This is a genomic window from Simiaoa sp., from assembly GCF_051972595.1.
GTDB lineage: Bacteria > Bacillota > Clostridia > Lachnospirales > Lachnospiraceae > Acetatifactor > Acetatifactor hominis.
This window is the reverse complement of sequence record NZ_JBOKRY010000007.1, coordinates 1-57,671: the sequence shown is the minus strand read 5'-3', so window position 1 is coordinate 57,671 and position 57,671 is coordinate 1. Positions and strand designations below refer to the sequence as shown.

51 protein-coding genes (1 of these 51 running past the window's edge) are annotated in these 57,671 nt (G+C 48.0%); 7 read left to right on the top strand and 44 right to left on the bottom strand.

The window, feature by feature from the left end; genetic code table 11:
* Together ACTRDR_RS04255 and ACTRDR_RS04250 are read right to left on the bottom strand one after the other, a co-directional pair.
* On the bottom strand, positions 1-927 hold the 5' portion of the coding sequence (locus ACTRDR_RS04255) for an ATP-binding protein (protein WP_440526273.1). The gene continues 552 nt to the left of window position 1, outside the view; the window shows 927 of its 1,479 coding nt (coding positions 1-927); it begins with the start codon at positions 925-927; its stop codon lies off the left edge, out of view.
* Positions 911-1,573, bottom strand: a complete 663-nt coding sequence (locus tag ACTRDR_RS04250) for a response regulator transcription factor (protein WP_440526272.1) — start codon at positions 1,571-1,573, stop codon at positions 911-913. The genes ACTRDR_RS04255 and ACTRDR_RS04250 overlap by 17 nt, the downstream gene beginning before the upstream one ends.
* A gap of 143 nt (positions 1,574-1,716) precedes the next feature.
* On the opposite strand from ACTRDR_RS04250, the gene ACTRDR_RS04245 reads away from it, so the two are divergent.
* From ACTRDR_RS04245 to ACTRDR_RS04235, 3 genes are read left to right on the top strand one after another with little or no spacing between them, the layout of a single operon-like run.
* Positions 1,717-1,887 (top strand): spore coat associated protein CotJA, encoded by a 171-nt coding sequence (locus tag ACTRDR_RS04245; protein WP_118546899.1) that lies wholly within the window; start codon positions 1,717-1,719, stop codon positions 1,885-1,887.
* Entirely contained in the window at positions 1,884-2,138 is a 255-nt protein-coding gene (locus ACTRDR_RS04240; RefSeq protein WP_440526271.1) for a spore coat protein CotJB, read from the top strand. The genes ACTRDR_RS04245 and ACTRDR_RS04240 overlap by 4 nt, the downstream gene beginning before the upstream one ends.
* A complete protein-coding gene (locus ACTRDR_RS04235; RefSeq protein ID WP_176863254.1) occupies positions 2,138-2,752 on the top strand; it encodes a manganese catalase family protein in 615 nt (204 codons plus the stop codon). The genes ACTRDR_RS04240 and ACTRDR_RS04235 overlap by 1 nt, the downstream gene beginning before the upstream one ends.
* A gap of 64 nt (positions 2,753-2,816) precedes the next feature.
* Here the strand turns inward: ACTRDR_RS04235 and thrC are convergent, their stop codons facing one another.
* A complete protein-coding gene (thrC, locus tag ACTRDR_RS04230) occupies positions 2,817-4,304 on the bottom strand; it encodes a threonine synthase (RefSeq protein ID WP_440526270.1) in 1,488 nt (495 codons plus the stop codon).
* A gap of 118 nt (positions 4,305-4,422) precedes the next feature.
* Positions 4,423-5,049, bottom strand: coding sequence for a cell wall hydrolase (locus tag ACTRDR_RS04225; protein WP_440526269.1), 627 nt, complete (start codon positions 5,047-5,049; stop codon positions 4,423-4,425).
* A 112-nt stretch (positions 5,050-5,161) separates the two neighbouring features.
* On the opposite strand from ACTRDR_RS04225, the gene ACTRDR_RS04220 reads away from it, so the two are divergent.
* Positions 5,162-5,998, top strand: coding sequence for a hypothetical protein (locus ACTRDR_RS04220; RefSeq protein ID WP_440526268.1), 837 nt, complete (start codon positions 5,162-5,164; stop codon positions 5,996-5,998).
* Here the strand turns inward: ACTRDR_RS04220 and ACTRDR_RS04215 are convergent.
* From ACTRDR_RS04215 to rsxC, 7 genes are all read right to left on the bottom strand, one after another.
* Positions 5,976-7,097, bottom strand: a complete 1,122-nt coding sequence (locus ACTRDR_RS04215) for a GH25 family lysozyme (RefSeq protein WP_176863263.1) — start codon at positions 7,095-7,097, stop codon at positions 5,976-5,978. The genes ACTRDR_RS04220 and ACTRDR_RS04215 overlap by 23 nt on opposite strands.
* 61 nt (positions 7,098-7,158) lie before the next feature.
* Positions 7,159-7,956, bottom strand: coding sequence for an RnfABCDGE type electron transport complex subunit B (locus ACTRDR_RS04210; protein ID WP_176863265.1), 798 nt, complete (start codon positions 7,954-7,956; stop codon positions 7,159-7,161).
* A gap of 18 nt (positions 7,957-7,974) precedes the next feature.
* On the bottom strand, positions 7,975-8,559 hold the full coding sequence (locus tag ACTRDR_RS04205) for an electron transport complex protein RnfA (protein ID WP_022153243.1): 585 nt from the start codon (positions 8,557-8,559) through the stop codon (positions 7,975-7,977).
* Entirely contained in the window at positions 8,560-9,357 is a 798-nt protein-coding gene (rsxE, locus tag ACTRDR_RS04200) for an electron transport complex subunit RsxE (RefSeq protein WP_440526267.1), read from the bottom strand. It abuts the gene before it with no gap.
* Positions 9,350-9,958: an RnfABCDGE type electron transport complex subunit G gene (locus ACTRDR_RS04195; protein WP_440526305.1), complete on the bottom strand. Its 609-nt coding sequence runs from the start codon at positions 9,956-9,958 to the stop codon at positions 9,350-9,352. Before ACTRDR_RS04195 ends, rsxE begins: the two co-directional genes overlap by 8 nt.
* Positions 9,959-9,965: 7 nt before the next feature.
* Positions 9,966-10,907: an RnfABCDGE type electron transport complex subunit D gene (locus ACTRDR_RS04190; RefSeq protein WP_176863269.1), complete on the bottom strand. Its 942-nt coding sequence runs from the start codon at positions 10,905-10,907 to the stop codon at positions 9,966-9,968.
* A 12-nt stretch (positions 10,908-10,919) separates the two neighbouring features.
* Positions 10,920-12,239, bottom strand: a complete 1,320-nt coding sequence (gene rsxC / locus ACTRDR_RS04185) for an electron transport complex subunit RsxC (RefSeq protein WP_440526266.1) — start codon at positions 12,237-12,239, stop codon at positions 10,920-10,922.
* 184 nt (positions 12,240-12,423) lie between these two features.
* Between rsxC and ACTRDR_RS04180 the strand changes: the two genes are divergently transcribed.
* Positions 12,424-13,530, top strand: a complete 1,107-nt coding sequence (locus ACTRDR_RS04180) for a ribonuclease H-like domain-containing protein (protein WP_440526265.1) — start codon at positions 12,424-12,426, stop codon at positions 13,528-13,530.
* 54 nt (positions 13,531-13,584) lie between these two features.
* Here ACTRDR_RS04180 and ACTRDR_RS04175 read toward each other — a convergent pair whose 3' ends face one another.
* The 33 genes from ACTRDR_RS04175 to ACTRDR_RS04015 form a co-directional block, all read right to left on the bottom strand.
* A complete protein-coding gene (locus tag ACTRDR_RS04175; RefSeq protein ID WP_440526304.1) occupies positions 13,585-14,361 on the bottom strand; it encodes a CheR family methyltransferase in 777 nt (258 codons plus the stop codon).
* Positions 14,362-14,388: 27 nt separating this feature from the next.
* Positions 14,389-15,537: a 30S ribosomal protein S1 gene (gene rpsA / locus ACTRDR_RS04170; protein ID WP_176863277.1), complete on the bottom strand. Its 1,149-nt coding sequence runs from the start codon at positions 15,535-15,537 to the stop codon at positions 14,389-14,391.
* A complete protein-coding gene (gene ispH, locus ACTRDR_RS04165) occupies positions 15,518-16,378 on the bottom strand; it encodes a 4-hydroxy-3-methylbut-2-enyl diphosphate reductase (protein WP_176863279.1) in 861 nt (286 codons plus the stop codon). The genes rpsA and ispH overlap by 20 nt, the downstream gene beginning before the upstream one ends.
* A 14-nt stretch (positions 16,379-16,392) precedes the next feature.
* On the bottom strand, positions 16,393-17,049 hold the full coding sequence (gene cmk / locus ACTRDR_RS04160) for a (d)CMP kinase (RefSeq protein WP_440526264.1): 657 nt from the start codon (positions 17,047-17,049) through the stop codon (positions 16,393-16,395).
* A gap of 100 nt (positions 17,050-17,149) precedes the next feature.
* Complete coding sequence (locus ACTRDR_RS04155) at positions 17,150-18,409, bottom strand: NAD(P)/FAD-dependent oxidoreductase (protein ID WP_440526263.1); 1,260 nt, start codon at positions 18,407-18,409, stop codon at positions 17,150-17,152.
* Positions 18,410-18,438: 29 nt separating this feature from the next.
* A complete protein-coding gene (locus ACTRDR_RS04150) occupies positions 18,439-19,359 on the bottom strand; it encodes a MurR/RpiR family transcriptional regulator (protein WP_440526262.1) in 921 nt (306 codons plus the stop codon).
* Between the two features lie 5 nt (positions 19,360-19,364).
* Positions 19,365-19,940, bottom strand: coding sequence for a WHG domain-containing protein (locus ACTRDR_RS04145; RefSeq protein ID WP_176863285.1), 576 nt, complete (start codon positions 19,938-19,940; stop codon positions 19,365-19,367).
* A gap of 209 nt (positions 19,941-20,149) precedes the next feature.
* Positions 20,150-21,577, bottom strand: a complete 1,428-nt coding sequence (locus ACTRDR_RS04140) for an oxaloacetate decarboxylase subunit alpha (protein ID WP_154495203.1) — start codon at positions 21,575-21,577, stop codon at positions 20,150-20,152.
* Between the two features lie 168 nt (positions 21,578-21,745).
* Positions 21,746-22,897, bottom strand: a complete 1,152-nt coding sequence (locus tag ACTRDR_RS04135) for a sodium ion-translocating decarboxylase subunit beta (RefSeq protein WP_440526261.1) — start codon at positions 22,895-22,897, stop codon at positions 21,746-21,748.
* 38 nt (positions 22,898-22,935) lie between these two features.
* On the bottom strand, positions 22,936-23,307 hold the full coding sequence (locus ACTRDR_RS04130) for a biotin/lipoyl-containing protein (RefSeq protein ID WP_440526260.1): 372 nt from the start codon (positions 23,305-23,307) through the stop codon (positions 22,936-22,938).
* 25 nt (positions 23,308-23,332) lie between these two features.
* The gene (locus tag ACTRDR_RS04125; RefSeq protein WP_440526259.1) at positions 23,333-24,118 is read right to left on the bottom strand and encodes an OadG family protein; all 786 of its coding nucleotides are present in this window, start codon (positions 24,116-24,118) and stop codon (positions 23,333-23,335) included.
* 17 nt (positions 24,119-24,135) lie between these two features.
* A complete protein-coding gene (locus ACTRDR_RS04120; protein ID WP_440526258.1) occupies positions 24,136-25,569 on the bottom strand; it encodes an acyl-CoA carboxylase subunit beta in 1,434 nt (477 codons plus the stop codon).
* A 182-nt stretch (positions 25,570-25,751) separates the two neighbouring features.
* Entirely contained in the window at positions 25,752-27,119 is a 1,368-nt protein-coding gene (locus tag ACTRDR_RS04115; protein WP_440526257.1) for a D-alanyl-D-alanine carboxypeptidase family protein, read from the bottom strand.
* Between the two features lie 81 nt (positions 27,120-27,200).
* The gene (gene scpB, locus ACTRDR_RS04110; RefSeq protein WP_440526256.1) at positions 27,201-27,770 is read right to left on the bottom strand and encodes an SMC-Scp complex subunit ScpB; all 570 of its coding nucleotides are present in this window, start codon (positions 27,768-27,770) and stop codon (positions 27,201-27,203) included.
* Positions 27,771-27,789: 19 nt separating this feature from the next.
* Positions 27,790-28,533 carry a segregation/condensation protein A gene (locus ACTRDR_RS04105; protein WP_176863302.1) on the bottom strand — a complete coding sequence of 248 codons (744 nt, stop codon included), beginning with the start codon at positions 28,531-28,533 and terminating at the stop codon, positions 27,790-27,792.
* Between the two features lie 12 nt (positions 28,534-28,545).
* Positions 28,546-29,448 carry a metallophosphoesterase gene (locus ACTRDR_RS04100; protein WP_440526255.1) on the bottom strand — a complete coding sequence of 301 codons (903 nt, stop codon included), beginning with the start codon at positions 29,446-29,448 and terminating at the stop codon, positions 28,546-28,548.
* A gap of 31 nt (positions 29,449-29,479) precedes the next feature.
* Positions 29,480-30,658 carry a D-alanyl-D-alanine carboxypeptidase family protein gene (locus ACTRDR_RS04095; protein WP_440526254.1) on the bottom strand — a complete coding sequence of 393 codons (1,179 nt, stop codon included), beginning with the start codon at positions 30,656-30,658 and terminating at the stop codon, positions 29,480-29,482.
* Between the two features lie 83 nt (positions 30,659-30,741).
* A complete protein-coding gene (locus tag ACTRDR_RS04090; RefSeq protein ID WP_440526253.1) occupies positions 30,742-31,332 on the bottom strand; it encodes a putative ABC transporter permease in 591 nt (196 codons plus the stop codon).
* Between the two features lie 59 nt (positions 31,333-31,391).
* On the bottom strand, positions 31,392-31,568 hold the full coding sequence (rpsU, locus tag ACTRDR_RS04085) for a 30S ribosomal protein S21 (RefSeq protein ID WP_016290398.1): 177 nt from the start codon (positions 31,566-31,568) through the stop codon (positions 31,392-31,394).
* A 139-nt stretch (positions 31,569-31,707) separates the two neighbouring features.
* Complete coding sequence (locus ACTRDR_RS04080; protein ID WP_440526252.1) at positions 31,708-33,078, bottom strand: sodium-dependent transporter; 1,371 nt, start codon at positions 33,076-33,078, stop codon at positions 31,708-31,710.
* Positions 33,078-35,732 carry an alanine--tRNA ligase gene (gene alaS, locus ACTRDR_RS04075; RefSeq protein ID WP_440526251.1) on the bottom strand — a complete coding sequence of 885 codons (2,655 nt, stop codon included), beginning with the start codon at positions 35,730-35,732 and terminating at the stop codon, positions 33,078-33,080. Before alaS ends, ACTRDR_RS04080 begins: the two co-directional genes overlap by 1 nt.
* Positions 35,733-35,830: 98 nt before the next feature.
* A complete protein-coding gene (locus tag ACTRDR_RS04070) occupies positions 35,831-37,516 on the bottom strand; it encodes an Hsp70 family protein (protein ID WP_440526250.1) in 1,686 nt (561 codons plus the stop codon).
* 29 nt (positions 37,517-37,545) lie between these two features.
* A complete protein-coding gene (locus tag ACTRDR_RS04065; RefSeq protein ID WP_440526249.1) occupies positions 37,546-40,635 on the bottom strand; it encodes a tetratricopeptide repeat protein in 3,090 nt (1,029 codons plus the stop codon).
* A gap of 95 nt (positions 40,636-40,730) precedes the next feature.
* Positions 40,731-42,119 carry a glycine--tRNA ligase gene (locus tag ACTRDR_RS04060; protein ID WP_440526248.1) on the bottom strand — a complete coding sequence of 463 codons (1,389 nt, stop codon included), beginning with the start codon at positions 42,117-42,119 and terminating at the stop codon, positions 40,731-40,733.
* Positions 42,120-42,167: 48 nt separating this feature from the next.
* Positions 42,168-42,800, bottom strand: coding sequence for an LptM family lipoprotein (locus ACTRDR_RS04055; protein ID WP_440526247.1), 633 nt, complete (start codon positions 42,798-42,800; stop codon positions 42,168-42,170).
* A gap of 38 nt (positions 42,801-42,838) precedes the next feature.
* Complete coding sequence (recO, locus tag ACTRDR_RS04050; protein ID WP_176863320.1) at positions 42,839-43,489, bottom strand: DNA repair protein RecO; 651 nt, start codon at positions 43,487-43,489, stop codon at positions 42,839-42,841.
* On the bottom strand, positions 43,434-43,658 hold the full coding sequence (locus ACTRDR_RS04045) for a hypothetical protein (RefSeq protein WP_440526246.1): 225 nt from the start codon (positions 43,656-43,658) through the stop codon (positions 43,434-43,436). The genes recO and ACTRDR_RS04045 overlap by 56 nt, the downstream gene beginning before the upstream one ends.
* Positions 43,659-43,735: 77 nt before the next feature.
* Positions 43,736-44,653, bottom strand: a complete 918-nt coding sequence (gene era / locus ACTRDR_RS04040) for a GTPase Era (protein WP_440526245.1) — start codon at positions 44,651-44,653, stop codon at positions 43,736-43,738.
* Between the two features lie 93 nt (positions 44,654-44,746).
* Positions 44,747-45,820, bottom strand: coding sequence for a DUF4349 domain-containing protein (locus ACTRDR_RS04035; RefSeq protein WP_440526244.1), 1,074 nt, complete (start codon positions 45,818-45,820; stop codon positions 44,747-44,749).
* A 143-nt stretch (positions 45,821-45,963) separates the two neighbouring features.
* A complete protein-coding gene (locus tag ACTRDR_RS04030) occupies positions 45,964-48,882 on the bottom strand; it encodes an insulinase family protein (protein ID WP_440526243.1) in 2,919 nt (972 codons plus the stop codon).
* 197 nt (positions 48,883-49,079) lie between these two features.
* Positions 49,080-49,505: a hypothetical protein gene (locus ACTRDR_RS04025; protein WP_176863330.1), complete on the bottom strand. Its 426-nt coding sequence runs from the start codon at positions 49,503-49,505 to the stop codon at positions 49,080-49,082.
* Positions 49,486-50,238, bottom strand: coding sequence for a hypothetical protein (locus tag ACTRDR_RS04020; protein ID WP_176863332.1), 753 nt, complete (start codon positions 50,236-50,238; stop codon positions 49,486-49,488). The genes ACTRDR_RS04025 and ACTRDR_RS04020 overlap by 20 nt, the downstream gene beginning before the upstream one ends.
* Before the next feature lie 232 nt (positions 50,239-50,470).
* On the bottom strand, positions 50,471-51,331 hold the full coding sequence (locus ACTRDR_RS04015; RefSeq protein WP_176863334.1) for a hypothetical protein: 861 nt from the start codon (positions 51,329-51,331) through the stop codon (positions 50,471-50,473).
* 300 nt (positions 51,332-51,631) lie between these two features.
* On the opposite strand from ACTRDR_RS04015, the gene ACTRDR_RS04010 reads away from it, so the two are divergent.
* Both ACTRDR_RS04010 and ACTRDR_RS04005 read left to right on the top strand, forming a co-directional pair.
* The gene (locus ACTRDR_RS04010) at positions 51,632-55,885 is read left to right on the top strand and encodes an acyl-CoA dehydratase activase-related protein (protein ID WP_440526242.1); all 4,254 of its coding nucleotides are present in this window, start codon (positions 51,632-51,634) and stop codon (positions 55,883-55,885) included.
* A 1,158-nt stretch (positions 55,886-57,043) separates the two neighbouring features.
* Complete coding sequence (locus tag ACTRDR_RS04005) at positions 57,044-57,460, top strand: hypothetical protein (RefSeq protein WP_440526241.1); 417 nt, start codon at positions 57,044-57,046, stop codon at positions 57,458-57,460.
* The last annotated feature ends 211 nt before the right edge of the window (positions 57,461-57,671 follow it).

The following is a 57,671-nucleotide window of genomic DNA, read 5'->3' as shown; positions in this document are numbered from 1 at the left end:
GCTTTCCAGACGTTTTCCCTGACTGAAAATATAATAGGTGGCTTCGCCCCTCTCCTGTTTCGTCAGTTCATAGGAGTTCAGCATATCCGCGTATCCGATGATGGAAGTTAGCGGTGTCTTGAGTTCATGCGCAAACGCCGCCGTAAAATCTTCCTTCTGTTTTGCTTCCAGCTCTTTTTCCTCCATCTGACGTACCAGTCTGTCCGTCATCCGGTTAAAGCTCCGGGACAGTTCTCCGATCTCATCTGCCCCCTGATAGACAGCCCTCTTCTCAAAATCTCCCCCTGCAATCCTCCCCGCCGTGCGGTTTAACTGCTCTATGGGACGGGTCAGATATCTGGACAGCAAAAAAGCTGCCAGGCCGCCGATCACCATAAGGCCCGCCAGAGCGATACCATATTGCCGCATCATATTGCTCCGTTCTTCATAAATGCCGCTCAGATCCTTCAAAATCCCAAGATATACCATATCTGCCGAATCCGTCGCCTGATCTGTGATAATGCTGAGCAGGTAATAACTCTTTCCTACCTTGCGGACACCGTAGACCTGATCTGCACCGGGAGCAAAAGTCCGGATCATTTCTTCCGCAAGGCTCTTGATCTCATCCTGCGGCAGCTTCAGGCTGCCCTCCAGAGTGATCGTGCCATCCGTTTCAAGGATCATACATTCCGTACCGTTCTGATCCGTCATCCGTTCTGTGGCAGAATTTCCTGCCTGTATCCCTGCAAATTCCGCTCCGTATTTTTCCATGTTCTGATACACCATATCATAAATAGTCTGAAAGAGAAGGTTCTCACGTTTTCCCTGCTCCGTCTCCCGTTCTAACATACGGTTAAAATAAGAAAACAGCATAAAGCTTCCAAACAGCATAAACGCTGCCGTAAGGAGTGCTGTGATGGAAAAAAATAATTTATGCGTGAACTTCATTCAAACGATACCCCACTTTATATACCGCTATAATAATATTTTCCCAATGTAACTTTTTCTTCAGCCGCTGCACATGCAGATCCACAGTCCGGCTCTGTCCCATATATTCGCCACCCCATACAGTCTCGTATATGGTTTCCCGGTACAACGCCCTGTTTTTATTCCTGGCGAATAATAACAGCAGATCGAATTCCTTCGGTGTCAGATAGATTTCCTCCCCGTCCAGAGTCACTCTGTGGGATGCCGTGTCTATGGTGACATTGCACGCCCGGATGACCGTCTCCGTCTTATGATATCTGCGCAGCACCGCCTCCACTCTGGCAAGCAGCTCTACGATCTCAAACGGCTTGGGCAGATAATCATCCGCCCCCATTCGGAGTCCTTTCACCTTATGTTCCGTAGATCCCAGTGCCGTCAGGAAGATCACCGGCAGTTCACAGTCTTTCGCATAATCCATCAGCTCATACCCGTTGATCCCCGGTAGCATAATATCTAACAGTGCGAGATCAAATTTCTCCCGTTCCATAAGATCTGCCGCGCTTTTTCCATCCGGCGCCCAGGTACACAGATACCCTGCCCTTGTCAGATTCATCCGGATCAGATTAGCGATCGGCTCTTCATCTTCTGCAATTAATATCCTGAACATTTCTTCTGCCCCTCATTCTATAAATTCTCATATTACTTTAACTCCTGATTGTATCCATTTTGTATCATCCAAAGCTATGCACTCTTTTCTTCTCTGTTCATACCATATAATAAATGTTTTTACGGAAAGGACAGTTGATCGCTATGAAAGATTATTCTTTCGAGGAACCGTTTGAAAAATATCCTCTCGCCATGGCTTATGTCCCCTGGCAGCATTTTACCCAAATGTATGAAAATCTGGAAAAAGGATACAGGGCCGGTACTATTTTCCCCGAGCTTGACAAACCCTTTACAGGAAGGAGATGCGTCAAATGAACAGCGAAGAAAAAAAACTGTATGATATCGGCATCGCTGATTTCGTCCTGACAGATCTGATGCTGTATCTGGACACCCACCCTTCGGACCAAAAAGCCATGGAATACTTCAATCACTACGCACGGATCAAAACACAGATGGAGCGGGAATTTGCAAGAGATCATTACCCACTGCGCAAGGATCTCGCCGAAAGTAACAGGGACTGGCGCTGGGGCAGTGCCCCTCTCCCCTGGGAAGGAGGCTGTAACTGATGTGGAACTATGAAAAAAGACTGCAATTTCCGGTAAATATCAAAGAGCCCAACGCGAAGCTGGCGCAGGTCATCATCTCCCAGTACGGCGGACCGGACGGTGAAATGGGCGCCAGCATGCGTTACCTGTCCCAACGTTATTCGATGCCTTATAAGGAAGTTGCCGGACTGCTGACTGATATTGGAACTGAAGAACTGGGGCATCTTGAAATGGTAGCCACCATCGTCCACCAGCTGACCCGTAACCTCTCCATGGAAGAGATTGAGAAAAGCGGTTTCGCCAACTATTATGTGGACCATACCATCGGTGTCTGGCCTCAGGCAGCGGGCGGTGTTCCCTTTAATGCCTGTGAATTTCAGGTAAAGGGAGATATCATCACTGATCTGCACGAGGATATGGCTGCGGAGCAGAAAGCCCGCTCCACCTATGACAACATCTTACGTCTGATCAAGGATCCGGATATCTGCGAACCCATCAAATTCCTGCGGGCCCGCGAAGTCGTCCATTACCAGCGCTTCGGAGAAGCCCTCCGTATCACACAGGACCACCTGAATTCAAAGAACTTCTATGCCTTTAACCCCGGTTTTGACCGCTGTGAATCCTGTGGCAATTAACCCTTCCACAAAAAGAGAATCCCTCACACAAAGAGGGATTCTCTGATCATGATCTTATTCCACATTAAATACCAAGAAAACTTTTTACGGTATCCTTCATTTTATCCACATCACACTGCGTATCATGAAGTATAGGTGCGGTACGGATCTCTTCGATAGCTCCGGGTACCTTCACCTTAGCAATTTTGGATAATTCATCCACCAGTTCAAAATCCCCCATTACATCATATTTGGTATCGATCGCATCCATGACGCTTCTGGTAAATTTGAAGGGGCTTGCAGTAGAAGCAATGACGGTGGTCTTATGATCCCCGGTCTCTGCCACATATTTTCCGTATACTGCGGAAGCTACTGCGGTATGGGGATCGATCACATAGCCGCATTTCTCATACAGACGGCGGATTTCTGCTGCTGTCTCTGCCTCACTTGCGAAGTTACCATAGAAGTCAGCCAGCTGTGCCTTCATTTCTTCGGTGATCTCGTATTTGCCGTTGCCGGTCAGCGCACTCATCAGCTCCCGGTTTTTATCCGCATCATTGCCTGCGATACGGTAAATCAGACGCTCTAAGTTGCTGGAGATCAGAATATCCATGGAGGGAGATGTCGTCAGTACGAACTCTCTGTTGCGGTCATAGGTTCCGGTACGGAAGAAATCATACAGTACCTTATTGTCATTGGAAGCACAGATCAGCTTATCAATAGGAAGCCCCATATTCTTCGCATAAAATGCTGCCAGAATGTTACCGAAGTTACCGGTGGGAACTACAACATTGATCTTCTCACCCTCTGCGATCTTACCATCTTTACATAACTGAGCATAAGCATACACATAATAGCAGATCTGAGGTACCAGACGTCCGATGTTGATAGAGTTGGCCGAGGAGAACTGGAAGCCCTTCTCATCCATCTCTTTTGCCAGCTCCTTATCGGAGAAGATCTTCTTCACGCCGGTCTGGGCATCGTCAAAATTGCCGTGAATACCTACTACGAAGGTATTAGCGCCCTTCTGGGTCACCATCTGCTTCTCCTGGATCGGGCTGACACCGTTCTTCGGATAAAATACAATGATACGAGTGCCTTTTACATCTGCAAAGCCTGCCAGGGCTGCCTTACCGGTATCGCCGGAGGTAGCGGTCAGAATCACGATCTCGTTCTTAATATTGTTCTTACGGGCAGAAGTGATCATCAGATGAGGTAAAATGGAAAGTGCCATATCCTTAAAAGCAATGGTGGATCCATGGAACAATTCCAGATAATACGCATCGTCTGCCTTCACAAGCGGAGCAATTTTTTCTGTATCAAACTTGGAATCATAAGCACTGTTAATACAGTTCTTCAGTTCTTCTTCCGTGAAATCCGTCAGGAATAATTTCATAACCTCATATGCAACCTGCTGATAAGTCATTCCAGCAAGCTCCTTAAGGCTCTTGTCCAATGTAGGAATATGATCCGGTACAAACAATCCTCCGTCATCGGATAATCCCTTCAGGATCGCCTGTGATGCGGTTACCGGTGCGCTGTTGCTGCGTGTACTGCGATAAATTACTTCCATTTCCTCTCCTCCGTATCTATATGTATCTATGGATGATGATCCACTTGTAATTTCGTAAAAGTATAGCATATTTTAGGTACTGTTGCAAGGTGAATTGATAAAGTATCCCTGTATTGTATTACTCTTTAAAAAACTCGTGCCCTCCGTAACGGAACAATAACGTAAGTTTTTCATCAAACCACCGCATTCTGTCATCCTCCGCGTATTTTCTGGCTGCAAAATACAGTGCTCCGTCAGATATGTCTTCGCCTTTCAAAGCCCGTCCCACTGCTTTTACCGTCTCTTCACTGACTTCTGCACAGGCATAGCTCCCGTCATAAGCCGGAGAGAATTGTGCTACTCCATTCTCCCGCTGGAACACGATCTCTGTAATGCTATCCGGGAATTTGGGAGAATTCAATCGGTTCAGTATCACATTTGCCACCAAAAGCTTCCCCTCCTCATCCTCACATCCCGCTTCCGCCTCTACAATTCGAAGCAATACCTCCAGCTCCTTTTCTGTCAGCTGATACTTGCTGTTTCTCTGCAATTCATTGCAATCCACTACTCTCTGTCCGGAGGAGGTTCTGGAAGCGATCCCCATAACCATGCTCTCTCTGTCTGCCAACAGTCTCTCCTCTGCCTGTGTCTGACGGACCGCCTGCTGCATTTTCTGTCCGATGTCCTCCATTCTGCACAGGCTTAAGACTCCCAGCAAAAACAACAGATTTATCGTCAGTAGTCCGCTCAAAGCTTTTTTATACATCGCTGAAAACTGACCCTTTCTCATTTTCTTATTTGGACTCTAACTTCATTCTATGCAGCTCGTCCGAAAAATATATCTGTTGTTCTTCCGGGAAAAATGTTAGTATAAGAATATGAGTGAAAAAAACAGTGAAAAAGATCAAGTATATAAAGGAGTGTTCCGTGCCGTCAAAAAAGACGGGACGGTCTATTATCGTGCCTCTTTGACCCGGCATGGGAAACATATCAGTCTCGGCAGCTACCCTGTGGCAGAGGATGCCCATAAGGCTTACGAAGAAGGGCTCCGTCTGCTTTCAGACTTTTCCACCTCTCTTAAGTTCTATGAGCCTGCCTCCCCTCTTCCTTTTGAGAAGTGGGTCTGCCTTCTTAATTTACGGGACAATGGGATCTACCTGGGGAATCCCATCTATATGGGACAGCAGCTGTTTTACTATTATCTGTCTCCCCATCATGTATTAAAGTTCGATCTGGAGGATCTGTTCTATTATTCCTCCCACAAGATCATGCGCCGGGGCAACCATTACTTTGTGGCGGATTATGGAATGCAGATCACTCTGACCTCACGCTACGGGATCAAAAGTTATGCTGTTCCCGGCACAGACTACTGTTTCCGCAACGGTGATCCGACGGATTTTCGGAGAGAAAATTTAGAGATCCATAATATCTATCACGGTGTCCGCAAAACCGCAGCAAAAAACGGACAGTACATTTATACTGTCCGCATTCATATTCGCGGTAATTATCTGGTGGGACGCTATGCTACCGAGACAGAAGCCGCTATCGCCTATAATAAAGCCATCGACATTCTGCGAAGCAAAGGTGTCACAAATAATTTTTCATATAATTACGTGGAAGAAATCGCTCCCAGCCGCTATGCCGAGATTTATTCTGCCCTCACCATAGCGCCGGGGATTTTGAATTATCCGACTATTTCTCCGAATAATCAATAAAGCTGATATTCATATTGGCATAGCCCGCGATACCGTCAATTGCCACATCGCCTGCATACTGCCACATGGTAAAACGGTACGGATAATCCGGGATATCTGTAAACTGTGACAGCCATACATCGTACGCCGACAGCTTGGACAGGTCGATTTCCTTTATCAGCCATTCCTTGTCTCCATAGAGCAGTGGCTTATATCCCGCTGCAGCTATCGTGTCCAGAAAAGCCTTCGTGATCTTCGTCTTATCCGCCCTGTTTACGCTCTCGATTCTCGCCGTGTCATTCTCCACAAAGCTCATATCAAACGCCACAGGATAAGTAACCTTGTAGTCTTTGATATTCTCCAGGACCACTTTTGCTTCCTCTATCGCTTCTTCCTCTGTGATTGCCTGGGAAGTAAAATATACGCCGATCCGAAGTCCTGCATCGGTGGCTCTCTTGATGTTATCCGTAAAATAATCATCCAGCACGATCTGTCCGCTGCCGTAACCTCTGGCACCCACCCGGAGCATCACAAAATCCACACCGGCTTTTTTCAGTTTCAGAAAATCTACATAATCCTGATATTTGGAAATATCCACTCCTACATAGGAAGTTAATTTTCCGTCCTGATAGTATTTCATCAGATCCGACTGGCACACCAGTTTGGTAAAATCATATTCATGCTTCGGAAGATACGGACTGATCAGCACCCATTCTTCCTTGCCGTCCCGGTTGGTCACCAGGGTGTGTTTCCCGTCCGTGGAAGGATCTGCTTCCACCGTCTCCTTTTTCCCATCCTGTGCGGAAGGATCTGCAGAAGGCATGGGTGTAGCCGTCGCTTCCGGAAACTTGTCCCAGAAGTCCAGATCCGAGGGAGATAACGTGCTTCCGGTGATCAGGTCCTGCGTATCCGGGTATTTATCTGTCTGATTACTTCCCGTCAGAGAAGTATTCTCCGTCTGTGCAGCCGAAGTATTCTGTTGGTGGGATGTGGGTCTCCTGTTTATGATCAATACCACACAAAGAATCACCGCCACGAAGATTGTGACAGCTACAATGGCACTGATCACCGTAGGTGTCAGCCCACCTCCGTGATCTTCATAATCGTCCGGAAGACGCATACCTTTTCTCCTCTTGTACTTTTTATTATGATGTCGGAGGTAAAAGTCCCCGACTTTGATGCTATGCCTTTACGATACATTTCTTCGGGCACTTCTCCATGCAGGCACCACAACCTACGCATTTCTCCGGGTCAATGACCGCATGGAAGTTCTCTACTTTCACAGCATCATGCTGACAGTTCTTCACGCAGATACCGCAGCCCACACAGCCTGTTGTACAGGCTTTCATGGTAACGGGACCTTTGTCTGTGGAACTACATGCCACCTGCACGGTATTGGAATATGGTCTTAAACTGATCAGATGCTTGGGACATACTTCCACGCATTTTCCGCAGGCTTTACATTTTTCCTTATCTACTACCGCCACACCGTTCTCTACATGAATGGCATCAAACGGACATACCTGCACACAGGTTCCATATCCCAGGCAGCCACTGTTGCAGGACTTCGGACCACCACCGGGGACAAAGCTCATCATACGGCAGTCCTTGATGCCGTAATAATCATAATCCGTCTTCGTCCGGTCGCAGTCTCCCTGGCAGTGAACATACGCCACCTTACGTTCGGAAGCTCCAGCCTCCACTCCCATGATCGCAGCAATTTTTTTGCCGACTTCTTCTCCTCCTACCGGACAGGTATTGACCGCAGCCTCTCCTTTTGCAATGGCAGCTGCCAGTCCGGAACATCCGGCAAATCCACAGCCACCGCAGTTATTACCGGGAAGGGCGGCAAGCACCGCCTCCTCCTTCTCATCTACTTCTACTTTGAATTTAATACCGGCCACGCCGAGGAACAGTCCCACAAAGATGCCGACGATTCCGACACATGCCGCAGCAATCAGAATTCCTGTTATACTCATCTTTAAGTTACTCCCTTCCTAAATCAGACCGGAGAATCCGCAGAAAGCAATTGCCATCAGTCCTGCTGTCAGCAGAACCATAGGCATTCCCTTGAAGGATTCCGGAACTTCATTGTATTCCATCTTCTCACGCAGTCCCGCTAAGATCACGATGGCAATGGTAAAGCCAAGTGCCGTGGCGAAACCGTTCACAATACCGGTTAAAATACCGTATTCCTTCTGTACGTTGGTAATGGCAACACCTAAGACCGCACAGTTGGTGGTGATCAGCGGAAGATATACGCCAAGTGCCTGATACAGAGAAGGCATTGCCTTTTTCAGGAACATTTCCACGAACTGTACCAGCGCCGCAATGACAAGAATGAATACAATGGTCTCTAAGTACTCAATGTGTAACGGCTGTAAAATAAACTTATAGATCACACCCGCCACCGCACTCGCAAGGGTAATGACGAAAATAACCGCTGTGCCCATGCCGCCTGCCGTCTTGATCTTACGGGATACGCCGAGGAAAGGGCAAAGTCCCATGAACTGGCTTAAGACGATATTGCTGACAATGGAGGAACTGATCAGTAACAGAAGCATATCTTTTACACTATCCATTTATTTGTCCTCCTTGTCTAAGTCTATCGTTTCAAGTGCATCTGCCGCAGCCTTTGCTTTTTGCATCTTAGATACTGCAGCTTCTGCTGTCTGTCCGGCATTCTCTGTTGTATCATAGAACCGTTCCGAGCAGCCGCTCTCCCCACAGTGGAGACAGTCATGTCCGCAGCCGGACTGGATCTTCTCGTAATCTTTGCCTGCCAGTTTTCTCTTGTTCTTCACATAATTCTGCAGAGCTGTCAATGCCGCCAGTACGAAGAACGCACCGGGTGCCAGCCCGAAAATGTTAATCGTCACATAGGAATCCGGCATGATCTGAAATCCGAAGATGGATCCTGCCGCCAGGATCTCTCTCACTGCACCGATACAGGTCAGTGCCAGAGAAAATCCAAGGCCCATGCCAAGTCCGTCAAACAATGACGGAATGGGAGGATTGGAATATGCATAACTCTCCGCTCTTCCTAAAATAATACAGTTTACCACGATCAGAGGAATGTACACGCCCAGGGCATCGTTCAGTGACGGCAGATATGCCTGTAACAGCAGCTGTACAGCAGTTACGAAGGATGCAATGATCACGATAAATGCAGGAATTCTTACTCTGCTGGGGATCACTTTTCTGAGCAGGGAAATGATCAGATTACTCATGGTCAGTACCACCGCTGTGGTCAGTCCCATCCCCAGTCCGTTCATGGCAGATGTGGTAACCGCCAGTGTAGGACACATTCCAAGCATCAGCACAAAGGTAGGGTTCTCTTTTATAATACCGTTATAAAGTCTTTCTCCCGCTTTATTCATTGCCTGCACCTCCCTGTACATAATCATTAAATGCCAGAAGGCTTCCGTTGACGGCATTGGTCACCGCCTTAGTCGTAATGGTCGCTCCGCTGATGGCATCAATCTCACTGTCGGAGGCAGCGCCGGTCTTCGTATAAGTAAAGCTCTTCACATTCTTATTATGGAACTGCGGTACCAACACATCGCCGGCTTTCATACCAAGTCCCGGAGTCTCGGAGATGCTTAAGATGGAAATGTCATTTACTGTTCCATCCAGACGGATACCTACGTACAACACGATATTACCGCCGTAGCCTTCGGAAGTCGTCGTCTGGATCACATAACCTAACTGTGCTCCGGAAGCATCCTGTGCCTCATAGACCGTACCGATGGTAATTCCGGTATCGGATAACTTCTGTGCGGTATCCGCGGAAGGCGTATAAGCATCCAGTTCTTCAAACTGTTGTGCATCCGCAAAAACTGCCCGGCAGGCTTCCTGCACTGCCTTTTCCTCCTGCAGGCGGATGGGCTCCTTAGTCAGTTCATAGACAAAACCAAGCAGCAGTCCTGCAATCAGTGTGATTGCGAACAAAATGCCCGCTTCTTTTAACATTACCTGAATATCTTTATTATTTTTCACGTCTCACACCTGCCTTTCTGCCAAAAGCTGTCGGCATGGTGAATTTCTCGATCAGAGGTACTAAAAGGTTACCTAAAATAATCGCATAGGATACGCCTTCCGCACCCGGTCCGAAGATACGGAAGATTCCGGTGAGAAGTCCCAGAACAATGCCGTATACATACTGTCCCTTGCTCGTGACAGGTCTGGTCACATAATCCGTTGCCATGAAGAAAGCTCCCAGGATCAGACCACCGCCTGCAAGCTGTGCAGACAGATATGCCGGATCAAAGCCGTGTCCTCCAAAAATTCCGGCAAACAGGATCACGGTAACAATGTATGTACCGGGAATCCGAAGGTCAATCACACCGATCAGGATCAGAAAACATGCACCGATCAACAACGCGATCATGGAAGTCTCACCGATGGTACCGGCAGTCTTACCTACGATCATGTTCATAACATTGACACTCTCTCCTGCCTTCAGTGCCGCCAGTGGGGTAGCTCCGGTATACGCATCACAGGTAAAGTTCGTCATCTGCGAAGGGAAAGAGATCAACAGGAAACATCTGGCTGCCAGTGCCGGGTTCATGAAATTCTGTCCCAGACCACCGAACAGCATTTTTACTACCAGAATTGCAAACACACCTCCCAAAGCCGCCATCCACAGCGGAATGCTCACCGGCAGGTTCAGTGCCAGTAAAAGTCCCGTTACTACCGCAGACATATCGGTAATGGTAATTTTTTTCTTCCAGAGCCAGCCGAATAACAATTCTGTCAGGACTGTGCTTGCAATGGTCACAGCCATCACTGCCAATGCTCTGGGACCGAAGTTATAGATTCCGAAACCGGCAGCAGGCAGCAGTGCGATCACCACAGCTGTCATAATACTGCTGGTCGTTACTTTTGACCTTATATGAGGATTTGAAGATACTTTCAAAAGTCCGCTCAATGTTCTTCCCTCCTACTTCTTTTTCTTTTTGGCGAGCTGGATCTTACGCATGGATTTGATCTCCTGCGTCAGAGGACGCTTTGCCGGACATACATAACTACAACAGCCGCACTCACAGCATTCCATGCCATTATGCTCTACGAACGCTTCCTCATCAAAGTGCTCTGCATAAGTTGCTAAGAGACTGGGCACAATACGGCCGGGACAGGCTTCCACACAGCGCCCACAGTTGATACAGGGACCAGGCTCCATAGCGGATACATCATCCTGGGTCAGTGCCAGCAGCGCTGTGGATGTCTTGGTCGTAGGCACATCCAGCTGGAACATGCCGAAGCCCATCATGGGGCCACCACAGATGATCTTCTCCGGCTCCTGTTTAAATCCACCTGCCACATCCAACAGCTCCTGATAACTCATGCCGATGGGTACGCGGAAGTTCCGGGGATTCGCCACGGCATCACCGGTAACGGTTATGATACGTTCCATCAGAGGTCGCCCTTCCGTCACGGCTCTGTAAATAGCCACTACAGTATCCACATTGTCCACGATACATCCCACATCCGCAGGAAGCATGGAGGAATTGATCTTACGTCCTGTTGTGGCATAGATCAACTGACGCTCCGCACCCTGGGGGTACTTCGTCTTCAATGCCTTGACTGTGATCTGCGGATCATTTTTCGTCAGCTGCTTCAGCAATGAAATGCAATCCGGTTTATTATCTTCCACCGCCAGAATACCATGGGCATTGTCAAACAGCTTCAGCATGATCTTCAGACCACCGATCAGTTTGTCCGGTTCTTCCATCATTCTACGGTAATCGGAAGTCAGATAAGGCTCACATTCCGCACAGTTGGCGATGACATATTCAATTTTATTGGGATCTTTCGGTGACAGCTTCACATGGGTAGGGAATCCGGCACCACCCATACCTACGATTCCGGCTTCCTTCACAATGTCAATGATCTCTTCCTTCTGCAGCTTATCCACCGGTGCATACGGATGAAATTCTTCGCTCTCATACAGACCGTCATTGTCAATTATAATACTCTGTATCAGATCTCCCGTTACCACTCGTCTCGTCTCAATGGCTTTCACCGTACCCGACACAGATGCATAGATGGGTGCCGACACGAAGCCACCGCTCTCCGCGATCTTCTGGCCCGCCAGTACCCTGTCTCCTTTTGCCACAATAGGCTTTGCAGGAGCACCGATATGCTGGGACAGAGGATAGACCATTTCTCCCTTGGGCAGGACATCCTGGATCGGTTTGTCCTTGGACAGATCTTTTCCATCATAGGGATGTATTCCGCCTACAAATGTCAACTTTGCCATTTCCTAACATCCTTTCTAAATAGTTACTTATATTTCAATGTACATCATGGTAATTGTACTATTTTTATCAAATTTTATCAACTTTTATCAACAAAATGCTACTGCAAATTATAAAATTATGGTAGAATAAATTCATCTATAACGGACTGATCAAATTGCCTCATACGGCAGAAAGAGGTCATACATGAAAAAATCAGAAGAGACTCTGGAGAATTTTGCGATCTCCTATCCCCTGGATAAGCTGGCGCCTCTGGAGCAGATACTTTTTCTCGATATTGAGACCACAGGCTTCACTTCCCGTACTTCTTATTTATATATGATAGGCTGTGCCTATTATCAGGCAGGCAAATGGCATACCATCCAGTGGATGGCAGAGGATTATTCAAAAGAAGGTGAGATTCTCACTGCTTTCTTTGATTTTTCCAGGGATTACCGCTATCTCGTACATTTTAACGGTAATAATTTTGATCTTCCTTTTATTACGCAAAAGTGTACACAGCTAAAGCTTCCCTTCTCCTTTGAAGGATTCCGGGGAATCGATATTTACCGCAGGATCTCTCCCTATAAGTTCTTTTTAAAGCTTCCGAACTGTAAGCAGAAGACCCTGGAACAATATCTGGGAATTGCCCGTACCGATGTCTTCTCCGGCGGTGAACTGATCGGTCTGTACCATGATTACGTGAAGAATCCTTCGGAGTTCACCGAAAAGGCATTGTTCTTACATAATGCAGATGATTTAAAGGGGATGTTAGAGGTTCTTCCGATCCTGGCATATTACGATCTGTTCAACGAAAACAGTGTAAAAGCCAAGAAGGTACAGGCAAATTACTATAAAGACGTGAACGGTTCCAAGCGCAAGGAGCTGCTGATCACTCTGCAGCTCCCCACTCCTCTGCCCAAGCCCGTAACTGCATGCGCTGCGAACTGCTACTTCCGCGGCGAAGGAGACAATGCTACCTTAAAAGTACCGATCTATGAGGAAGAGCTGAAATATTTCTATTCCAATTACACGGATTACTATTATCTTCCCACAGAGGATGTAGCACTGCATAAATCCGTTGCCGGTTTCGTCGATAAGGAGCATCGGATCCAGGCCTCGGCAGCAAATTGCTATACCAGGAAGTTCTCCTGCTATCTGCCGCAATGGGATATCTTATTTACTCCTTTCTTTAAGAGAGATTATAAGAGCAAAGAATTGTTCTTCGAGCTAACCGATGAGATGAAGAAAAACAGAGAAGGTTTTACGCAGTATGCCAACCACGTTCTGTCCATGATCGCATCTACTTACTAAAATCAATTTGTCAGCCAAAAAAAGAGGAAAGCGAATCCGCTTTCCTCTTTTTTGTTATAACGGTTTTACATAATAGAAAGAACTCTTTCTGTCAAAACCAATCTCACGATAATTCATAATCTGTTCCGTACTTCCGATAAACAGCATACCGCCCTTCGCCAGGGACTGGTAATACTTCCGGAATACCTGATCCTTTGCTTCTTCCGTAAAGTAGATCAGTACATTTCTGCACACGATCAGATCACAATCGGTAGGATACATATCCTTTAGTAAATTATGCTGGTGGAAATCCACTCTCGCTTTGATCTCATCTGCTATCTTATAGGAGGGGCCAATCTTCGTGAAGTATTTCTTCTTCAGATCTTCCGGCACTCCTTCTATGCTCTTCTCACCGTACAGACCAGCCTTTGCCTTCGCAATGACCTGCTTGTCCAGATCGGTAGCATAGATGTGGATCTGCTGTAACGGAATGTGCCGTGACAGAGCCATTACCAGTGAGTAAGGCTCATCCCCTGTGGAACAGGCAGCACTCCAGATCTTAAGATTCTTACCAAAACGTTGGATCAGCTCCGGGATCACGGTGTCTTCCAGATATTTCCACTGTTCCGGATTACGATAGAATTCTGAGACATTAATCGTAATATATCCTACGAATTCCTCGAATAGTTCTTTATCCGTCTTCAGTGCCTGTACATACTTATCATATCCTACAATCTTATGTTTAGCGATCAGGGTATCGATACGCCGCTTCATCTGCTTCTCTTTGTAAGCATTCAGATCGATCGTAGTCAGAGAATAAATCTCTTTTTTAAAATACTCATAATCGTATATCACGAATATCTACCACCTAACGGTTACTTATTCCTCAGTGTCTGCAGCTTCTGCAGCGATTACAGCGTCGATATCCACAGATACTACATCTGCGTCAGACTCTTCCTTTGCCTCAGCGGGTTCAGGAGCAGTCAGTGCCTTAACGCTAAGGGAAATCTTATGATCCGCCTCATTAAAGTCTACAACCTTTGCAGTTACTTCATCGCCTACGCTCAGTACATCAGAGGGCTTCTCGATATGCTCCTTGGCAATCTGAGATACATGAAGCAGTGCGTCCACACCGGGCTCTAACTCTACGAATGCACCAAAGTCAGTCATTCTTGCAACCTTACCGGTTACTACATTGCCGACTGCATACTTCTGTGCAGCGTCCTTCCAAGGGTTAGCATCATCGAATTTGAGGGATAATGCGATCTTATTGCCGTTGATCTCCTTGATCAGGACTTTCAGCTTGTCGCCAACCTTGAATACCTTCTTGGGATGTTCCACTCTGCCCCAGGACATCTCAGAGATATGAAGCAGTCCGTCTGCACCACCCAGATCGATAAATGCACCGAAATCGGTTACGTTCTTAACAACGCCTTCTACGATGTCGCCTTCTTTGATCTTCTCGAAGAGTTCCTTCTGCAGTTCAGCCTTCTTAGCTACGATGAGCTGCTTACGGTCGCCGATGTATCTTCTTCTCTTGGGATTGTACTCGCTGATCACGAATTCGATCTCCTGTCCGGCATACTTGGTCAGATCCTTCTCATAAGTATCGGATACCAAGCTTGCGGGGATGAAGATTCTTACTTCGTCCACGATTACACTTAAGCCACCGTCCAGTACCTGGGATACGGTTGCTTTAAGTACTTCGTGATTGTTAAATGCTTCTTCGATTCTCTTGTTGCCTCTGTCTGCAGCAAGACGCTTGTAGGTAAGGAGAACCTGACCCTCACCATCATTTACTTTCAGAACCTTAACTTCCATGGTGTCACCAACCTTGGCAACCGTGGTAAGATCCACGCTGGAGTCGTTGGTGTATTCGTTCTTGGTAAGAATACCGTCAGATTTGTATCCGATGTTCAGAATGATCTCTTCCGGTTTCACATCGATGACTGTACCTTCGACTACCTCTCCTGCATGTATTGTCTTTAATGATTCTTCCAGCATTTGTTCAAAAGTTAATTCTGACATAATTTTGAACCTCCTCAATTAATTTATTTGGGGTGGAAGCCCCCGCGGTAATACCCACTAGTCGAACAGCTTTAGGTAGATCTAAATGCAAGTCATCCAGTGTCTGTATAAAATAGGTGTGCTCACATTCCCTTTGGCAGATTTCGTAAAGCTTTCTGCTGTTGGAACTGTGCTTCCCTCCTATTACAATCATAACGTCAGCTTCCGCTGCAATGGTCTTTGCCGATCGCTGTCGCTCTTCTGTAGCATTACAGATAGTGTTCACAACACTATCATTGTAACCTTTTTTTTCAAAAATTTCAACTATATATTGAAATTTATTGTAGTTATATGTCGTCTGAGAAACAATACAGAGTTTTTCGCCTTCTGTTTTTACAAAATTTTCTGCCTGATCCGGAGTCTCCAGAACGGTAACGGGACCCGGACACCAGCCGACGATTCCCTCTACCTCCGGGTGTTTCGGATCTCCCACAACAATTACATGATACCCCTCGGTGCTTTTTTGTTCCACGATACGATGGATCTTTTTCACAAAAGGGCAGGTGGCATCGATACATTCCAGACCGTTTGCTTCCATGATGTCATAGATCTCTTTTGCCACACCGTGAGCACGGATGATCACGGTGGGAATGTTCTCCCCGGCTTTCAGATGTTTCAATTCCTCTTTATTCTCCAGAACCCGTACACCCTTTTCCGACAGTTCTCTGACCACTTCCTCGTTGTGTACAATGGGACCATAGGTATATATAGTCTTCCCGTTTTTTAATTGTTCATACACAGTATCCACGGCGCGCTTTACACCAAAACAAAAGCCTGCACAGTCTGCCAGTCTTACTTCCATATATCGTCTCCCATTTAGCCAATCAATGCCACGATCCGGTCAATGACCTGTTCAATGGTCATGTCGGAGGTATCCACAAGTACCGCATCCTCCGCCTGCTTTAACGGAGAAGTCTCTCTGTGCATATCTCTGTAATCTCTGTCCTCGATATCCTGACGGATCTTTACTAAGTCACAGGTCTCTCCCTTGGCAGTCAGCTCGTCATATCTTCTTTTTGCCCTCACCATGCTGCTGGCAGTCAGATAGACTTTTACCTGTGCATGAGGAAGTACCACTGTACCAATATCACGGCCATCCATGATCACATCGCTTTTTGCAGCCAGTGCCTGCTGGAGTTCTACCAGTTTGGTACGTACAGCCGGCTGTGCGCTGGTGGTGGATGCCATATTGCCCACCTCCTCGGTACGCAGATAAGCATTGACGTTTTCGCCGTTTAATAATACAACCTGTTCTCCGTCCACATACTGAATGGTAATGTCTGCTTCCTTACATTTATCGGCGATAGCTGCCGCATCCGCAGGATCCACGCCCTCTCTCAACATGAACAGTGCCATGGCACGGTACATTGCTCCGGTATCCACATAGATAAATCCCTTCTTTTTTGCCACTGCTCTGGCAATCGTGCTTTTACCGGCACCTGCCGGTCCGTCAATCGCTACATTAAAGCTCATATTCATATCCTCTTTTCTTTTTATTTTCTTTTTTTCTTTGTGATTATGATGTTGGGCTCAAAAGCCCCCGACTTTGATACCTACGGATTGCGTGGGATTATCATCCCACTTCTATGCTGTCTCCCGCCAGATGTCCCGTAGACCAGGCAATCTGTAAGTTAAAGCCACCGGTCATGGCATCCAGATCCAGTACTTCCCCTGCAAAATACAGATGCTTTACCAGCTTGGATTCCATAGTGGAAGGATTGATGTCCTTTACAGAGATTCCGCCCTGGGTAATAATTGCTTCCGCAAAAGATCTCGTCCCCGTCACCGTCATGGGCAATGCTTTGATCAGCATACCGAACGCTTTTCTCTCTTCCCTGCCAATCTCATTGACCTTCTTCTCCGGAGAGATTCCGGACAGTTCTATCATAACAGGAATCAGCTTCGCAGGAAACAGATGATCCAGTGCATTTTTAAACTGCTTGTTCTTCGCTTCCTCAAAATCCCGAAGCAGACGTTTATCTAACTGTTCCGGTGTCAGTGCCGGTTTCAGATCCAGGAAAAGCTTTACCTCATCGTCACCTTTTCGTTTAGAAATATTTTTGGAATAAAAGCTGCTGGCGGACAAAATCAACGGCCCGCTGACACCGAAATGGGTAAACAGCATCTCTCCGAAGCCTTCGTACCAGGTCTTCTTCCCACATTGCATCCGGATCTCCACATTTTTAAGAGATAATCCCATCAGAGCTTTGCACCAGCTCTCGCGGATCACTAAGGGAACCAGTGCCGGTTTTCGCTCCGTTACATTATGACCGGTCTCCTCTGCGAACCGGTAACCGTCTCCGGTAGATCCGGTACTGGCATAGGAACAGCCGCCGGTACAAATAATGCAGTCATCCGCCGTCATTTTCTTATGATCCGCACATTCCACTCCGTAAAAGTAAGACTTCCCGTCACTTTCCTTCGTCAGGATTTTTTTCACTTCTGTGTGCAGATGAATATCCACATGATATTTATGCAGTTCTCTCTGCAGAGCGGCGATCACATCCGAAGAATGATCGGATACCGGAAATACCCGGTCTCCGCGTTCTGTCTTCAGGGGGCAGCCCGCCTGTTCGATCAGATCGCACACCTGTGTATTGTCAAAGCTATAAAAAGCACTGTACAGGAACTTTTCATTGGTGCAGACATTTTGGAACAGAACATCCATATCCGCCCCATTAGTCACATTACAACGGCCTTTTCCCGTAATAAACAGCTTTTTCCCAAGCTTTTCATTTTTTTCCAAAAGGGTTACATTATGTCCGCATTTTGCTGCCGCAATGGCAGCCATCATACCGGCAGCACCGCCGCCGACTACTATCACATTACTCATTTTCATCCTTTTTTGCCGACATATCGACGTCACTGCTCCTTGCGTCGCAGAGAATAATCCAACATCGGTTCATCATCTATAAAATCAATCTCGTCATTCAGATACACCTGATAATTGTTCCAGGTCTCTTCCAGTGTCTCCAGATTCTTACGAACCTGCTCCGGGCACTTCAGGCAAAGCGCTACCACCAGCGCATTGATCACACTAAGTGGTGCCACCAGAGAATCCACCACCGACACCATGTCACTTCTTGCCAGCAGATTGCAGGAAGAATACAGATTCATAGGGGAATGGACACTGTCGGTGATAGCAATCACTTTGGCATTCCTGTCATTGGCGAACTCCATTGCCTTTAACGTCCGCATGGAATATCTTGGAAAACTGATGCCGATAAAACAATCCTTCGGTCCGATATGGATCATCTGTTCAAACGTCTCGCTGACGCTGGTAGTGTTCAGTAAAAATACCTTTCCGCGGATCATGTTCAGGTAAAAATGCAAAAACGCCGCCAACGGCTCATTGCTGCGGAGTCCCATGATATAGATGGTCTCCGCTTCTAAGATCGTAGTTACTGCTGACTCAAATGCCGCCGGATCCAGATTGTCTATCGTGTCCTGAATCTTCTCGATATCCGCACTGAGCACAGAGGTCAATATCTCCGACTGAGAACTTTTACCGTATTTGGCATCCATTTTCTGAATGCCGTTTAATTTTCCCTGCACACAGCCCTCCAGCGCTCTCTGGAACTTCGGATATCCGTCATAGCCGATGCCCGCAGCGAAACGTACCACGGTAGATTCGCTGATCCCCAGCGTCTCCCCCAGCCTGGCTGCTGTCATAAATACCGCCTGATCGAAATGCTCTAAAATATAATCCGCAATGGCTTTATGCCCCTTGCTCATTTTTGCATAGTGTTCCTTGATCCGGGTAAAAACATCATATTCTGCCACTGATTTTAACCTCGCATTGTCTCATTGTAAAAAGCATAATAGGAATGTTCCAAAAGCTGCATCGTCTGTAAATCTGTCAGATCATAATCTCCGGTCAGAGACATGCAGGCAGCTCCATGGATAAAAATCCACATTTTCATAAACAGATCTCCGGGGTCCGGACATCCTGCCGCTCTCGCCAGATTGATCTCATAGACCACATTTCCGGCATCACCGTTCAGGATCTCATACATGCTTTTCGTCTTATGCTTGCTGCCCTGATCACCGGATACAAACAGAAGTTCAAACAGGTGTCTTTCTTCCCGTGCAAAAGCTATGTACGCCATTCCCAAGTTGGCAAAAGGTGTCTTCCCGGTGCGGGGATACAGGCTGTAATAATCCAGAAAATACGCCGCCGCTCTCTCATAGACCGCATCCCACAGTTCTTCCATATTCTTATATACTCTGAAAATAGGCTGCGTGGAACATCCTGCCTTCGCCGCAACTTTTCTCGCAGTCACATTGGCAAAGCCTTCCTCTCTGGTCATGGCGAATGCCGTATCCAGGATCCTGTCAATCGTGATCATCTCTTTACGAGCCATAATCCCTCTCATTCCGCTGTTTTTACAGCAAACAATGTGTCCTTCTATAACACTTGTTATTTTAGTTGGTGAGAAGCACTTTTGTCAATATGTAATTAAGCCCATTCGCAATCCGGGCTATCGCCCTACTTGCTCATGTGGTTTTGTTCGTCTAATAAAAAAGCCGCACTGACTGCGAGCAGTCGTGCGACTTTTTATTGACGAATTATTTAGACAGGGTATGCACCGTTTTTGGTGTCAGCCTGGGTCATATCAACCTTTTCCTGCTGTGCCTGACGATATTTGAAGAAGTCGGTAGCAACCTGAGGGAACAGAGCGTAGCTTAATACGTCCTCATCCTGCTGTTTCCATTCCTTCATTTCGCCTTCCAGCTTATCCATCTCGTTGTCAAGCAGATCAGCGTAACGGCAGGTGATTCTCTCCTCACCGGGGATAACCTTGTCGATAACTTCCTGGCTCATGGGCTTAACGGTCTGACCGTACTCACCACGGAGCACTGCCTTGGTCTCCTTGGTAGCCATCTTGTAACGCTCACCGAGCAGTACATTGAAGACTGCCTGAGTACCAACGATCTGAGAAGAAGGAGTAACCAGAGGGGGCTCACCCAGATCCTTACGAACCTTAGGGATCTCCTTCAGTACATCGTAGTATCTGTCTTCTGCATTCTGCTCCTTCAGCTGGCTCACCATGTTGGAAAGCATACCGCCGGGTACCTGGTACAGCAGAGTCTTAATATCAACACCCATAACCTTGGGATTCAGCAGGCCGTTAGCCAGACACTCATCTCTGTAAGGTCTGAAGTAATCAGCGATCTCAGCCAACAGGTTCTGATCCAGACCGGTATCGTAAGGGGTTCCCTTGAAGGTCTCAACCATAACCTCGGTAGCAGGCTGTGAAGTACCCATAGCGAAGGGGCTCATAGCGGTATCGATCACATCAACACCGGCCTCTACTGCCTTCAGGTAAGTCATGCTTGCAACACCGGAAGTATAGTGGGTATGCAGCTGGATGGGAAGCTTGGTAACTTCCTTCATAGCCTTGATCAGTTCAGCAGCCTTGTAAGGTACTAACAGACCAGCCATATCCTTGATACAGATGGAATCTGCACCCATCTCTTCGATTTTCTTGGCCATGCCGGTCCAGTACTCTAAGGTGTAAGCATCGCCCAGGGTGTATGCCAGAGCAACCTGTGCTTCACCTCTGCCTTCCTGTGCCTTGAACTTATTGGTAGCATTTACTGCTTCCTGTAAGTTGCGCAGGTCATTCAGACAGTCGAAAATACGAATGATATCAATACCGTTGGAAATAGACTTCTGTACGAAGTAATCTACCACGTCATCTGCATAAGGTCTGTAACCTAAAATGTTCTGTCCACGGAACAGCATCTGTAACTTGGTGTTCTTGAAGCCGTCACGCAGCTTTCTCAGTCTGTCCCAGGGATCTTCCTTCAGGAAACGAAGGGATGCATCAAAGGTAGCACCGCCCCAGCACTCTACGGAATGATAACCAACTTTATCCATCTTATCTACGATAGGAAGCATGAATTCGGTCGGCATTCTGGTAGCGATCAGAGACTGATGTGCATCACGTAAAACAGTTTCCGTAATCTTAATCGGTTTCTTTTCAATTTCTGACATTACGAATATCCTCCATAATATTATTTTCTATAATTAGTTTGACGCGATGCCATTCATAAGTCCTTCGGACTTATTTCATCGCGCTTCGCGCGAAATACATCTCACAAACATCATGTGCCGATGCAAGCAAGCTTGCCCGTCCCATGATATTTGGAGATGTGCATCGCTTTAAAACACTCCGAAGATTGCCATGAATGTACCGGCTGCTACGGCAGTACCGATAACACCTGCCACGTTAGGTCCCATAGCATGCATGAGCAGGAAGTTGGTAGGGTCGGATTCCGCACCAACCTTCTGGGATACACGTGCTGCCATTGGAACTGCGGATACACCTGCAGAACCGATCAGAGGATTGATCTTGCCGCGGGACAGTACGCACATCAGTTTACCGAACAGAACACCTGCTGCGGTACCGAACATGAAGGCAATCAGACCCAGAGCTACGATCTTCAGTGTATCAGCATTCAGGAATGCTTCTGCACTGGTGGTAGCACCTACGGAAGTACCTAACAGAATAACTACGATGTACATCAGAGCATTGGATGCTGTCTCAGTCAGCTGACGAACAACGCCGGACTCACGGAACAGGTTACCCAGCATCAGCATACCTACCAGAGGCGCTGTGGTGGGAAGGATCAGACATACAACAATAGTAACAACGATGGGGAACAGGATCTTCTCCAGCTTGGATACCGGACGAAGCTGACCCATCTTGATCTTTCTCTCCTTCTCAGTGGTGAGAAGCCTCATAATAGGGGGCTGGATAATGGGAACCAGTGACATATAGGAATATGCTGCCACCGCGATAGGTCCCAGAATTGCCGTCTGTCCCAGCTTACCAGCAAGGAAGATGGAGGTAGGGCCGTCAGCACCACCGATGATGGAGATGGCTGCAGCTGCCTTGTCGTTGAATCCCAGCCAGATCGCACCGAAGTATGCTGCAAAAATACCGAACTGTGCAGCTGCTCCCAAAAGGAAGCTCTTAGGGTTTGCGATCAGAGGGCCGAAGTCTGTCATGGCACCTACGCCCATGAAGATCAGGGACGGCAGGATTGCCAGTTCATCCAGCTTATAGAAATAATACAGTAAGCCGCCGGCACCGTTTGCTGCATTTTCAGGGTGCAGCATGATATCGGGGTAAATATTAACCAACAGCATACCGAACGCTATCGGGAGTAAGAGCAGTGGCTCAAACTCATGACGGATAGCTAAATAAAGGAAAAAGCATGCAACCAGAATCATGACATAGTTTCCCCAGGTCAGGTTAAAAAACGCTGTCTGATGAATCAGGTTGTTAAGCGTACTAGCTATATATTCCATTTGATGACCTCCTGTTGTTTATAGAGCTGATAAAAAGATTAGTTCAGAGTTGCCAGAACTGCACCAGCCTCAACAGTATCACCAACTGCAACGTCAATGCTTGCAACAGTACCGTCTTCGGGAGCTACAACGGGGATTTCCATCTTCATAGCTTCCAGAATGATGACTGCGTCACCCTTCTTAACAGCCTGTCCAACATTTGCCTCTACCTTGAAGATCTTACCTGCTGCACCGGCCTCAACCTTGATGCTGCCTGCTGCGCTGCCTGCCTTGGGAGCTGTCACGGGAGCCTTGGGTGCTGCCTTAGGAGCTGCGGGAGCCTTTGCTGCTACGGGTGCTCCGGTAGATGCGCCCTCTTCTACTACTACATCATATACGTTGCCATTTACGGTAATGGTATAATTTTTCATTTTAATATCCTCCTACGATTTTAGATTATCTAACTTTGCGGATAGAACGAACTACAAATCCGTCAGTGCTTGCCGCGCCTTCGCTTGCTGCAATTGCAGCTGCGATTACGGCTACCAACTCAGTGTCATCTGCCTCAGCCGCTTCCTGTGCAGCGATCTGAGTTACTGCATTATCGATGCCCGCGCTCTTTGCTTCTTCCTTCTTGTCCTTCTTGCTGAATGCAGCCTGGATCTTGGGAATGAAGTTGAACAGGGAAATGATCAGTGAGATCATGATCAGCATTACGAATACCGTTCCCATACCGATCAGAGTATTCAGCGCAGCCTTGGTCATCAGACCCCCCATGGATTCTACGGGATTCAATGCTGCTGACTCCATGCTCAGGAACATATCATTGCTGAAGATCACTTCTGCCTGTGCGTTCTGGTTTGCTCCGGTCACATCTACATGTACAATGATCTGATCATCATCGATGGTAGCATCTGCATCACCGACAGCAGTGATACCGCCGATGGTTTCCTTCGCGGAATTGAAAGACTCGATAGCAGTCTTGTATGCATAACCGTCAACAGTGATACCTACATTTTCCTGTACCAGGTATGCCACTTCATCAGCGGTATACTCGGAAAAGCTCTCAAGGGTAGCTTCGTCTTCAAAGTTCTCAAGAGAAGGGATCACATACTGGGTAGCGATCTGGATCGCAGTATCCATCTTACGCTGCTCGTAATCCGTATAGGTCTCCTCACTGCCGCACGCCGTCAAACCAAAGATGCAGGTAATCATACATACTAAGCTTAAAAATTTCTTCATTTTATAATCACCCTTTCTTATACAGTTCCGTGTTTCTTGGCAGGACGGTCTTCACTCTTGGTGAATAACATCTCAAATGCGCCGATCACATATTTTCTGGTATCAGCTGCATTTACGATCTGGTCCACATATCCTCTCTTGGCTGCACTGGTAACATTCAGAGTCAGAGCTTCGTACTCTGCAGCCTTCTCATTGATCACATCAGCGCCCTGACCATCATACATGATCTTGGCAGCAAGCTTGCCGTCCATAGCACCGATCTGTGCATCCGGCCATGCCATAGTGATGTCAGCACCGATTGCCTTGGAGTTCATTACCACATAAGCGGTTCCTAAAGCCTTGCCGATCACAACGTTTACCTTGGGAACGGTAGCGTTAGCGAATGCGTAGGTCAGCTTTGCAGCAGCCTTGGCAATCGTCTTCTCGGAAGCTAAAGTTGCCTCGTAACCCTTGACATTGGTCAGAGTCAGTACGGGGATACCGAAAGCATCACAGAAGTTCACGAACTCTGCAGCCTTCTCGCAGCCCTCTGCGGTCAGTACATCGTCTAACTTCTCTGCAACTTTCCCTTCCTCATCGCAGATCTCGGAACGGTTAGCTACCGCACCTACGGTAACGCCATCGAGCCGTAAGAAACCGGTTACCATATTCTTGGCATATCCGGACTTTACTTCGAAGAAATTGTTGTCATCTGCCAGAATGGACAGGGCAACGGAAGTGTCGCCGACACAACCTGCGATCTCAGGATTCACACGATTCAGATCATCGGTGCAGTCCTCTAAAAAGCTTGCATCATCTTCGTTGTTGGCAGGCAGGAAGCTTACCAGCTCTCTTACCTTCTCCAGAATGGTTGCTTCGTCAGCCACCACATCAACGATACCGCTCTCTTCTGCCTGGAACTTAGCGGAAGAAGAATCACACTTGGTGATCACATTGCCGTCCAAAGCGTTGGGAGCATTCACGAACAGCTTGGCGTTCTTCTCTTCCATGAAAGTGAAATCTGTCATGGTAGGGAACAGACCTAAGCCGCCGCCACAGGTTCCGAATACAGCGGTGATCTGAGGGATCACGCCGGAAGCCATGGTCTGCTTTAAGTAAATCTCACCGAATGCAGCCAGTGCATCGGTTGCCTCCTGCAGTCTTAAGCCTGCAGACTCGATCAGTCCGATCACAGGTGCTCCGGTCTTCATAGCCAGATCGTAGAGGTTTGTAATTTTCTTGGCATGCATCTCACCAATGGTTCCGTTCAGTACGGAAGCATCCTGGCTATATACATATACAAGATTACCATTGATCACTCCATAGCCGGTAATACAACCGTCAGAAGGAGTTTCATTGGGTTTCAGATTGAAATCCGTAGCTCTTGCGGTTACAAGTCCGCCGATTTCAACGAAACTGTTGTCATCGAGTAAAGCTGCTATTCTTTGACTCGCTTTTGAAGTAGTGCTCATATGTTTCAGCCCTCCGTTGATAATATAATAAAATAAATATAGAAAACTCTATTAATATAGAAGCACAAATGCCCCCATGATTAACAGTCGTTAGTATAACATAAAATCTGCAACTCGCAAAGAACGAATTGCAGATTTTTACAAAAATTATACATTGTTCCTTATTTTGAACAATTTCCCCGTCATTTTTTCATAGGGGATTGCATCAGAAAGCGCAGGAGTATCTGCCTGCCGCACCATAAGAGGTCTATGGCTTCCACATCCTTTGCTGCGATCAGGCGCTCTCTGCGCCATACCCTGCCATCTACCAGATAGCTGATCTCTCCCACATACACTCCTGCCTCCACGGGTGCCGCAAGGTACTGTTCCTTACGGTAGAGGATCTCCACATTCTCGTCAGGGCGCATTAAGAGTCCATCCACGCCTTCCGCCTCTGGATCCGGTTCCACAGGCAGTAGAACCTCCTCTGTCAGTGCATCATTCTTTGCCCAAAGCACCGGAATCGGCACAAGCAGCTGTTCTCTGCCCGAAAACGGTTCTTCTTCAAAGCTTCGATACGCATAGTTCTCCAATCCATAGGTAAACAATTCCCTGCTGTCGCTCCATTTATAGTTCTTATGGTTCGGCCATCCGCAGGCAAGCAGCGCCACGATCAGGCATTTTCCGTCCCGTTTCAGGGCTCCCACATAGCAGTATCCCGCCTTATTCGTGAATCCGGTCTTCCCGGTGAATGCTCCATCCATCATCTGTAAAAAAGCGTTATGATTGTGGCATTGAAAGGATCGTCCGTTCTCCGTAAAACAGTAATCCTGTGTTCCTGTGATCTCTAAAAACAAATCCCTCTGCGGGGAAGCTTTCATGCAGTACCTTAAGATTTCCGCCAGATCTTTTGCTGTGGTATGGTGTTCCTTCTCTAATGTACTTCCGTCCGGCAGCGTCAGAGTCTCCGTGGCATCCAGCCCGTTTGGCGTAATGAACCAGGTATCTTCGCAGCCGATCTCTTCCGCCTTTTCATTCATTGCCTGCGCAAATCTATGTAATGCCGCCCTGCTCTCTTCGCCGGTATGCTCTGAGATCTCCCCCGTCTCTCCCAAGAGCTTTCCGCCGATGTATTCCCCCAGCACCACAGCAGCATCGTTATGGCTTTCCAGCATCAGGGAAAACAATAATTCTCTCACGGTATAGTGCTCCCCGCATTTCACATACAGCTTTACCTTGGGCATGGTGGCTGCATAGGCAGAGACGCTGACGGTTTCATCCACCTTTGCATTTTCCAGCACCAAAATGCAGGTCATGATCTTGGTGGTACTCGCCATAGCCATGGGGGTAGTTTCGTTTTTTCCATATAGCACACGTCCCGAGTCCGCATCCAGCAGCACCGCTCCCTGTGCATACAGCATAAGCTCCTGTGGCAGATCGGCTTCCCCGGTCTCATACAGAATCCCGGATGTCGGTTCGTGTTTTTTTATAATATCTTCACGGAATTGTAATCCACATAGACTTTCCAGACACATAATTCCTGCAAAAAGGGCACAAAAAAAGCCTCGCATAATCGTTGCTCCCAAAACAGGGTTACTTATTATTATGAGGCTGGTTCTTTGTCCTATTCAATGATATGATGTTAGCATCATTTATATATTCAAAGTAAGCTGTACTTCCTGTTCCGCCTGCTGTTTGAATTCCTCCACCTGCACCGGATTCAGTTCCGGCAGTTCCTCCAGGCTCTTCACGCCAAAGCAGCGTAAAAACTGCTCCGTGGTACCAAACAGCAAGGGTCTTCCGGGAGCATCCAGACGTCCCAGTTCCGTGATCAGATCGTATTCTAACAATTTGTTAATGGCATGGTCACAGCTGACACCTCTGACTCTCTCAATCTCAAGTCTCGTTACCGGCTGCTTATAGGCGATAATGGACAATGTCTCCAGTACCGTATCCGTCAGAGTCATTTTTCTCGGAGTCTTCGCGATCTTGATCAGATATTCGTACATATCCGCCTTAGTGCACAGCTGTACGGAATCGTCGAACTGCGTCAGACCGATGCCTCTGTTCTCTTCCTCGTACCGTGCCACCATGTCTTTTAATATAGACTTTGTCGTCTTCACATCCTCCCCGATCACTTCCGCAAGCCTGCTGATCTCCACGGAATCTCCCATGGTAAAAAGGATGGCCTCTATCACTGCTTCTGCTTTACTGCGTTCCATGCTAAAACCTCACTGTATCCTAAACATTAGATGTGATCATAATATCATCAAATATATTTTCCTGGCTGATGTTGATCTTACCGGTCTTCATCAGTTCCAGAATGATCAGGAATGTAACGATCACTTCCATTTTGCTGTTCTGCTTCTCCAAAAGCTTCCGGAAGCTGAAGGTCTTATGTTCTCTGGCATAAGCCTCCACATACAGCATCTTGATGTCCATATCTACCTCGTCCTTTTCGATATTGCCGTACTGGCTGCGGACGGGATCGATCTTGTCCTCCTGCTTCTTCACGATAGATCTGAAGATCTCATGAAGCTTGTTCAGATTCATATCACCGATGAGTTCTTCGTAATCTATGGGCTGTCTGTAAGCTTCCACTTCCTTCGGAAGTCTCTGCTCTCTGTACATATTCCTGGCAGCATCCACCTGACGGTCTCTGAGCTCAAAGGACATGTATTTGTACATCTTGTATTCCAGCAGCTTCTGGACCAGTTCCGCTCTGGGATCTTCTTCCTCGCCGTCTTCGTTGACTTCCTTGGGCAGCAGCATCTTGCACTTGATGTCGATCAGTGTCGCCGCCATTACCAGGAATTCGCTCATGACATTCATATCTTCCCGCTGCATCTGTTTAATGTAATCCAGATACTGTGCCGTGATATCTACGATAGGGATATCATAGATGTCTATTTTATTTTTCTCGATCAAATGAAGCAATAGATCCAGTGGACCTTCAAACGCTTCCAGTTTTACAGATATTGCCATGTGATAAAACTCCTATTTCCCCTCGTCAGGCATAAGCTCCACTTCTAAGATCTCGCCCGGATTAAACAGCCGGATCGGGATCGTATGCATTCCCAGTCCTCTGCTTAAGAGCATTCTGCTCTTCCCTATTGTAAACTCTCCGCCATCGTATTTTGGAAAAAGTCTGATATTGGGAGACACCACACCCTTGCCCCAAAAAGGAACTCTCACCATGCCGCCGTGGACATGCCCGGATAACACCAGGTCTGCACCCCAGTCTGCGTATTTCGGAAAATAATCCGGGTCGTGCGCGATCAATATATTGAAAAATCCTTCGGAGGGCTGTCCTAAAAGCCCCGGCAGATATTCCAGATTCATGGGCTGTATTCCAAAACGTTTGTAGTACAGCCTGTCTATCTCAGAACCATAGATACAGATCCCGTATTCCGGAAGAAGCTTGTGCTCGTTGACAAGCCTGTGAATACCGATCTTCGTAAGAGCTTCTTCATACCGCTCCGCCATATCCCCATAATTTTCGGGATACAGCTTCAGGCGGTGTTCATGGTTGCCGTTGCCGTAATAGACAGGATACTTCTTCGCAAGCTCCGTAAGGAATCCCACCGCCACATCCAGTGTTGCCTTTGGCTTCGCCGTCAGCAGATCCCCGGCGATCAGGACCATGTCCGGTCCGATCTCATCGATCGCCTGCAGCAGCCTCTCATTTTCTTTTCCGTATCTCTTATTGTGCAGATCCGCCAGAACCACTGCCTTCACAGACTTTTTGATTCTCTGATCCCGCAGGGAATAATGCCGCACTACAAAACGGTTACTGTCGTACAGCATTATCCACAGCATTATCACAAGGATTACTGCGATCACGGTAATCACTACATCCAACTCTTTTGCCCCCATGGTATGTTTCCAGATTATTGCCAATATGTTCTTTAGTATAACATATTTTTCTTCCTTACAAAAGATAAAATTCCATTATTTTTCGCAGGTAATCCTTATAAAACGCCTTCGCCACCGCATTTTCATACAGAATCGGTACGCTGCCGATCTCCACACCGTTTCGCAGATAGACCGCTCTGCCTGCCGTATCTCCTTCGGCAAACGGTGCCATGGCAATCTCCGGCAGTTCAATTCTCTTCTCCACGCCGTCTAACGAATTCCCCTCTGTATCCAGATACCGGAATTCGCTTTGGTATTTCACAGGCACCGTATCCTCTACACCGCCCTGCACCCGCATATTCGGCAAGATATCTGTATTCTCATCCAGATACAGATCGCTTATATTAAAACCGTAGCTAAGCAATGTCCTGGCATCCTTAAAACGTGCCTTATAGTCCGGTGCCCCCATGATCACCGCGATCAGATCAATGCCATCCTTCGTTGCCGTGGCGGACAGACAGAATTTTGCTTTGGAGGTGGATCCGGTTTTCAAGCCCGTAGTAAACGGATACTGTTTCAGCAATTTATTGGTACTGTTTAACGTGAACTTTGAGCTTCCCTGTCTGGTCTCATGGGTGATGTCCTCCATCCAGATTCCGGTATATTCAAATATTTTCGGATATTTTACCGTAAGCTCCCTGGACATGACTGCCACATCCATTGCTGTCGTATAATGGCCGTCGGAATCCGTCAGTCCGCAGCAGTCTTCGAAATGGGTATCCGTCATGCCAAGCTCCGCAGCCTTCGCATTCATCTGTTCCACGAAAGCTTCTTCGCTTCCCGCTATGTATTCCGCCACCGCCACACTGGCATCATTGCCCGAAGCAACCGCGATACATTTGATCATGGTCTCTAAGGTCTGCACTTCATTCTCTGCCAAAAATACCTGGGAGCCTCCCATGGAACTGGCATAGGCACTCACCGTCACCGGATCCTCCAATTTGATCTTTCCCTGATCCAGAGCTTCAAAAGTCAAAAGCAATGTCATGATCTTGGTAATACTGGCAGGGCTTCGGCGTTCTCTTGCATTCTGCTCAAAGATCACCTTCCCGGTGGAGCTCTCCAGAAGCACCGCGCTGGGAGCTTCGATCGCTGCCGGTTCCGCACATACATCGATTTCGCTCCACCAGAATACCTGCATACTGACACTGAAAAGTAAAATCCATGTACAGATATATTTTCTGATTTTTTGCATAAAAAAGCCACACTCCCCTATCCTTTTCTAAAAGATATGGTCGTGTGGTCCTGTATATACCTGCAAACCTGATGTTTTACGTCTTACCATCTGGCGATCAATGCCTGGCAGCGTTCCTTCAGTGCTTCTCCCTTACTGCGGACATCAATGTCGAATACCTTGATTAGTTGTACCGTATAATCGATCGCTACAGCAACCAAAATCACCTGGATCATACGGGTCCCTATCTGTAGCTGTACCCTGTCAATGATATGATACATGGCATCATGGACAAACTGCACGATGCCTATCGCATAAAATCCCCAGGCGACGGTACTCTCCAGGCAGATGATTCCACGATAATTGAAGGGCTTATTGTTATAATCCCACCATAGCTCTCCCAGGAAATGGATCATACCGACCCCCACCAGATATTCAAAGACTGTTGCCAGGATAGCTCCCAAAAAATATAATTCCACAAGCTTATCACGCAGAGGACTTAAGATCAGATATCCCAGCACTCCGCCAAAACCATAGATCGGACAGAACGGTCCCTTGCCGAATCCCCGGTTGGTAAGCTTACGATTACATAATGACATATATGCAGACTCCAGTGCCCATCCGAGAACACTGTACAGTACAAATGCTGCTAACAGATGATAGATATCTGTTCCCAGTATTTCATAACTCCACATTTGATCTCCCTCAAAAGTACAAAGTCCCCGGTGATCACGCCGAGGACTGTTGTTTAACATTAGTTATATTTACGTTTTCTTGCTGCTTCAGACTTCTTCTTACGTTTTACGCTAGGCTTCTCGTAATGCTCTCTCTTACGAATCTCCTGCTGGATACCAGCCTTAGCGCAGCTTCTCTTGAAACGACGTAAAGCGCTATCTAAAGTCTCGTTCTCTTTTACGATTACGTTTGACATCTTACACCCGACCTCCCTTCAGTCCCTTCAAGTAACATGACTGACTGGGTTATTCTAATGCGCAGTTGTTCTACACACATTTGATATTATAGCATAAAAAATACATTCGTCAACTACTTTTTTTTGGATTTTCAAAATCTTATTTAAAAAATTTATCGTAGATACCGAACAGGAAGATGAAGATCACGATCAGGGGCAGTCCGTAGGTCAGATAACCGCGCATCCAGTCGTGGACTTTTAAGCCCTTGCCGGTATTTACTTCTGCCTTATAGTTCTCCCATCCCCAGCCGTATCTGGTTACACAGAACAGCAGGTATACCAGGGATCCTAAGGGCAGGAACAGATTACTTACCAGGAAATCTTCAAAATCCAGTACTGCTCCGCCGAAAATGGAGAAACCATCCCAGCTCCATACATTATACCCCAGTACGCAGGGTACGGACAATGCAATGATCAGGAACAGGTTCACCAGAGAAGATTTTTTGCGGCTGGCACCGGTCAGTTCCATACCACAGCAGATGATATTCTCGAACACAGCCAGCACCGTGGACAGTGCTGCAAACGCCATAAACAGGAAGAATAAACTTCCCCACAGGCGGCCGTAGGGCATGTTGGCAAAAATATTCGGCAGGGTTATGAAGATCAGGCTGGGGCCTGAGGTCTGATCCACGCCGTAGGTAAAGCAGGCGGGGAAAACGATCAGTCCTGCGGTAATTGCCACAAAAGTATCCAGTACCACAACTCTGACGGACTCACCCATCAGGGAATGATCCTTGCCGATGTAGCTTCCGAAGATTGCCATGGCACCAATGCCAAGGCTTAGGGTAAAGAATGCCTGGTTCATGGCACCTACCAGTGTAGCTACCACACCGACTTCCTGCATACGTCCAAAATCAGGTACCAGATAGAAACTAAGACCTTCCTTTGCTCCCTCCATGAAGAAGCTGTTGATGGCAAGTACTACCATGATGGCAAGCAGGGCGATCATCATGACTTTCGTCACACGCTCCAGACCGTTCTGCAGTCCACCGGCACACACAACGATACCGATGATCACCACCAGTACCATCCAGAACATCATGACCCCCGGATCTGCAAGCATCCGGGTAAACTGTTCCGCCACCGCATCCGCGGAAAGTCCGGAAAGTCTGCCGGTAGCCGTCATATAAAAATAGTGCAGCATCCAGCCTGCTACCGTAGTGTAGAACATCATCAGCAGATAGCAGCCTGCCAGTGTAAAATATCCGTGGATATGCCACTTCTGTCCCGGCTTCTCCAGTGCATGGTAAGCCTTTACGGGACTTTTCTTACTTGCCCTCCCCACAGCGAATTCCATGGTCATAATAGGCAGACCCAGGATCACCAGGAAGATCAGATAAAACAATACAAATGCGCCACCGCCACCCTGACCGGCCATGTACGGGAACTTCCATACATTGCCGATACCAATGGCACAGCCGGCAGACAACAGGATAAAGCCTAAACGGGATTTCAGATTCTCTCGTTCCATTATGCGAGCTGACCCTCCAGTACTTTAGACGCTTCCGCGATCGCTGCGGGAATGCCTGCGGGATTCTTACCGCCGGCCTGCGCCATATTGGGGCGTCCACCGCCGCCACCGCCTACCAGTGCGGCAATTCCCTTGATCAGGTTGCCTGCATGAGCACCGGCCTTTACAGCACCGTCAGTTGCCATAGCGATCATATTTACCTTACCGTCCTGTGCAGACAGCAGTACGACAACGCCTTCACCAAGCTTATCCTTGAGCTGGTCGCCCAGGTCTCTCAAGCCATTCATATCCACACCGTCTACGCTGGTTGCTAAAAGCTTTGTGCCCTTCACTTCCACCACCTGATCGAGTACATCGCCCAGTGCGGACTGCGCCATCTTTGCCTTCAGGGATTCGTTCTCTGCGGTCAGAGTCTTCAGATCTGCCTGCATATGCTGGATCTTCTCAATCAGGGCTGCTGGAGTTGCCTTGGCTGCTGCGGCTGCCTTATTGAAGCTCTCTTCCATTGCCTGATAGTATGCCATCACATTGGCACCGGTCAGTGCTTCGATTCTTCTGACACCGGCTGCGACACCGCTCTCGGACAGGATCTTGAAATAGCCGATCTCTCCGGTGTGCTTTACATGGGTACCACCGCACAGTTCCCTGGAGAAATCTCCCATGGATACCACGCGGACGGTCTCACCGTATTTTTCACCAAACAGAGCCATAGCTCCGCTCTTCTTCGCATCTTCGATGTTCATGACATCGGTAACGACTGCAATATCCTCTGCGATCTTCTCATTGACCAGAGCCTCTACCTTAGCGAGCTCTTCCGCAGTCATAGCCTGTCCGTGGCTGAAGTCGAAACGGGTTCTTGCGCCGTCCTGGTAGGAACCCTGCTGTTCTACATGGTCGCCCAGCACGATCTGCAATGCCTTCTGTAACAGATGGGTTGCGGAATGGTTCTTACATACGCTCTTTCTGTTGTCGGTATCCACTGCCAGCTCTGCCTTGTCTCCCACAGTAACTGTTCCGGATACAACCTTACCCACATGTCCGATGCGTCCGCCTGCGATCTTCACGGTCTCAGTCACTTCAAAAGTACCGTTTTCGGTGCGGATCACACCAAAGTCACCCTTCTGTCCTCCCATGGTAGCATAGAACGGAGTAACATCAGTGATCAGGGTACCGGTCTCTCCCTCATTTAAAGACTTCACAAGTTCGGTCTCGGAAGCCAGTCCCACTACTTTGCCCTCCGCGGTCAGAGCATCATAACCTACAAATTCACTGGTGACCTTCTCATCCAGTCCATCGAATACACCTGCGGCGGTGGTCAGCTTCTGGGAGAAGTTCTGTCCTTCTCTTGCCTTCTGCTTCTGCTCTTCCATGGCAGCGGCGAAGCCTTCCTCATCTACGGTCAGGTTCTCTTCCTGTGCCAGCTCTACGGTCAGCTCCAGAGGGAATCCAAAGGTATCGTATAAGTAGAATGCAGACTTACCGTCGATCTCCTTTTTACCTTCGCTTCTCTTCTGCTCCAGGATCTTCTGCAGCTCCTTCATACCGTTCTCCAGAGTGCTCTCGAAACGAGCGATCTCCTTCTGTAACTCGGTCAGGACGAACTCTCTGTTCTTCTTCATCAGAGGATAGCTCTCTGCGTAGATCTCATCGATATATATGGCAGCAATGTGCAGCAGCTGCTCTGTGGTCATATTTAAAGTACGGCCGTGTCTTACCGCACGACGGATCAGACGACGGAGGATATAACCGGCACCGGTATTGGAGGGAAGCAGCTTCGCCTCATCACCGATCAGCATAACACCGGTACGAAGATGGTCTGCCAGGATACGCATGGATCTGGTCATCTTCTCATCTGCATTGTATTTCACACCGGAAGCCTCTTCAATATAAGCGATCACCGGGGCAAACAGGTCTGTCTGGTATACATCTCTGGTACCGTTTAAGAATGCCAGGATACGTTCCAGTCCCCAGCCGGTATCTACGTTCTTCTGCTTTAAAGGAGTCAGATGACCGTCATGATGCTTCTCGTACTGCATGAATACATCATTGCCCAGCTCGGTGTATTTGCCACAGTCACAGCCGGGGCCGCAATTCGGTCCGCAATCCGGTCTGTCAGCGATATAGAACATCTCACTGTCGGGACCACAGGGACCATACTCCAGTCCCCACCAGTTATCGTCAGCGGGCAGATAATATACGTTCTCCTTCTTGAATCCGGAAGCGATACGATACTGTGCGCCCTCCTCATCTCTGGGGGCATTCTCATCACCGGCAAATACAGTGGCAGCCAGATGGTCAGCATCAAATCCGAACACCTGGGTCAGCAGTTCAAAGCTCCACTGACAGCGTTCCTTTTTAAAATAATCACCAAGGCTCCAGCTTCCCAGCATCTCAAAGAAGGTTACATGGCTCTTGTCACCTACGGAATCGATATCATTGGTACGTACACAGCCCTGTACGTTACAGAGTCTGGTACCCAGAGGGTGCTTCTGTCCCAGCAGATAGGGCATCAGAGGCTGCATACCCGCTACGTTGAACATAACACCGGTGGAACCGTCGGATACTAAGGATACTGCTCCCACATCTACGTGGCCACGGTCTATATAAAATTGTTTCCAGGCTTTTCTCAGTTCATTAGAAGTGAATTGTCTCATTCTCTCGGTCTCCTTGTCTAAATAATTACACCTTTCGGAAAATAAACCTACATTTCTACATTATAATGTTATCGTTTCGCCGCGTCAAGAATAAAACATCACTCATCCTCGTCTTCCAGGATCTCGTTCAATGCCTCTCTGGCCTCCTCGATCTCCTCTTTTTTGCCCTTTTTCAATGCAGCCTCGAAAACAGTGATATAACGATCCAGTTCTTTTCTCCGGTCTCCCAGTGCTTCCTCATACATCCGCTCCGCTCTGAGAAGCACCAGACGGTTCTCCTCCAGGTCTCTGGGCTGGATCTTCAGGTAGGACAATTCTTCCATTCGCTTCTGGATCTCATCATCCGTCATCTGGTTGTCCTGTCCCTTGATGATCATTTTCTGGGTCAGTCCGGTGGATACCACCTTGACTTCCACTTCCAGCAGGGAATTGATGTCATAGGTGTAAGTCACATCCACGGCTTCACTGCCTCTGGGCCCCTTGGGAACATCAATGTTCAGTTCTCCCAGAAACAGATTATTTCTGGCGAAACGGCTCTCTCCCTGCAGTACCCGGACGCGCACCTTGTCCTGATTGTCTCTGACAGTGTACAACTGCTCCGTATGACTGGCAGGGATCACGGTGTTGCGCTCAATGATGGGACAGAAACGGCCGTCTTCAAATTTGCCTTCCTCGTATTCCACCACGACTTCCGTTCCCAATGTAAAGGAGCATACATCCGTCAGAATGACTTCCTTTACCTCCGCCCGGCGTTCCTTCATGGCCGCCTGGATCGCCGCGCCCAGTGCCACGGCTTCGTCCGGGTTCAGTCTTGTATCCGGGAATTTGCGGAACAGCCTGATCAGGAAATCCCTGACCACCGACAGTCTGGTGGCTCCGCCGATCAGCAATACCTCATCGATGTCCGACAGCTTCAGTCCTGCATCCGCCAGACTCTTCTTCACCGGTTCCCTGATCTTCATTAGCAGTTCTTCGCACTCTTCCTCATATTCTTTTAAGGTGATCTCTGCCGTTTTGTTCTCTTCACCCAGCATAAGTTCCATGGTCACCGCAGTCTGATCACTGATTCCCCGCTTGGCTTCTTCTGCCTTTTTATAGAGACGCACCTGTTCTTTCTCCGACAGATCCTTATAATGCAGTCCTGTCTTTTGCAGAAAAAGCTTCGACATCACTTCCGTGAAATCTTCACCGCCAAGATAATTGTCTCCGGCTACCGCCCGCACCTCCAGAATATTGTGATACAGCTCCAGAATGGAGACATCAAAAGTTCCGCCGCCCAGGTCAAATACCAGAAATCTGGTGTCTTTTTCTTTTTCGTACAGGCCGTAGGCCACCGCTGCTGCAGTAGGCTCCGAGATCATACGCTCCACCTTCAGCCCGGCCAGTTTTCCGGCCCGCTTGGTGGCTTTTCTTCTCTTGTCGTCAAAATAGGCCGGTACACTGATCACGGCCTCTGTGACTTCTTCCCCCAGATAGGCTTCCGCATCTTCTTTCAGATAACGCAGGATCATGCTGGACAATTCTTCTGGACGGAACTTTTTGCCGGACAGGTCATAAGTGCGATCCGTTCCCATGCTGCGCTTAAATGCCTGCGCCACACTGTCGGGATAGAGGTTTCTGCGTTCCTGTGCCGTCTCCCCCACATAGACATTGCCGTTCTCATCCACGCTGACCACAGAGGGGGTCAGATGTTTTCCCAGACGGTTGGGGATGATCACAGGTCCTTCCTCCGTAAATACTGCCACCAGACTGTTGGTGGTTCCCAAATCGATTCCGACTATCATATGTTTTCTTCTCTCTTCATTTTAGTTTTTTACTTCTTCCCGAACAGCCTCTGCCAGAATCCCCGTTTCTCCGGCTGTGGCTTTTCCTTGTGAAAAGCGGCTACGGCAGGATCCGTATCCTTCGTCACCTGTTCCGAATGATACCAGTGCCAGATGGCCTGCAATTCCATTCCGGGATGTTCCTGCATCTGCTCTTTCAGCCGCTCCAGCGCTTCTTTCTCCCGGCCCTTTTTCAGCATCTGCAGTATCCGTACCATCTCCAGTTCCTCACAGATGGGATGTACACAGCCATGGCAGAAGGAACAGTCTTTGTCCAGTTGCAGGAGCGTATCCTGTTCCTCATCGGTGGCCGTATAATATCCCGCCAGATATTCGTGTACGATCCGAAGCTTCGGATATTTCAGATACACATCCTTGCCGCTTTTATCTTCTCTTTCCATACAGGCTTTCAGCGCCTGTGCATAGTCAGCACCTTTCTTCTTATCTCCGTACAGGATGCATGCCAGGATCAGGTCCGCAATGTCATCCTTTTTGCTGAGATCCTCCTTATGGAAGATCAGTGCCTTATCCATATTCTTGATGGCCACTTTTCCGGAACCACAGATCAGCCCATACCATCCCAGATGGAAAAAGTAATCTTCGAAATACTCCTGAGTATTCCCGGTATTTTTCCCAAGCAGTTCGATCTTCTCCGGCCACGATGTCAGAATATTTCCGGCGATCGTCTTTTCCCCGCACCAGACACACAGATCCAGCTTTTCTCCTGCCGCATCCAGTACATTGACGAATGCCTTCTCCAGAACTTTTAATCCCTCCGTAGTCTTGTCATTGCAGACCAGACATCTGGCGAAATCCCTCATACGGTTCCGGTCCCGTTCTCCGGCACTTCCCGTCATCTCACGGTATCTCCGGTAAAACTGTTCCGCCATTTCCGTATTGCCCAGCAAAAAATAAATTTCTGCCTGTTCCACAATCAGTTCCGGCCAGGCATGATTCTGTGTTCCGCTCTTTTCATAGAAAAATACACATTTTCTCAGGCAGATCATGGCTTCATCGTATTTGCCGCGGCATCTGTGGATCCGTGCCAGTCCCTTCCAGGCAAAAGGATTGGCCGGGTTCGTGGAAAGTGCCTTTTCATAATCCGCTTTTGCCGCCTCCAGACAGCCTGCCGCATTATGAAAATCTCCCCGCTCCACCAGTAAAAATTCACAAGGGTAGGCATACAGATATTCCGTAATGATCGGAAGTCCTCTCCGATAAAATATGGTCTTGCCCGCTTCCAGTTTGCTCAGATATTTCTTCCGGAATTTATCTATGGCGTCGTTCATCTGTTCCTGGGGAAGCCCCGTATTGGTCAACTGCCATTCATAGGCATCCAGGATCACACTTTTGACATTATTATCCTTCGCCTGTTGTAACAGTTCCTTCAGTTCCTCCGGATGTGTCAGATCCATGTACACCTTTGCCATCATTTCATAGGCCTTGACATAGGTTGGAAAATAATTTAGACAGGCTCTGCCGTTCTGGATCACCCCTGCTGCATTCCACTGCCTCTTCGCCGCTTCAAGTTCGTTGGCATATGCAGCGTAAACCTGATAATCCCCGATCAGTTTCTGGGATATCTCCGCACAGCGTTCATACTCTTCCATCTCCACATAGATCTGTGCCTTTTCGATCAGCATACCGATATCCTTCGGTGTTCCGGTCTCGGCTTTTTCCGCTTCCGCAATGGCTTCGGCGAATTTTTCCGGCTGTACATAGCCATAAGCCCGATAGCACTGCATCCGGATCATATGTGACTGTCGGATCCGGTCTCTGTCTTTTTCCTCCTCTTCGGCATCCGTATCCCGGAGGATCTTTTTCTCCAGGCTTTCTTCCCATTTGGCTGCCGTGGAAATTGCCTTCTCATATTCTGCCGCTTCTGCCAGCAGTTTTGTCATAAGTCCCAGATATTCCTCACGCCTGTCCGCAGGAACTTTTGCTTCCAGCTCCCTGACCGTGCGGATTCCCAGATCGGTCCTGCCATCCTGCAGATAACACCAGCCCAGATCCAGTCCCAGACCGGGATCATGGTTCTGCGCATATTCCCGTTTCATTTCCCGTTCCAGTTCGGTGTTGATCTTCTGCAGTGTCTCCAGAAATGTGTTGTCTCCGCCTACGGAAAGAATCTCTTCCGCACATTTTTTTGCCTCTTTATAGTTCCCCTGCTCATAATACCAGTCCGTCAGGCGCAGATTCGCCATGTAGTGTTTCGGCAGCTTCTCCCGAAGACTCTCATAAATAGCAGACGCTTCTACGCGCCCTTCATTTCTCCACAGTATTTCCGCCGTATTGTAAGCGATCAGATCATCCTCCGGATATCTTGCAGACAGTTTCTTTAACAAAGTAATGGCTTCTGCGGTCTGTCCCTTTCCTTCATAGAGGGACGCACGGCAGATCTCCATAACAGGGTGGGTAATCCCCAGAGCATCCCCACATCCGATCATCTGCTCCGCTTCCTGTAATTTTTTCTCCTGCAGCGCCTGATAAGCTCTGTCATAATATTGCAGAAACTGATCGTAATCCGCATCTTCCGCACCACGGAACTCGGAAAAATCCACTTTTTCCCCGGATTCGCACTTATGTACCATATAGCTTACAAACTGTGCCGGAAAGCGCTCTCTGAAGGCCCCCGCATTCTGTACAATGTGGATTTTCTCATCCAGAAGCTTCCAGATTGCGGTCGGCAGCTTATAATGTTCCATCAGAAAACGAAGCAGATAAGTGGTACAGTTTTCCTCTTCCTCCAGAGAAAGAAAGTCATCCGCCTCAAAAAGCGCTTTCCATTTTTCCACATCACAGCGGTCCGTAATATTCTCATAGACCTTCCGAACACCACGTACCCACTGTCCAGCCGGAGTATCGTCCTCCAGCGTCGGTTCCGCCTCCTCGTTCTCTTCTGCATCCGGCGTTCCGGCATAGCGGCAGGCCTCCTCATAAGCCATCCGCAGTCGCTTGAAGCCTTCCGGATCATCCTCCGGATTCGTTACCGTCAGCTTGTCACGATAGGCATTCTTCAGTGCCCTTTCGTCTTTTGTCTGTTCGATTCCCAGAATCTGAAACACTTCGATCGGTTCCACGCTGTCCCCTCCACTGTAAGTATCAAAGTTTTCGTACCAATAGAAAAAGGTATTGAAAAGGAGCAGAAAAATCTTTCTGCTCCTGAATAGTGATCTTAGAATGTAAACTTATCTGCAAAGTAAGCATCCAGATCTTTGATAGCAACACGCTCCTGCTCCATGGAATCACGGAAACGTACGGTAACGCAGCCATCTGTCTCGGAATCAAAATCGTAAGTTACGCAGAAAGGAGTTCCGATCTCGTCCTGACGACGATATCTCTTACCAATGTTTCCTCTGTCATCAAATTCACAGTTGTATTTCTTGGAAAGCTCTGCGTAGATCTTCTCCGCACCCTCGTTCAGCTTCTTGGACAGAGGCAGCACACCGATCTTTACCGGTGCCAGTGCAGGATGGAAATGAAGCACAGTACGAACATCGCCGCCCTCTAACTCTTCCTCATCGTAAGCAGCGCACAGGAAAGCCAGAACAACTCTGTCCGCACCCAGGGAAGGCTCGATAACGTAAGGAATATACTTCTCCTTCTTCTCATCATCAAAGTAAGACATATCCTCACCGGAGGTATTGGCATGCTGGGTCAGATCGTAATCGGTTCTGTCCGCAATCCCCCACAGCTCGCCCCAGCCGAAGGGGAACAGGAACTCGATATCGGTGGTTCCCTTACTGTAGAAGCACAGCTCCTCGGGAGAATGATCACGAAGTCTCATCTCGTCTTCCTTGATACCTAAGGACAAAAGCCAGTCACGGCAGAAGCCTCTCCAATACTGGAACCACTCCATATCGGTACCCGGCTCACAGAAGAACTCCAGCTCCATCTGCTCGAACTCTCTGGTACGGAAAGTGAAGTTACCGGGTGTGATCTCATTACGGAAAGACTTACCAATCTGTCCGATACCGAAAGGAATCTTCTTACGGGAAGTTCTCTGTACATTTTTAAAGTTAACGAAAATACCCTGTGCAGTCTCGGGTCTTAAGTATACTGTATTCTTAGCATCCTCGGTAACACCCTGGAAGGTCTTGAACATCAGGTTGAACTGACGGATATCGGTAAAGTTATGCTTGCCGCAGGTAGGGCAGGGAACATTATGCTCTTCGATGAAATTCTTCATCTCTTCCTGGCTCCAGCCGTCTACACTGCCTTCGATGGCAATACCGTTCTCCTCACAGAAATCCTCGATCAGCTTATCCGCACGGAAACGCTCATGACATTCCTTACAATCCATCAGAGGATCAGAGAAGCCGCCAAGATGTCCGCTGGCTACCCAGGTCTGGGGATTCATCAGGATCGCGCAGTCCACACCTACATTGTAAGGGCTCTCCTGAACAAACTTCTGCCACCATGCCTTTTTCACATTATTCTTCAGCTCTACGCCAAGATTACCGTAATCCCAGGTATTTGCCAGTCCGCCGTAGATCTCGGAACCGGGATATACAAAACCTCTTGCCTTTGCCAGAGCTACGATCTTCTCCATTGTCTTTTCCATGTCAGTACCAAACCTTTCTTACTCTATATATTTGTATTGCTGTATAACTTACTTTTTCATCAGTATCGTAACGACACCATCGGACTGGGAGGCATCCACAGAGCCATCCTCACCCATGACCACGCCCTCACTGATATACAGTACGGGGTATGGACAATAAATGTATGCACTGGCATTCGTGATGATCAGATGTCCCTTCTCCAGTGCTTTCTCCAGCTTGTCCGGATCTACCGGAGTGCCATCCGCTGCATTCACCAGCTCCTTGTTCACCGGACTTCCCTGTGCCAGCGCTTCCACCCTGGTTCCGTAGAACAGATCCTGGTCGTTATATTCGGCATAGCTGTCTGCGCTGTCGAATTCCTGCACGACCTGCACCATGGATCCGTCACCTAAAGCCTGCACTGTCTTCACAGTCAGCGCTTCTTCCGGTGTATCCGTATGTGCGGCATTGAACTCTTCTGCCTCGTTCTTCACCATCTCTTCCAGTCCGTCTAAGCTGTAGAAATCTTTATCAAAGGTATTGACCAGGTAAGAGATCACCTTCCCGTCCTTCTCCACCACCAGAGACGTATTCACGACCTCCTCGGGAAGCTTCGCGGTCTGACCGCAGCCGCTTAAGGACAGTACCAGAATTCCCGACAATACTGTCGTAAGACACTTCTTCATTCTATTCTGCCTCATAAATGAGTCTCCTTTTTTGGCATCAGCCATAACCGATTTTAACATAGAGTTTTCAGTATTTCAAGACTTTTGAACGACCTGCCCATGAAACGCCTGCGATATTCCGATGCAATCTGTGAAAGTTCTGACAGAACTTTGTCCGATACGGTAAAAGTATACAGTTTCTCCACGGGGCTCTCCGCTATGTAATTCAGCGCATACAACGTAGATTCTTCCAGGCTCCGGCCTTCCGGCGCTCCCGGATATTCCCCGTTCACTGCGATGGATTTCAGTTCAAAAATACTGCGGATCAGTTCATTGGGAAGAGACGGTGCACACAAAGCTCTCAGCGACTGATACAAAAGCTTCAGCATTTCTCTCTCATCATTGTTCTCCTGGCAGTAATAATCCGCCACCTCTGCAAAATACATGCCGTAGCAGGCTCCCACATAGTCCGTCATCAGTTCTTCAAAATAGTTCTTAATATCCGCTTCCGATACGGTATAGGAAGTCCTTCCCTCATACAGACGAAAAGTCCCAAAAGCAAAAGGGTTGGTCGCTGCCGCCAGCCGGTTGCCCGGTTTTCTCGCCCCTCTGGCAAAAGCAGTGATCTTCCCCTTTTCTCTGGTAAGCAGGCTCACAAGCCTGTCATATTCACCGAACGGTGTCTGTTTTAATACAATTCCTGTTACATACAGGGATTCCTGCATGATCTGCCCTCCCCGGCGTCAGGCTTTCACATCCTTCCGCCCTGCAGTCCGGCAGGCAGGTGTCCGGCGTATCGGAAGAACTCCTATTCTCCGCATTCTGCAGATAATTCAGGTAATCCTCCACTCTGCCGGTATGTTCAAATTGCTGCCAGTAATTTATGAACTGCATCTTACGCATCCCCCTCTTTTTATCAGTTTATCGGTGTATCATCCTCTGTAAAAATAGGGTCTGCAAATTTTGTTTTTCTATTCGCCCATCTCGATGTCTTTCGGATTATATCCGAAGTTTTTGAGTAAGATGTCGCTGTCTCTCCAGTCCTTCTTCACCTTCACCCAAAGCTGTAAATTGACTTTCATTTCCAGCATATCTTCGATCTCCGGGCGCGCCTGGGAGCCGATCTTTTTCAACATCTGGCCACCCTTGCCGATGATGATGCCCTTGTGGGAATCTCTCTCACAGATAATAGTGGCCTCGATGTCGCAGATCTTACCTCTCTCTTTCATACTTTCCACGGTTACGGCAATACCGTGAGGAATTTCTTCGGATAAAAGTCTGAGTGCCTTCTCTCTGATCAGTTCTGCCACGATCTGGCGCATGGGCTGGTCGGTGATGGTATCTTCATCATAAAAGGCAGGGCCATACGGCAGATATTTCAAAATACACTGAATCAGTACATCTGTGTTGTCACCCTTTAATGCGGACACCGGGACGATCTCGCAGAAATCCAGTTCCTTGCGATAAGTATCAATAAATGCCAGAATATCATCCTTTTTCACGGTGTCCGTCTTATTAATGACCAGGATCACAGGAGTCTTGGTCTTCTTCAGCTGCTCGATGATATGACGTTCTCCGGCACCGATGAAATTCGTGGGCTCCACCAGCCATAGGATCACATCCACGTCATTTAACGTATGCTCCGCAACATTCACCATATAATCGCCCAGTTTGTTTTTCGCCTTGTGAATACCGGGGGTATCCAGGAATACGATCTGTCCCTCTTCCAGGGTCAGTACCGTCTGGATACGGTTACGGGTGGTCTGCGGTTTGTTGGATGTGATGGCGATCTTCTGTCCGATCAGTCGGTTCATCAGAGTGGACTTACCTACGTTGGGACGTCCGATCAGTGTGGCAAAGCCGGATTTATATGCCGGATTTTCGTTCATTTTCTATTTCTCCTGTTCTTGTCTTTTTCCCTGACACTTTTTCTTTTTGGTCAGTTGCCGGTCAGTCCGGCTTATCTTATGTTTCCTTACTCATTACTTTTTGGGTGCTTCCGATGCAGTACTCTCTTCTGCACCTGCCACATTCTGCAGAGCTTTCTGCTTGTTCGCTTCCTCTTCAGCTTTTCTCTTCTGTTCTTCAGCGCGGATGCGCTTCGTGCGCTTTTTGATCTTCTTCAGGATCAGGATGATGATAACGATCACGATCGCCCAGATCACCAGATAAGGAATATGGATCACGAACCAGATCGCTGCTTCCTTTAGTCCCTCGCCGATATTTTTCAGACTGTCTACAAATCCGGTGGAAATGCGCTCCCAGACGGTCTCTTCTTCCACAGGTGTATAGACTTCTACTTCATCAATATAAAGGTATACGGTACTGTAGTCAACCCGGTTATCATAGCTGCGAAGCTGGGATTCCATGCTTTCCAGCTGGTATCTGACATCGGACAGACGCTGTTCGATGGTAATAATATCTTCCACACTCTCTGCCTGCTCTAAAAGCTGTAATAATCTCTCCTGTTCGGTCTTAAGGGCATCCCGGTGGCTTTGCAGATCCACATAGGTCAGCGTCACATCCTGTACATTCTCCGAACGGCTGGTCACATTGCCCAGCTCTGAGACCGTATTCTGGAACTCCTCCAGTCTGTCCTTCGGGATGCGGATGGTCAGATTGGCATTCCTTGTAGAACGATAACTATAATATGTACTGCCGTTATAGGCATCCAGACTTTCGATATAGCCGCCGAGCTCTGTTACTTTATTCTCTACCGCACTTAACAGCTTATCATACTCCCTGGTCTCGACATCCATATTCACGGTCTTGATCAGCTTCCGGTCTGCTGTGGCTGCAGTCTCCTCAGGCACTGTATTACCTGTGTCCTGAGCATTTTCTGCGGAATCGTACCCCTCTGTCATGCCGAAGCCATCTTCATAAGCGGACGCCTCCGGTGCAGCTGCCTCATTGGAAGCAACAGAATAATCCGCATCCATGAGATCACTGATGCCGTAACCGCCCTTCGATGAACTGCCGCAGGCGGTCAGCGATAATATCATGCCGGCAGTGAGTAACCCTGTAATGATCTTGGTTTCAAAATTTCGTTTTTTCATAACCCTCTCCGTTCTGCGGACGGCATCCGGACGCCCTGCCGGATCCGCCTGCTGTTGACTTTTTATTGTTCACCCATATAAACGAAATAATATCACAAAAGTTCTTTCTTTTTTTGCAAAACCTCTGCTACGCGTGATTCGTATTAAAACAGATTTTCCACCTTCAGGAATCTGTCCTGTTCTTCCTTTACCTTGGAAGCCGTGCCTACGACGCAGAGCAGATCCTCCTGCATAAATGCCCGGATATGCGCGGACAGTGCCCGGATATCCTCTACGGTAGCGGACAGCAGTTCCTCCCGTTCTCTCTGTAATGCTGCATCGTCCAGTCCCGTCATATAGGCACTCAGGGAATACAGTCCCTTTGCTGCCGGATTCATAGGCACATCCAGATCGCTGACTGCACCGATGATATACTGGGTCATGGTGCGTTCATCCGCGGTAAATTCTGCGATGGCATCCGCTGCCTTTTCATATATATCAATCGTTCTGCCCAGGTTCGGATCTCTGTATGAGACAAAGTAGCTGTCACCGGATCTGCCGAAGCTGCACATACAGCCGTAGGCGCCACCCTTTACACGGACATTGACCCACAGATATTCATAGCCCAGCATGACCTTCAGCACTCTTAAAGCTCCGGTATATTTTAGTCCGCTCTTGCGGAAATTACCGGCACGACATACATAATTGACCTGTCCGGAGGTTAAGAACCCTTCATTCTTCCGGGAGACCTCCGGAATATAATGTTCTTTTTCCACGGATCCGGTATAGAGTGCAGCCTTGAAAGCTTCCACCGGGGCATCCAAAAGTCCCACTGCCTTCTCTTCACCGACGAAATCCACCATAAGATTCTCCGGACGGAAGATCATTTTTAATAACGTCTGTAAGATCTCCACCAGTTCTTCTTTTTTCTCGTCAAAATGTGCTTCCAGGTCGGTGATCAGGCGGTAGAACGGGATGCCGGAGATTTCCTCACTGACAGCTCCGGGAATACTGCCGTAGGACATGGCTCTTCCGGCTGCCACACTGTGTCCGCCGCTCGTCATCTGTGCCTGCATGCGGGACTTGCCCTCCGCCAGGATCTCATAGAGACGCTTGGTGTCCGTGAGATCACTGGTCATGACGATCTCACGCATCAGATCGATGGCATCGGCAATACGATCATAGAACACCTTCGTCTTCAGCTCCAGGGTCAACGTAAATTCATCCGTATCCTGCAATCTGCCATAGACATTATTCACCGCAGCCATGCCGCCGGTGACCAGGTTCATCTCATTATAGAGATCTCCATACGCATAATGCTCGGTATTCAGCAGTCCAAGACAACCTTTTAAGATACCGATATACGGGAAATATTTTCCGGGGATCTGATCCAGTTTGAAGATCAGTCGTAAGTAACCGATACCGTTGGTAAACAGATCATGATACAAAAGTGTGGTATCCCCAATACTCCGTACCTCGTTTACCGGGAGATTTGCCTCTTTTTTCATATCTTCCCGCTTCAGCAGAGGAATCTTCTCCAGATCTTCCTTCGCATCCTCACTCTCCTGGAACTCGGTCAGCTTACGGAAGGTCTCTTTTACAGCTTCCAGTTCATCCGGACTCATAGCCGCTTTCACCTGTGCCATTTTCTTGCGCTGCTTCTGTTCCTGCTCCTCTAAGAGTCCCGACTTTGGCTGCAGGATCACCACGCTGCGGTGCGTATTGTCCAGCAGGTATTTTTGTACCAGACCCTCAAAATATCCGCTCTTAACTTCCTTTCTAAGCTCAGCAAAGGTATCGTTTGCCTCGATATGAACAAACGGCAGCCTGTCGTCATACAGCCAGCTGTCCAACACCTGTAAGCCATACATCAGTCCCTTGGGATAGGAGCCGAAATCTGCCTCTCTGTATTTGAATTCGTAGTAATTGATACCGGCAAGCAATGCCTTCTCGTCGAAGCCTTCCGCCGCCAGCTTCTTAAGTACTTCTTCTGTTACCTGTAAAAATTCCTGTTCTTTTTCTACGGAAGTGTCCTTCGCCACGACACTGAAATATGGCTGACGGATACCATTCTCGTAAATGCTGTAAACATCCTTGCCTATGCCGCGGTCTACCAGCGCCTGCTTTAAGGGTGCACCCGGTGCGGAGCACAGCGCATAATCCAGGATCTGAAATGCAATGTAGAGCTTCGGATCCAGGCTGTCACCGACGCAGAAGTTCTGGGACAGATAGGTATTCTCTTCTTCGTCCTCTCCCTCGCCGATGGGACAGTCTCTGACGATGCGGCCGGGCTTATCGAAAGCCGGCTCCTCGGTCACTTCGGAATCCACCTTAAGAGCATCGTAGGCAGACAGATAATGTTCGTCGATAAAAGTCAGCTTCTGTGCCATATCCATGTTACCGTAGAGGTAGATATAGCTGTTGGAAGGATGATAGAACTTCCGGTGGAAATCCAGGAACTCTTCATACGTCAGCTCCGGGATCACCTCCGGGTCACCTCCGGACTCACAGCCATAGGTGGTGTGAGGATACAGAGAGTTCATGATCTCTCTCTCCAGCACATCATCCGGAGAAGAAAATGCTCCCTTCATCTCGTTGTAGACCACACCGTTGACCTTCAGCTCTTCCTCGTCACCTTCCAGCTCATAATGCCAGCCTTCCTGCCGGAAAATGGATTCATTTTTATAAATGTTCGGGTAAAATACCGCATCCAGATAGACATGCATCAGGTTCTGGAAATCCTTGTCATTACAGCTTGCCACAGGGTATACAGTCTTATCCGGATAGGTCATGGCATTTAAAAAAGTGTTCAAAGAACCTTTTACCAGTTCCACAAAAGGATCCTTCACCGGGAATTCCTTCGAGCCGCATAATACGGAGTGCTCCAGGATATGTGCCACGCCGGTGGAGTCCTTCGGGGTGGTACGGAAACCGATGTAAAATACTTTGTTCTCGTCGTCATTGGATACCAGTGCCACTCTTGCTCCGGTCTTCTTATGACGGCACAGATAAGTCACGCTGTTGATGTCCGGGATCTGCCGTTTCTCTATGATCTCATATGTGGATAAATCTTCTACTCTCATTTTTGTTTCCTCTATTATTCTATCTCAGTTTAATTCTGGCTTAAACGATTTCTTCGTGCTGCGCTCTCTCGAAATCGTAACGCCCATTCGCAATTCGGACTATCGTCCTTCTTGCTCATGTTCGTTTGCTCCCCTCATAGAAAGCCTTCGCTGCCTGCAAGCAGTCGCGTATGCTTTCTATGGGTGAGCTTAATCTATCAGAAGCCTGCCAGTGCCAGCTTGCTCATGGAGATTTCCTGGATCACGACGCCCTTTGCCTCCTTTTCTTCCGGAGTCATGGCGGTCAGTTCCCGGATGTTCAGTTCCTTCGTCACATACCGTTTCTTCCCTCTGCCGAAGATCCCCTTTTTCTCCTCGATGATATTGATCTTTACTCTTGCCTTGATCCGGTCGTAGATTTTGACCAGAAAGCTGTCCGGCTTCAGATAATACAGATGGGTCTCCAGCGTATCCTCGGGATCCACTTCCTTTTCCGCTAAAATATAGCGTTCCACGATCAGGCGGAATTTAAACGCCACCTCGTCCTGCTCCAAAAGCTCTGCAAAAGTATATTTCGCACCTATGTAGACTTTTGCCGTGTCCTGCAGGCTGTATTTATAATTCTCATAAACTGTCTTTTGCATTGTTGTCGATATCCTCAATCTTGAAACCGCTCATCCGCACCGCATCCTCGATCATTTTGCGGGACATGCCGGTCTCCTCCATCAGTTCCTCTATGGTCACCTTGCGCTGCAGCTCCTCTGCCAGTTCTCTCGCTTTGTCCGCCACCTTGTTGACCTTGTCTTCCACGCGCTTGTCGATCTTAGAGTTCTCTGTGTGCTCGGCAATGTACTCTTCCATGGCATCCATGATCATCTTGCCAAGCATTCCCTCGACTTCCTCCGGCTTCTCCAGACTGCCTAACATAGTCACTCCGAAGGAAAGCGCAAGATTCCCTTCACCTACCAGATCCTCTAACATGACACCCTGTCCAGCGTAAAGCTTCGCGATCTCCGCCACATCCGCCAGATAGATCTCGATCAGACGCTGCTGGGCGTCGGTCTCCCCCGCCATGGCAGCGATGGAAAATGCCTGTTTCTCTCCATCCGTGTAGACAGGCAGAGCTGCCACTTCATCCAGATATTCCTGTAAATAATCCTTTTCCTCATCCGTAAGGAATTCGTCAGGATCCATGGGCTGTCCGATACCTATTTTATGTTTTAACAGATAGTCAAATACCATCTGTAATTGTTCACCACTCAAGTCAAGCTCCGCGAAGGCTTCCTTTACCTGCTCTTCGCTGATGCAGTTTCCCTGCTCTTTGGCAGTCTTGCGGACCTCCTCTAAGGTCTTGGCAAATAATACTTCTTTGTTCATATAGGGTCTCCTTTATAATAACATCACTATCTCCACACTTCGCGCATTGCCTGCGAGTGGTCATACGTCTGCCTCTTGCAATAATACACTTTCTCCGTGCTTCGCACTCTCGAAAGTGTACATCCATTCGTGGTCCGGACGATTCGTCCTTCTTGCTCATGTCTGTTCGATTTGCTAATATCCGCTCGGCATTGCCTGCGAGCAGTCATGCCGTAACGGATATTACAAATCTTTATTTCACATGTTCGTGCGTAAACAAATGATACTGGCAATATTCGTAGTTACCGTTACATTTGGAGCAAAAACGGAACTCCAGGCTCGGATCGTCCTCTTCCGTCCTGCCACAGATCGCGCATTTATGCCTCGTGACTTTTGCCCGTCCGGCATTTGATTTTTTCTCGAACTGGGCCCTGCGGTGCATCTGCTTCGGCGAGATGCGGCTTCTGTGCATTCTGTAAAAGTATAACACAAAATTAAGTAAAGATGCTATGATCGCAAATTTGGTGAACACACCACCTTTGATCACGTAGTACAGCATTAAGACTGCATCCAGGATTCCCATCCATTTTACCTTCACGGGGATCACGAACATCAAAAGCACCTGCATATCCGGATACGTTGCCGCAAATGCAAGGAAGATCGACAAGTTAATATAATATGTGCTGAAAGCATAAGATCCACTGTAAAAATATGCGGATGCAATTTCCGTAGGCAGACTGCCATACATCAGATACACCACGCCCATACACAGGAAGCTGCCGACTACTGTAAACAGGATTCCCGAGAAAATATAGACATTATACCGGTAGGTTCCCCAGGTGCGCTCCAGGGTGGTTCCCAGGCTATAATAAAAGTACAGCATAATTATCGTAAAAACATCAAAACTGTCAGGAGGCACGATCACCCAGGTCACCAGTCTCCAGATCTGTCCGTGCAGGATCCGGTAAGGGTCCAGTGTCAGAAATCCCAGCATATTCACACCTGCCGCACTTCCCAGCAGTTCTATTACATATCCCGCCACATAACTTAAGATAAGGATCAGTGTCAGATTCGGGATCGCATATCTGCCGAATTTTTTCTCAAATTTGCTCATAAAGTCATTTCTCCGTTTCTATCTAATTACCCATTCGTTTTTCTCTATCGAGATTGTAACATCCACAGGACAATAAGTAAACCGCACGTTCAAAAGTTTATAGAATTCCTATTTATTTCATTTTTTCTTTACACAATTTTAACGACAGCGTTTTATCTTTGTTCGTTGCATTATGTTTTTTTTTGTCGTATAATGAAAAAAGTTTTGTGAAAGAAAAGTCGCATATATTAAGAAGTAATTCTGTAACTCATCATTGACCTTCTGAGTGGTTACAGCATTTTATCAGGAAGGATGTATCACATGAATTCACAGGAAAAATACGCAACGCTCGGCATAGATATCGGTTCTACCACTGTCAAGATTGCGATTTTAGATGAAAACCACAATATTTTATTTTCCGATTATGAGCGTCACTTCGCCAATATCCGGGAGACGCTGTCCGGTCTCCTTAAGAAGGCATATGACCAGCTGGGCGAATTGCAGCTGCACCCCATGATCACAGGCTCCGGCGGACTGACGTTAGCCAATCACTTAGGCGTTCCTTTTACGCAGGAGGTCGTAGCTGTGGCTACTTCCCTGCAGGAGCTGGCACCCAAGACCGATGTAGCTATCGAGCTCGGCGGTGAGGATGCGAAGATCATCTATTTTGAAGGCGGTAACGTGGAGCAGCGTATGAACGGCATCTGCGCCGGCGGTACCGGTTCCTTTATCGACCAGATGGCAAGCCTGCTCCAGACGGACGCTTCGGGCTTAAACGAATATGCAAAAGATTATAAATCACTCTACGCCATTGCTGCCCGCTGTGGTGTATTTGCCAAGACCGATATCCAGCCGCTGATCAACGAAGGAGCTACCAAGGAAGACCTGTCCGCTTCTATTTTCCAGGCTGTGGTGAACCAGACCATCTCCGGTCTGGCATGCGGTAAGCCGATCCGCGGTCATGTAGCATTTTTAGGCGGACCGTTACATTTCCTGTCTGAGTTAAAGGCCGCTTTTATCCGTACCCTAAATCTGGATGACGAGCACATCATCGACGTGGACAACTCACATCTGTTCGCAGCCATCGGCTCCGCATTGAATGCGAAGGAAGATGTCTGCATCAGCCTGTCCGATATGGTGAAAAAGCTGTCCTCCGATATCAAGATGGAATTTGAAGTGGAACGCATGGAGCCCCTGTTTGCAGACAAGGCTGCATATCAGGAGTTCGTAGAGCGTCACAGTAAGCATCATGTAACCACCGGTGATCTGCAGTCCTATCAGGGCAAGGCATTCCTGGGTATCGATGCCGGTTCCACCACCACGAAGATCGCACTGGTGGGTGAGGACGGATCTCTGTTATATTCCTTCTACTCCGGCAATGACGGAAGTCCGTTGAAGACGGCGATCCGTTCCCTGAAGGAGATCTACTCTCTCCTTCCCGAGGGTGTGGAGATCGTGCGCTCCTGTTCCACCGGTTACGGCGAGGCGCTGATGAAGGCTGCTTTCCTGTTAGATGACGGCGAAGTAGAGACCGTGGCACATTACTATGCCGCTGCTTTCTTCGATCCCAGCGTCGACTGCATCTTAGACATCGGCGGTCAGGACATGAAGTGCATCAAGATCAAGAATCAGACCGTAGACAGCGTGCAGTTAAATGAGGCTTGTTCCTCCGGCTGCGGTTCCTTTATCGAGACCTTTGCGAAATCTCTGAACTATACCGTGCAGGATTTTGCTCAGGCTGCCCTGTTCGCAGAGCATCCCATCGACCTGGGTACCCGTTGTACCGTATTCATGAACTCCAAAGTAAAGCAGGCACAGAAGGAAGGCGCTTCCGTAGCGGATATCTCCGCAGGACTTGCTTACTCCGTTATCAAGAATGCTTTATTTAAGGTGATCAAAGTCTCCGATGCATCAGAGCTTGGTAAAAATATCGTGGTACAGGGCGGTACCTTCTACAACGATGCCGTTCTGAGAAGCTTTGAAAAAATTGCAAATTGTCAGGCGATCCGTCCCGACATCGCCGGTATCATGGGCGCTTTCGGTGCGGCGCTGATCGCCAGAGAGCATTACGAGGACGGTTATGTGACCACCATGCTGGATTATCAGAAGATCTGCGACCTGCAGTTCGAGACCAGTATGGCAAAATGTAAGGGTTGTACCAACAACTGCCGTCTGACCATCAACAAGTTCTCCGGTGGCCGTCAGTTCATCTCCGGCAACCGTTGCGAACGCGGTATTGGTGGACAGAAGAATGCCCACAATGTACCGAATTTATACGAATATAAATTACATAGATTATTCTCCTATGAATCCCTGGAGGTCGACAAGGCTCCCAGAGGTGTGGTAGGTATCCCCAGAGTACTGAATATGTACGAGGACTATCCGTTCTGGTTCACATTTTTCACCGAACTGGGCTACCGTGTGGTACTCTCTCCCAGCTCCAACCGCAAGATCTACGAGCTCGGTATTGAGTCCATCCCCAGTGAATCCGAATGTTACCCGGCGAAGCTGGCTCACGGTCATGTGACCTGGCTGATCCGTCAGGGTATTAAGTTCATCTTCTATCCTGCGCTGTTCTATGAGCGTAATGAGTTCGAAGATGCGAACAACCATTACAACTGCCCCATCGTTACTTCTTATTCCGAGAATATCAAGAATAACGTGGAGGAAATCGCCGGCGGTGAGATCACCTTCCGCAATCCGTTCATGTCCTTCAGAGATCTGGGTACGGTGACGGATGCGCTGACGAAGGAATTCACCGAAATTCCCGCTGCTGAGATTGCTGCAGCCTGCGTAAAAGGCTGGCAGGAGTTGGCGAATGCGCGCCATGATATGGAGAAAAAAGGCGAAGAAACACTGGAATACTTACGTCAAACCGGCAAACGCGGTATTGTGCTGGCAGGTCGTCCTTATCATGTAGACCCGGAGATCAACCATGGTATTCCCGAGCTGATCACCTCCTACGATATGGCAGTGCTTACCGAGGATTCCATCTCCCATCTGGCGAAACCGGAGCGGCCCCTGATCGTATCCGACCAGTGGATGTATCACTCCAGGTTATATGCAGCTGCAAGCTATGTGAAGACGGTAGAGAATCTGGATCTGATCCAGCTGAATTCCTTCGGCTGCGGTCTGGATGCCGTTACCACCGATCAGGTGAACGACATTCTCTCCGGCTCCGACAAGATCTACACCTGTTTAAAGATCGATGAAGTCAACAATCTGGGTGCGGCGCGTATCCGTATCCGTTCCCTGTTGTCCGCGATCCGTGTCCGTGAGAAACTGGGCAAGCACCGCACCATCCGTTCTTCCGCTATTGATAAGGTACCGTTCACCGAAGAGATGCGTAAGGACTACACCATCATCTGTCCGCAGATGTCCCCGATACACTTTGAGATCTTACAGCCTGCGTTCAATGCCTGCGGTTACAATTTCGTCGTATTGGACAATGACAACAAGCACTCCGTGGATGTAGGTCTGAAATACGTTAACAACGATGCCTGCTATCCTTCCCTGCTGGTAGTCGGACAGATCATGGAAGCTCTGCTGTCCGGGAAATATGACCTGAACAAGACCGCCATTATCATGAGCCAGACCGGTGGCGGATGCCGTGCGACGAACTATATCGGCTTCATCCGCCGTGCCCTGAAGAAGGCAGACATGGAGCAGATCCCTGTCATCTCCCTGAACCTGGCGGGTATCGAGAGCAATCCCGGCTTCCATCTGAATGCAGATCTTATACTACGTGCAGCAGTAGGTGCTGAGTTCGGTGATATCTTCATGCGTTGTGTCTACCGGATGCGTCCTTATGAAGCAACTCCTGGTTCCGTGGATGCCCTGCACAGAGAATGGCTTAAGAAGGTACAGGATTTTGTATCTGCGAAGCATATCAGCATAGGCAAGTTCCGCAGGATGTGTACCGAGATCATCCGTGATTTCGATGCGATTCCGGTACTGGATATCAAGAAGCCCCGCGTCGGTGTAGTCGGCGAGATCCTGGTGAAGTTCTCTCCTGCCGGCAACAATCACCTGGTGGAGCTGTTAGAGAGTGAGGGTGCGGAAGCTGTGGTTCCCGACCTGATCGACTTCATGCTGTACTGCTTCTACAATCAGATCTACAAGGCAGAGCACTTAGGCACCAGCAAAAAGACCGCGAAGATCTCTGCACTGGGCATCTGGGCGATCGAGCATATCCTCCGCGGTTCTGCCGTGAAAGCATTTGAGCAAAGTAAGCATTTCGATGCACCCACCAGCATCTACAAGATCGTCTCCTATGCGGAGCCCATCGTATCCATCGGCAACCAGACCGGTGAAGGGTGGTTCTTAACCGGTGAGATGGTGGAACTGATCAAGGAAGGCGTACCAAACATCGTATGTACCCAGCCCTTCGGCTGCCTGCCGAACCACGTCGTAGGCAAGGGCGTTATCAAAGCCCTGCGGAAGGCTTATCCTTCCTCCAACATCGTGGCCATCGACTACGATCCCGGCGCCAGCGAAGTCAACCAGCTCAACCGCATCAAGCTCATGCTCTCCACCGCCCAGAAGAATCTGAAAAAGGGCGAGGGTGTGGAATAAAGAAACTATTTTTGATATGTGGCGGTAATGGCGGCACGGTGCCGAATGTGTGATAACGAATAGCGACTGTGCGATATTGACGGCACGGTGCCGGATATGGCACTTACGAGGTACATGCAGAAAGTAGCCTACCCAGTCGATAGCACCGTCATAAGGCAAGCTACACCCGCGGCAGGGGATTCGCAGAATCCCTGCTGCGGGTGTTTTTAATATTTCTTTTTGTTCTATCAGCCTATAAGTTCCGGATTTACTCCCTTTCTGACCATAGCTTAAGGCTTCTTAGTTGTCGTTCCCATCACCTCTTCGTTCCTACTCGCTACCGTCGCCCCTGCACCTCCATTTTCATCCTATTCGTCTCATTTTCTGATTTCCCCCATTTTCATCCTATTCGTCTCATTTTTCTGATTTTCCCCCCATTTTTATCCTATTCGTCTCATTTTCTGATCCCCCCATTTTCATCCTATTCGTCCCTTTTTTGATTTCCTCCATTTTGTCTGTTTTAGCGACTTTTGGTGGAATTTTGTGCCTTAAACAGCTTTTTTTCCACCATTCTATTTATTTTTGACATTTTTTCAGGAAATCTCCTTTTTTTAATCATAAATCAGAACCTTTTTCCACCATTTACAGCCTTTTGATAGCTTTTTTCAGGAATTTATTTTCCTTGACTATTTTCTCAAAGCAAGTTATACTAAGCGCATCTGTAAATCTTTCTATTCAGTTGGATAATTCTTCCAGAATTCCATGCATTTAACATTTAAAGGAGGTACTACAATTAATTACGCAGAATTAATACATCGAAAAGAACATCTGTTGAAAAAGAAGAATTTTCTTCTTAATGAAGTAAGTAAACTACCAGATGGGAGTATATCCTATTGTCGTAACAAAGGGACCTATATCGACTGGTTCTATCTGAAGGACGGTACTAGAAAGTATCTTCAGAAATCTCAGAAATCTCAAAAGGAACTGGCGCAAGCTCTTGCATTAAAGAAATACTACGAGCTTATGCTGCATGAAATTTCAGAAGAAATAGCATTTATTGAAACATATCAAAAGAAATTTCCCTCCACACTTCCAAGAGAAAAGGCTACTGACTTGTTGGCCGACTCCTCCCCTTATTACCCATTACTACAAAGCTATTTTGCGAAGGACAAGCTTCCTGTGTCTGCGCAGAAATGGTGCGCGGAGAGCTTTGAAACCAATTCTTCTCATCCGGAGCATTTGATCCATACTACGCTGGCCGGGCATAAAGTCCGTTCAAAATCAGAAGTCATCATTGCGAATCTGCTCTATACCAACCATATTCCCTATCGATATGAAGCGGCGCTGCCGTTAAAGGAATTCACGGCTTATCCGGATTTTACGATTATGCATCCGGTTACGAATAAAATCTTCTACTGGGAGCATTTCGGTATGATGGATAATGCGCCTTATTGTGATACTGCCTGCAATAAGCTGAAAACCTACTGTTATAACGGAATCTTCCCATCCATGCAACTGATCACCACTTATGAGACAAGCAAATGCCCCATTTCCACGGATCAGGTGCAGCAGATCATTACACAATATTTCCTCTAAATCCATAATTCCCTACATGAAAATTCTCCTGGCATTGACTAAAGGTAATCAAGAATATTCAAAAAGCCTCACAAGATGTTGCTCCATAGTGAGATGGGCTCCGCGGTGTGATCACTCCGCAACATGATCACTCGCAGCATGATCACTCGCAGCATAATCACTCGCAGCATGATCACTCGCAGCATGATCACTCGCAGCATGATCACTCGCA

What these genes read in the sequence shown, in the direction of transcription:
- ACTRDR_RS04250 (WP_440526272.1), bottom strand. Translation starts at nt 1,573, where the DNA reads ATGTTCAGGATATTAATTGCAGAAGATGAAGAGCCGATCGCTAATCTG.
- ACTRDR_RS04245 (WP_118546899.1), top strand. Translation starts at nt 1,717, where the DNA reads ATGAAAGATTATTCTTTCGAGGAACCGTTTGAAAAATATCCTCTCGCC.
- ACTRDR_RS04240 (WP_440526271.1), top strand. Translation starts at nt 1,884, where the DNA reads ATGAACAGCGAAGAAAAAAAACTGTATGATATCGGCATCGCTGATTTC.
- ACTRDR_RS04235 (WP_176863254.1), top strand. Translation starts at nt 2,138, where the DNA reads ATGTGGAACTATGAAAAAAGACTGCAATTTCCGGTAAATATCAAAGAG.
- thrC (WP_440526270.1), bottom strand. Translation starts at nt 4,304, where the DNA reads ATGGAAGTAATTTATCGCAGTACACGCAGCAACAGCGCACCGGTAACC.
- ACTRDR_RS04225 (WP_440526269.1), bottom strand. Translation starts at nt 5,049, where the DNA reads ATGTATAAAAAAGCTTTGAGCGGACTACTGACGATAAATCTGTTGTTT.
- ACTRDR_RS04220 (WP_440526268.1), top strand. Translation starts at nt 5,162, where the DNA reads ATGAGTGAAAAAAACAGTGAAAAAGATCAAGTATATAAAGGAGTGTTC.
- ACTRDR_RS04215 (WP_176863263.1), bottom strand. Translation starts at nt 7,097, where the DNA reads ATGCGTCTTCCGGACGATTATGAAGATCACGGAGGTGGGCTGACACCT.
- ACTRDR_RS04210 (WP_176863265.1), bottom strand. Translation starts at nt 7,956, where the DNA reads ATGAGTATAACAGGAATTCTGATTGCTGCGGCATGTGTCGGAATCGTC.
- ACTRDR_RS04205 (WP_022153243.1), bottom strand. Translation starts at nt 8,559, where the DNA reads ATGGATAGTGTAAAAGATATGCTTCTGTTACTGATCAGTTCCTCCATT.
- rsxE (WP_440526267.1), bottom strand. Translation starts at nt 9,357, where the DNA reads ATGAATAAAGCGGGAGAAAGACTTTATAACGGTATTATAAAAGAGAAC.
- rsxC (WP_440526266.1), bottom strand. Translation starts at nt 12,239, where the DNA reads ATGGCAAAGTTGACATTTGTAGGCGGAATACATCCCTATGATGGAAAA.
- ACTRDR_RS04180 (WP_440526265.1), top strand. Translation starts at nt 12,424, where the DNA reads ATGAAAAAATCAGAAGAGACTCTGGAGAATTTTGCGATCTCCTATCCC.
- rpsA (WP_176863277.1), bottom strand. Translation starts at nt 15,537, where the DNA reads ATGTCAGAATTAACTTTTGAACAAATGCTGGAAGAATCATTAAAGACA.
- ispH (WP_176863279.1), bottom strand. Translation starts at nt 16,378, where the DNA reads ATGGAAGTAAGACTGGCAGACTGTGCAGGCTTTTGTTTTGGTGTAAAG.
- cmk (WP_440526264.1), bottom strand. Translation starts at nt 17,049, where the DNA reads ATGAGCTTTAATGTAGCGATTGACGGACCGGCAGGTGCCGGTAAAAGC.
- ACTRDR_RS04155 (WP_440526263.1), bottom strand. Translation starts at nt 18,409, where the DNA reads ATGAGTAATGTGATAGTAGTCGGCGGCGGTGCTGCCGGTATGATGGCT.
- ACTRDR_RS04145 (WP_176863285.1), bottom strand. Translation starts at nt 19,940, where the DNA reads ATGGCTCGTAAAGAGATGATCACGATTGACAGGATCCTGGATACGGCA.
- ACTRDR_RS04140 (WP_154495203.1), bottom strand. Translation starts at nt 21,577, where the DNA reads ATGTCAGAAATTGAAAAGAAACCGATTAAGATTACGGAAACTGTTTTA.
- ACTRDR_RS04135 (WP_440526261.1), bottom strand. Translation starts at nt 22,897, where the DNA reads ATGGAATATATAGCTAGTACGCTTAACAACCTGATTCATCAGACAGCG.
- ACTRDR_RS04130 (WP_440526260.1), bottom strand. Translation starts at nt 23,307, where the DNA reads ATGAAAAATTATACCATTACCGTAAATGGCAACGTATATGATGTAGTA.
- ACTRDR_RS04125 (WP_440526259.1), bottom strand. Translation starts at nt 24,118, where the DNA reads ATGAAGAAATTTTTAAGCTTAGTATGTATGATTACCTGCATCTTTGGT.
- ACTRDR_RS04120 (WP_440526258.1), bottom strand. Translation starts at nt 25,569, where the DNA reads ATGAGCACTACTTCAAAAGCGAGTCAAAGAATAGCAGCTTTACTCGAT.
- ACTRDR_RS04115 (WP_440526257.1), bottom strand. Translation starts at nt 27,119, where the DNA reads ATGCGAGGCTTTTTTTGTGCCCTTTTTGCAGGAATTATGTGTCTGGAA.
- scpB (WP_440526256.1), bottom strand. Translation starts at nt 27,770, where the DNA reads ATGGAACGCAGTAAAGCAGAAGCAGTGATAGAGGCCATCCTTTTTACC.
- ACTRDR_RS04105 (WP_176863302.1), bottom strand. Translation starts at nt 28,533, where the DNA reads ATGGCAATATCTGTAAAACTGGAAGCGTTTGAAGGTCCACTGGATCTA.
- ACTRDR_RS04095 (WP_440526254.1), bottom strand. Translation starts at nt 30,658, where the DNA reads ATGCAAAAAATCAGAAAATATATCTGTACATGGATTTTACTTTTCAGT.
- ACTRDR_RS04090 (WP_440526253.1), bottom strand. Translation starts at nt 31,332, where the DNA reads ATGTGGAGTTATGAAATACTGGGAACAGATATCTATCATCTGTTAGCA.
- rpsU (WP_016290398.1), bottom strand. Translation starts at nt 31,568, where the DNA reads ATGTCAAACGTAATCGTAAAAGAGAACGAGACTTTAGATAGCGCTTTA.
- ACTRDR_RS04080 (WP_440526252.1), bottom strand. Translation starts at nt 33,078, where the DNA reads ATGGAACGAGAGAATCTGAAATCCCGTTTAGGCTTTATCCTGTTGTCT.
- alaS (WP_440526251.1), bottom strand. Translation starts at nt 35,732, where the DNA reads ATGAGACAATTCACTTCTAATGAACTGAGAAAAGCCTGGAAACAATTT.
- ACTRDR_RS04070 (WP_440526250.1), bottom strand. Translation starts at nt 37,516, where the DNA reads ATGATAGTCGGAATCGATTTGGGAACCACCAACAGTCTGGTGGCAGTA.
- ACTRDR_RS04060 (WP_440526248.1), bottom strand. Translation starts at nt 42,119, where the DNA reads ATGGAAAAGACAATGGAGAAGATCGTAGCTCTGGCAAAGGCAAGAGGT.
- ACTRDR_RS04055 (WP_440526247.1), bottom strand. Translation starts at nt 42,800, where the DNA reads ATGAGGCAGAATAGAATGAAGAAGTGTCTTACGACAGTATTGTCGGGA.
- recO (WP_176863320.1), bottom strand. Translation starts at nt 43,489, where the DNA reads ATGCAGGAATCCCTGTATGTAACAGGAATTGTATTAAAACAGACACCG.
- ACTRDR_RS04045 (WP_440526246.1), bottom strand. Translation starts at nt 43,658, where the DNA reads ATGCAGTTCATAAATTACTGGCAGCAATTTGAACATACCGGCAGAGTG.
- era (WP_440526245.1), bottom strand. Translation starts at nt 44,653, where the DNA reads ATGAACGAAAATCCGGCATATAAATCCGGCTTTGCCACACTGATCGGA.
- ACTRDR_RS04035 (WP_440526244.1), bottom strand. Translation starts at nt 45,820, where the DNA reads ATGAAAAAACGAAATTTTGAAACCAAGATCATTACAGGGTTACTCACT.
- ACTRDR_RS04030 (WP_440526243.1), bottom strand. Translation starts at nt 48,882, where the DNA reads ATGAGAGTAGAAGATTTATCCACATATGAGATCATAGAGAAACGGCAG.
- ACTRDR_RS04025 (WP_176863330.1), bottom strand. Translation starts at nt 49,505, where the DNA reads ATGCAAAAGACAGTTTATGAGAATTATAAATACAGCCTGCAGGACACG.
- ACTRDR_RS04020 (WP_176863332.1), bottom strand. Translation starts at nt 50,238, where the DNA reads ATGAACAAAGAAGTATTATTTGCCAAGACCTTAGAGGAGGTCCGCAAG.
- ACTRDR_RS04015 (WP_176863334.1), bottom strand. Translation starts at nt 51,331, where the DNA reads ATGAGCAAATTTGAGAAAAAATTCGGCAGATATGCGATCCCGAATCTG.
- ACTRDR_RS04010 (WP_440526242.1), top strand. Translation starts at nt 51,632, where the DNA reads ATGAATTCACAGGAAAAATACGCAACGCTCGGCATAGATATCGGTTCT.